The organism is Kineococcus mangrovi, from assembly GCF_041320705.1.
Lineage (GTDB): Bacteria > Actinomycetota > Actinomycetes > Actinomycetales > Kineococcaceae > Kineococcus > Kineococcus mangrovi.
On sequence record NZ_JBGGTQ010000004.1, the window covers coordinates 456,292 to 500,340 of the forward strand.

The 44,049-nt window shown below is 75.0% G+C and carries 43 protein-coding genes and 1 pseudogene (1 of these 44 only partly in view); 21 read left to right on the forward strand and 23 right to left on the reverse strand.

Annotation, left to right across the window (positions count from 1 at the left end; translation table 11 throughout):
* The 7 genes from AB2L28_RS11080 to AB2L28_RS11110 form a co-directional block, all read left to right on the forward strand.
* Window positions 1–473: the 3' end of an ABC transporter ATP-binding protein gene (locus tag AB2L28_RS11080; RefSeq protein WP_370718788.1), read on the forward strand. It extends 1,042 nt beyond the left edge of the window; 473 of the gene's 1,515 nt are visible here — the last part of the coding sequence; its start codon lies off the left edge, out of view; its stop codon occupies window positions 471–473.
* Window positions 470–1,687 (forward strand): ABC transporter permease, encoded by a 1,218-nt coding sequence (locus AB2L28_RS11085; protein ID WP_370718789.1) that lies wholly within the window; start codon window positions 470–472, stop codon window positions 1,685–1,687. The genes AB2L28_RS11080 and AB2L28_RS11085 overlap by 4 nt, the downstream gene beginning before the upstream one ends.
* Window positions 1,684–2,988 carry an ABC transporter permease gene (locus AB2L28_RS11090; RefSeq protein ID WP_370718790.1) on the forward strand — a complete coding sequence of 435 codons (1,305 nt, stop codon included), beginning with the start codon at window positions 1,684–1,686 and terminating at the stop codon, window positions 2,986–2,988. Before AB2L28_RS11085 ends, AB2L28_RS11090 begins: the two co-directional genes overlap by 4 nt.
* Complete coding sequence (locus AB2L28_RS11095; RefSeq protein WP_370718791.1) at window positions 2,985–3,419, forward strand: cytidine deaminase; 435 nt, start codon at window positions 2,985–2,987, stop codon at window positions 3,417–3,419. Before AB2L28_RS11090 ends, AB2L28_RS11095 begins: the two co-directional genes overlap by 4 nt.
* Entirely contained in the window at window positions 3,416–4,699 is a 1,284-nt protein-coding gene (locus AB2L28_RS11100) for a thymidine phosphorylase (RefSeq protein WP_370718792.1), read from the forward strand. The genes AB2L28_RS11095 and AB2L28_RS11100 overlap by 4 nt, the downstream gene beginning before the upstream one ends.
* 4 nt (window positions 4,700–4,703) lie before the next feature.
* The gene (locus AB2L28_RS11105) at window positions 4,704–5,186 is read left to right on the forward strand and encodes a DinB family protein (protein WP_370718793.1); all 483 of its coding nucleotides are present in this window, start codon (window positions 4,704–4,706) and stop codon (window positions 5,184–5,186) included.
* Window positions 5,187–5,288: 102 nt separating this feature from the next.
* Window positions 5,289–7,571 (forward strand): putative bifunctional diguanylate cyclase/phosphodiesterase, encoded by a 2,283-nt coding sequence (locus tag AB2L28_RS11110; RefSeq protein WP_370718794.1) that lies wholly within the window; start codon window positions 5,289–5,291, stop codon window positions 7,569–7,571.
* Here AB2L28_RS11110 and AB2L28_RS11115 read toward each other — a convergent pair.
* From AB2L28_RS11115 to AB2L28_RS11130, 4 genes and pseudogenes are all read right to left on the reverse strand, one after another.
* On the reverse strand, window positions 7,550–8,113 hold the full coding sequence (locus AB2L28_RS11115) for a GNAT family N-acetyltransferase (protein WP_370718795.1): 564 nt from the start codon (window positions 8,111–8,113) through the stop codon (window positions 7,550–7,552). The two genes, AB2L28_RS11110 and AB2L28_RS11115, sit on opposite strands and share 22 nt — an antisense overlap.
* A gap of 185 nt (window positions 8,114–8,298) precedes the next feature.
* Window positions 8,299–8,619: a DMT family transporter gene (locus AB2L28_RS11120; RefSeq protein ID WP_370718796.1), complete on the reverse strand. Its 321-nt coding sequence runs from the start codon at window positions 8,617–8,619 to the stop codon at window positions 8,299–8,301.
* Window positions 8,616–8,957, reverse strand: a complete 342-nt coding sequence (locus AB2L28_RS11125) for a DMT family transporter (protein WP_370718797.1) — start codon at window positions 8,955–8,957, stop codon at window positions 8,616–8,618. Before AB2L28_RS11125 ends, AB2L28_RS11120 begins: the two co-directional genes overlap by 4 nt.
* Before the next feature lie 267 nt (window positions 8,958–9,224).
* A pseudogene (locus tag AB2L28_RS11130) lies at window positions 9,225–10,130 on the reverse strand (LysR family transcriptional regulator).
* A 71-nt stretch (window positions 10,131–10,201) separates the two neighbouring features.
* On the opposite strand from AB2L28_RS11130, the gene AB2L28_RS11135 reads away from it, so the two are divergent.
* A complete protein-coding gene (locus AB2L28_RS11135) occupies window positions 10,202–11,125 on the forward strand; it encodes a DMT family transporter (protein WP_370718798.1) in 924 nt (307 codons plus the stop codon).
* Entirely contained in the window at window positions 11,122–12,234 is a 1,113-nt protein-coding gene (locus AB2L28_RS11140) for an adenosine deaminase (RefSeq protein WP_370718799.1), read from the forward strand. The genes AB2L28_RS11135 and AB2L28_RS11140 overlap by 4 nt, the downstream gene beginning before the upstream one ends.
* Before the next feature lie 3 nt (window positions 12,235–12,237).
* Here the strand turns inward: AB2L28_RS11140 and AB2L28_RS11145 are convergent, their stop codons facing one another.
* A complete protein-coding gene (locus AB2L28_RS11145) occupies window positions 12,238–13,221 on the reverse strand; it encodes a helix-turn-helix transcriptional regulator (RefSeq protein WP_370718800.1) in 984 nt (327 codons plus the stop codon).
* Between the two features lie 61 nt (window positions 13,222–13,282).
* On the opposite strand from AB2L28_RS11145, the gene AB2L28_RS11150 reads away from it, so the two are divergent.
* Window positions 13,283–13,876 (forward strand): TIGR03086 family metal-binding protein, encoded by a 594-nt coding sequence (locus tag AB2L28_RS11150; RefSeq protein ID WP_370718801.1) that lies wholly within the window; start codon window positions 13,283–13,285, stop codon window positions 13,874–13,876.
* On the opposite strand, the gene rsgA is transcribed toward AB2L28_RS11150, so the two are convergent.
* Both rsgA and AB2L28_RS11160 read right to left on the reverse strand, forming a co-directional pair.
* Window positions 13,867–14,727, reverse strand: coding sequence for a GTPase RsgA (gene rsgA, locus AB2L28_RS11155; protein ID WP_370718802.1), 861 nt, complete (start codon window positions 14,725–14,727; stop codon window positions 13,867–13,869). The two genes, AB2L28_RS11150 and rsgA, sit on opposite strands and share 10 nt — an antisense overlap.
* Window positions 14,728–14,924: 197 nt before the next feature.
* Window positions 14,925–15,842, reverse strand: coding sequence for an NADP-dependent oxidoreductase (locus AB2L28_RS11160; protein ID WP_370718803.1), 918 nt, complete (start codon window positions 15,840–15,842; stop codon window positions 14,925–14,927).
* Window positions 15,843–15,929: 87 nt separating this feature from the next.
* On the opposite strand from AB2L28_RS11160, the gene AB2L28_RS11165 reads away from it, so the two are divergent.
* Window positions 15,930–16,421 carry a MarR family winged helix-turn-helix transcriptional regulator gene (locus AB2L28_RS11165; protein ID WP_370718804.1) on the forward strand — a complete coding sequence of 164 codons (492 nt, stop codon included), beginning with the start codon at window positions 15,930–15,932 and terminating at the stop codon, window positions 16,419–16,421.
* 19 nt (window positions 16,422–16,440) lie between these two features.
* Here the strand turns inward: AB2L28_RS11165 and AB2L28_RS11170 are convergent, their stop codons facing one another.
* The 3 genes from AB2L28_RS11170 to AB2L28_RS11180 form a co-directional block, all read right to left on the reverse strand.
* Window positions 16,441–17,001, reverse strand: coding sequence for a CvpA family protein (locus AB2L28_RS11170; protein WP_370718805.1), 561 nt, complete (start codon window positions 16,999–17,001; stop codon window positions 16,441–16,443).
* A gap of 160 nt (window positions 17,002–17,161) precedes the next feature.
* Window positions 17,162–17,797 carry a hypothetical protein gene (locus tag AB2L28_RS11175; protein WP_370718806.1) on the reverse strand — a complete coding sequence of 212 codons (636 nt, stop codon included), beginning with the start codon at window positions 17,795–17,797 and terminating at the stop codon, window positions 17,162–17,164.
* Entirely contained in the window at window positions 17,790–19,163 is a 1,374-nt protein-coding gene (locus AB2L28_RS11180; RefSeq protein ID WP_370718807.1) for an aldehyde dehydrogenase family protein, read from the reverse strand. The genes AB2L28_RS11175 and AB2L28_RS11180 overlap by 8 nt, the downstream gene beginning before the upstream one ends.
* Window positions 19,164–19,270: 107 nt before the next feature.
* Between AB2L28_RS11180 and AB2L28_RS11185 the strand changes: the two genes are divergently transcribed.
* Window positions 19,271–20,848: a PHP domain-containing protein gene (locus tag AB2L28_RS11185; protein ID WP_370718808.1), complete on the forward strand. Its 1,578-nt coding sequence runs from the start codon at window positions 19,271–19,273 to the stop codon at window positions 20,846–20,848.
* 25 nt (window positions 20,849–20,873) lie between these two features.
* Here the strand turns inward: AB2L28_RS11185 and AB2L28_RS11190 are convergent, their stop codons facing one another.
* From AB2L28_RS11190 to AB2L28_RS11205, 4 genes are read right to left on the reverse strand one after another with little or no spacing between them, the layout of a single operon-like run.
* Window positions 20,874–22,112: a DUF418 domain-containing protein gene (locus tag AB2L28_RS11190; protein WP_370718809.1), complete on the reverse strand. Its 1,239-nt coding sequence runs from the start codon at window positions 22,110–22,112 to the stop codon at window positions 20,874–20,876.
* 32 nt (window positions 22,113–22,144) lie between these two features.
* Complete coding sequence (locus AB2L28_RS11195) at window positions 22,145–22,369, reverse strand: helix-turn-helix domain-containing protein (RefSeq protein ID WP_370718810.1); 225 nt, start codon at window positions 22,367–22,369, stop codon at window positions 22,145–22,147.
* Complete coding sequence (locus AB2L28_RS11200) at window positions 22,366–23,025, reverse strand: DUF2975 domain-containing protein (protein ID WP_370718811.1); 660 nt, start codon at window positions 23,023–23,025, stop codon at window positions 22,366–22,368. The genes AB2L28_RS11195 and AB2L28_RS11200 overlap by 4 nt, the downstream gene beginning before the upstream one ends.
* A gap of 49 nt (window positions 23,026–23,074) precedes the next feature.
* The gene (locus tag AB2L28_RS11205) at window positions 23,075–24,754 is read right to left on the reverse strand and encodes a phospho-sugar mutase (RefSeq protein ID WP_370718812.1); all 1,680 of its coding nucleotides are present in this window, start codon (window positions 24,752–24,754) and stop codon (window positions 23,075–23,077) included.
* A 56-nt stretch (window positions 24,755–24,810) separates the two neighbouring features.
* Between AB2L28_RS11205 and AB2L28_RS11210 the strand changes: the two genes are divergently transcribed.
* From AB2L28_RS11210 to AB2L28_RS11220, 3 genes are all read left to right on the forward strand, one after another.
* The gene (locus AB2L28_RS11210; RefSeq protein ID WP_370718813.1) at window positions 24,811–25,818 is read left to right on the forward strand and encodes a CobW family GTP-binding protein; all 1,008 of its coding nucleotides are present in this window, start codon (window positions 24,811–24,813) and stop codon (window positions 25,816–25,818) included.
* 132 nt (window positions 25,819–25,950) lie between these two features.
* A complete protein-coding gene (locus AB2L28_RS11215; protein WP_370718814.1) occupies window positions 25,951–26,943 on the forward strand; it encodes an ATP-binding cassette domain-containing protein in 993 nt (330 codons plus the stop codon).
* Window positions 26,940–27,740 carry an ABC transporter permease gene (locus AB2L28_RS11220; RefSeq protein WP_370718815.1) on the forward strand — a complete coding sequence of 267 codons (801 nt, stop codon included), beginning with the start codon at window positions 26,940–26,942 and terminating at the stop codon, window positions 27,738–27,740. Before AB2L28_RS11215 ends, AB2L28_RS11220 begins: the two co-directional genes overlap by 4 nt.
* A gap of 8 nt (window positions 27,741–27,748) precedes the next feature.
* On the opposite strand, the gene AB2L28_RS11225 is transcribed toward AB2L28_RS11220, so the two are convergent.
* Both AB2L28_RS11225 and AB2L28_RS11230 read right to left on the reverse strand, forming a co-directional pair.
* A complete protein-coding gene (locus tag AB2L28_RS11225; RefSeq protein ID WP_370718816.1) occupies window positions 27,749–28,588 on the reverse strand; it encodes a purine-nucleoside phosphorylase in 840 nt (279 codons plus the stop codon).
* A gap of 21 nt (window positions 28,589–28,609) precedes the next feature.
* Window positions 28,610–29,074 carry a gamma-glutamylcyclotransferase family protein gene (locus tag AB2L28_RS11230; protein WP_370718817.1) on the reverse strand — a complete coding sequence of 155 codons (465 nt, stop codon included), beginning with the start codon at window positions 29,072–29,074 and terminating at the stop codon, window positions 28,610–28,612.
* Window positions 29,075–29,103: 29 nt separating this feature from the next.
* Here AB2L28_RS11230 and AB2L28_RS11235 point away from each other — a divergent pair, with 29 nt between their 5' ends.
* Window positions 29,104–30,546, forward strand: a complete 1,443-nt coding sequence (locus AB2L28_RS11235; RefSeq protein WP_370718818.1) for an NAD(P)H-quinone dehydrogenase — start codon at window positions 29,104–29,106, stop codon at window positions 30,544–30,546.
* A 54-nt stretch (window positions 30,547–30,600) separates the two neighbouring features.
* Here the strand turns inward: AB2L28_RS11235 and AB2L28_RS11240 are convergent, their stop codons facing one another.
* From AB2L28_RS11240 to AB2L28_RS11250, 3 genes are all read right to left on the reverse strand, one after another.
* On the reverse strand, window positions 30,601–32,445 hold the full coding sequence (locus AB2L28_RS11240) for an acetyl/propionyl/methylcrotonyl-CoA carboxylase subunit alpha (protein WP_370718858.1): 1,845 nt from the start codon (window positions 32,443–32,445) through the stop codon (window positions 30,601–30,603).
* Window positions 32,446–32,561: 116 nt separating this feature from the next.
* Window positions 32,562–33,203 carry a Maf family protein gene (locus AB2L28_RS11245; RefSeq protein ID WP_370718819.1) on the reverse strand — a complete coding sequence of 214 codons (642 nt, stop codon included), beginning with the start codon at window positions 33,201–33,203 and terminating at the stop codon, window positions 32,562–32,564.
* A gap of 91 nt (window positions 33,204–33,294) precedes the next feature.
* On the reverse strand, window positions 33,295–34,947 hold the full coding sequence (locus AB2L28_RS11250; RefSeq protein WP_370718820.1) for a DUF885 domain-containing protein: 1,653 nt from the start codon (window positions 34,945–34,947) through the stop codon (window positions 33,295–33,297).
* A gap of 109 nt (window positions 34,948–35,056) precedes the next feature.
* Between AB2L28_RS11250 and AB2L28_RS11255 the strand changes: the two genes are divergently transcribed.
* A complete protein-coding gene (locus tag AB2L28_RS11255; RefSeq protein ID WP_370718821.1) occupies window positions 35,057–35,857 on the forward strand; it encodes a biotin--[acetyl-CoA-carboxylase] ligase in 801 nt (266 codons plus the stop codon).
* Here the strand turns inward: AB2L28_RS11255 and AB2L28_RS11260 are convergent.
* Window positions 35,798–36,385 carry a GtrA family protein gene (locus tag AB2L28_RS11260; protein WP_370718822.1) on the reverse strand — a complete coding sequence of 196 codons (588 nt, stop codon included), beginning with the start codon at window positions 36,383–36,385 and terminating at the stop codon, window positions 35,798–35,800. The genes AB2L28_RS11255 and AB2L28_RS11260 overlap by 60 nt on opposite strands.
* An 89-nt stretch (window positions 36,386–36,474) precedes the next feature.
* Window positions 36,475–36,597, reverse strand: a complete 123-nt coding sequence (locus tag AB2L28_RS11265; protein WP_370718823.1) for a hypothetical protein — start codon at window positions 36,595–36,597, stop codon at window positions 36,475–36,477.
* Between the two features lie 147 nt (window positions 36,598–36,744).
* Here AB2L28_RS11265 and AB2L28_RS11270 point away from each other — a divergent pair, with 147 nt between their 5' ends.
* Window positions 36,745–38,007: a 5-(carboxyamino)imidazole ribonucleotide synthase gene (locus AB2L28_RS11270; protein ID WP_370718824.1), complete on the forward strand. Its 1,263-nt coding sequence runs from the start codon at window positions 36,745–36,747 to the stop codon at window positions 38,005–38,007.
* Window positions 38,000–38,521, forward strand: coding sequence for a 5-(carboxyamino)imidazole ribonucleotide mutase (purE, locus tag AB2L28_RS11275; RefSeq protein WP_370718825.1), 522 nt, complete (start codon window positions 38,000–38,002; stop codon window positions 38,519–38,521). Before AB2L28_RS11270 ends, purE begins: the two co-directional genes overlap by 8 nt.
* A gap of 247 nt (window positions 38,522–38,768) precedes the next feature.
* On the opposite strand, the gene AB2L28_RS11280 is transcribed toward purE, so the two are convergent.
* Entirely contained in the window at window positions 38,769–39,242 is a 474-nt protein-coding gene (locus AB2L28_RS11280) for a DIP1984 family protein (protein WP_370718826.1), read from the reverse strand.
* Window positions 39,243–39,324: 82 nt separating this feature from the next.
* Between AB2L28_RS11280 and AB2L28_RS11285 the strand changes: the two genes are divergently transcribed.
* On the forward strand, window positions 39,325–40,614 hold the full coding sequence (locus tag AB2L28_RS11285; RefSeq protein ID WP_370718827.1) for an alpha/beta fold hydrolase: 1,290 nt from the start codon (window positions 39,325–39,327) through the stop codon (window positions 40,612–40,614).
* Between the two features lie 107 nt (window positions 40,615–40,721).
* Window positions 40,722–42,494, forward strand: a complete 1,773-nt coding sequence (locus tag AB2L28_RS11290) for a S8 family serine peptidase (protein WP_432526141.1) — start codon at window positions 40,722–40,724, stop codon at window positions 42,492–42,494.
* A 56-nt stretch (window positions 42,495–42,550) separates the two neighbouring features.
* Here the strand turns inward: AB2L28_RS11290 and AB2L28_RS11295 are convergent, their stop codons facing one another.
* Window positions 42,551–43,786, reverse strand: coding sequence for an LCP family protein (locus AB2L28_RS11295; protein WP_370718828.1), 1,236 nt, complete (start codon window positions 43,784–43,786; stop codon window positions 42,551–42,553).
* Between the last annotated feature and the right edge of the window lie 263 nt (window positions 43,787–44,049).

The window sequence follows — 44,049 nt, forward strand, 5'->3', positions numbered from 1 at the left end:
TCAGCATCGCCGAGAACCTCGTGCTCGACCTCGTGGACTCGCCCGCCTTCGCCAGCGGCCCCTCGGTGAACCGGGAGGCCGTGCGGCGCAACGCCGACGAGCGCATCAGCGAGTTCGACATCCGCACCCCCTCGGCCCAGGCGGCCGCCTCGACCCTGTCGGGCGGGAACCAGCAGAAGGTCGTGCTGGCCCGGGAGATGACGCGCTCGCTGGACCTGCTCGTCGTCGCCCAGCCCACCCGCGGCGTCGACGTCGGCAGCCAGGAGTTCGTGCACCAGCGGATCGTGGCCGAGCGCGACCGCGGCGCGGCGGTGCTGCTCGTGTCCACCGAGCTCGACGAGGTGCGGGCGCTGGCCGACCGCATCGTCGTGATGTACCGCGGCCGGATCGCCGGCGAGGTCGGCCCGGACGCGACGCAGGAAGAACTCGGCCTGCTGATGGCGGGCGCCACCCTCGGGAAGGACGACGCGTGAGTTCCCCCTCGCTCGAGAAGGACCGCAAGGAGGCGGCACCCCCGCGCCGCCGCCTCTACTGGGGCGGGAGCTGGCTCGTCACGGTGTTCGCCGTCGTGGGCGCGCTGCTCGTGGGGGCCGTGCTCATCGTCGTCGGCGACGAACCGTCGCGGCAGAGCGCGGGGTACCTCTTCTCCTACCCGCAGGACTTCCTGCTCAACGTCTGGTACTCGGTGCGCGACGCCTACGTGGCGCTGCTACAGGGGGCCGTCTACAACCCGAACTTCACCGGGACCGCCGCGCTGCGGCCGATCTCGGAGACCCTCGTCAACGCGACGCCGCTGATCCTCGCGGGCCTGGCGGTCGCGCTGTCGTTCCGGGTCGGGCTGTTCAACATCGGCGCCCAGGGGCAGATCATCGTCGGCGCGATCGCAGCCGCCTGGGTGGGGTTCGCGGTCGACCTGCCCGTCGTGCTGCACCTGCTGGCCGCGCTGGTGGGCGGGATCGCGGGCGGGGTCGTGTGGGGCGGGATCGTGGGCCTGCTCAAGGCCCGCACCGGGGCCCACGAGGTCATCACGACGATCATGCTGAACTACGTCGCGATCAACCTGCTGACGTACCTGCTCAGCGTGCGGGGCTTCCAGCGCGCGCCCTACACGCAGGCCATCTCCGAGCAGGTCGACGGCACCGCCGTCCTGCCCAAGCTGCTCGGTTCCTCGTTGCGGGTGAACCTCGGCCTGGTCCTGGCGGTCCTGGCCGCCGTCGCGGTGTGGTGGCTCTTCGAGCGGTCCCGCCTCGGGTTCCGGTTGCGTGCCGTGGGGGCCAACCCGAACGCCGCCCGCACCGCCGGGATGGGGGTGGGCCGGTTGCAGGTCGTGTCGATGGCGCTGGCCGGCGGTCTGGCCGGGCTCGCCGGGGCGACCCAGGTCCTCGGCGTCACCGGCAGCGTCACCGGCAGCGTGGCGGGGAACATCGGCTTCGACGCCATCACCGTCGCCCTGCTGGGGCGCAACAACCCCTACGGCGTCATCGCCGCCGGGCTGCTGTTCGGCGGCCTGCGCGCGGGCGCGGTGCAGATGCAGTCCGTGACGGGTGTCCCCGTCGACCTCGTCGGGGTGCTGCAGGCCCTCGTCGTCCTGTTCATCGCGGCCCCCGCCCTCGTGCGGGCCGTGTTCCGGTTGCGCGCCGGCGGTCCCGCCGTGGGTGCCGAGTTGTCGGGAGGGTGGACCCGGTGAGCGGTTCGGCCGACGTGCAGACCCCAGCGGCCACCACCGCGACGACACGGGCGCAGCCACCGGTGAGCCTGCGCAAGCGGGTGCTCACCGGCGCGCTCCTCGTCGTCGTCGGTCTCCTCACCGTCCTCGGCTGGGGCGTCGGCTCGGGCCCGGCCGACGCGACGTTCCGCTTCGGCGGCGGGTCCTCGGTCACGCTGCCCGACCTCACCCTGCCCGGCACGGTGACCCCCGTCGTGCTCGGCGTGGTGATCGTGCTGCTCGGGCTGTTCCAGCTCGCGCGGGGTTTCCGCGCCCGGCGCAGCCCGGTCGTCATCGCCGTGACCCTCCTCTGCTTCGTCCTGGCGTTCCTGTGCTGGGTGATGAGCGGGGCCCAGGCGCAGTCGATGGACCTCGTCCGGTTGCTGCAGCAGACGGTGTTCCTGGCGACCCCGCTCATCCTCGGGGCCCTCGCCGGGGTGCTCGGCGAACGCAGCGGCGTCGTCAACGTCGCCATCGAGGGGCAGATGCTCACCGGCGCCTTCGCCGGCGCGCTCGTGGGGTCGATGGCCGGCAGCCTCGGCGCCGGGGTCGTCGGTGCGGTCCTGGCCGGGGCCGTCGTCGGCTGGTTGCTGGCGGTGTTCGCCATCCGCTACCGGGTGAACCAGGTGATCCTGGGTGTCGTCTTGAACGCGGCCGCGCTGGGGTTCACGGGGTGGGCGTACAAGGCGCTCATGCAGTCCGACACCCAGCGGTACAACTCACCCGGCGTCCTGTCGCCGATCCGGGTCCCCGTGCTCGCCGACGTCCCCGTCGTCGGTCCGCTGCTGTTCCAGGCGAACGTGCTCGTCTACGTCATGTACGTGGTCATCGTCGCGTTGCAGGTCGTGCTGTTCCGCACGAGGTGGGGGCTGCGGACGCGCGCCGTGGGCGAGCACCCCAAGGCCGCCGCGACCGTGGGGATCGACGTCCTGCGCGTCCGGTACGTCAACGTCGTCGTCGCCGGCGGGATCGCCGGGCTCGCGGGGGCCTACCTGTCCATCGGGACCATCGGGCCGTTCACCGAGAACATGTCGGCGGGCAAGGGGTTCATCGCCCTGGCCGCCGTGATCTTCGGCCGCTGGAGCCCGCGCGGGGCCGTGGGGGCCTCGCTGCTGTTCGGGTTCTTCGCCGCGCTGCAGACCCTCGTCGGGATCCTGCAGGGGCCCGCCGCGGTGCCGTCGAGCTTCCTCGCGATGCTGCCGTACCTGGCGACGATCCTCGCGGTCGCGGGGTTCGTGGGCCGGGTCAGGCCGCCGGCCGCGAGCGGGGAGGCGTACCCGTGACCACCCCCCGCGACGTCGACTGGGACGGGCTGCGGACCGCGGCCCGGGCGGCGCTGGCGCACTCGTACGCGCCGTACTCGGACTTCCCCGTCGGGGCGGCCGCGCTCGTCGCCGACGGCCGGGTGGTGGCGGGCGCGAACGTCGAGAACGCCTCCTACGGCGTGACCCTGTGCGCCGAGTGCACGCTCGTCGGGCAGCTGCAGATGACCGGGGGTGGGCGCCTCGTCGCGTTCGCCTGCGTCGACGCGGCCGGGAACGTCCTCATGCCGTGCGGTCGGTGCCGCCAGCTCCTGTTCGAGTTCGGCGGACCGGACCTGCTCGTGGACTCCCCGCGCGGCATCGTCCCCATGACCGAGGTGCTGCCCGACGCGTTCGGGCCGCACGACCTGACCGACCCCGCCCGCAAGAAGCCCGGAGAGGCACCCCAGTGAGCCAGCAGTTCGCCGCCGTCGACGTCATCCGCACCAAGCGCGACCGGGGCGAGCTGTCCGACGCGCAGATCGACTGGGTCATCGACGCCTACACCCGCGGCGACGTCGCCGAGGAGCAGATGTCCTCCCTCGCCATGGCCGTCCTGCTCAACGGGATGACGCGCCGCGAGGTGTCGCGCTGGACCTCGGCGATGATCGCCTCCGGCGCGCGGCTGGACTTCACCGACCTGCCCCGGCCCAGCGTCGACAAGCACTCCACCGGCGGGGTGGGGGACAAGGTGACGCTGCCGCTGGCCCCGCTCGTCGCGGCCTGCGGCGCCGCCGTCCCGCAGCTGTCCGGCCGCGGGCTCGGCCACACCGGCGGGACCCTCGACAAGCTGGAGGCGATCCCCGGCTGGCGGGCCTCGCTGACGCTGCCGCAGATCCGCGCCCAGCTCACCGACCTCGGCGCCGTGATCTGCGCCGCCACCGGCGACCTCGCCCCGGCCGACAAGAAGCTCTACGCGCTGCGCGACGTCACCGGCACCGTCGAGGCCATCCCGCTCATCGCCAGCTCGATCATGAGCAAGAAGATCGCCGAGGGCACCAGCGCCCTCGTCCTCGACGTCAAGACCGGTTCCGGGGCGTTCATGAAGGAGCTGGCCCAGTCCGTCGAGCTGGCCCGGACGATGGTCGACCTCGGCACCGACGCCGGGGTGGAGACCGTCGCCGTCGTCACCGACATGTCGACCCCGCTGGGCCGCACCGCGGGCAACGCCCTCGAGGTCCGCGAGTCCGTCGAGGTCCTCGCCGGCGGCGGGCCCGCCGACCTCGTGGAGATCACGCTGGTGCTGGCGCGGGAGATGCTCGCCGCGGTGGGCCTGGACGCCGTCGACCCCGCCGACGCCCTCGCCGACGGCCGGGCGATGGACGCCTGGCGGCGGATGATCGCCGCCCAGGGCGGGGACCCCGACGCCCCGCTGCCGGTGGCCCGGCACACCCACGAGGTGCTCGCCCCCGCCGACGGGTTCCTCGACGTCGACGCCATGGCCGTGGGCGTGGCCGCCTGGCGCCTCGGTGCGGGCCGCTCCCGGCGCGAGGAGGCCGTGCAGGCCGGGGCGGGCGTGGAGCTGCACGCCGTGCGCGGTGACGCCGTGCGCGCCGGCCAGCCCGTCATGACCCTGCACACGGACACCCCCGAACGGTTCGAGTGGGCGTTGCAGGCGGTGGAGGGCGGGTTCCCCGTCACCGCCGAACCACCCGCCGCGCGCCCCCTCGTGCACCAGCGCGTCACGGCCTGAGCCCGTGCGTCACGGCGGGTCCGCCCACGCCGGGCTGCGGGAGCAGCTCGACGCGTTCCTCGACGAGCACCGCGGCGCCCTCGCGGCCTGCCTGGACGGTCTGAGCGAGGAGCAGGCGCGGCGCCGGCTCGTGCCGTCGGAGACGACGCTGCTCGGCCTGGTCAAGCACGCCACCTTCGTCGAGCGCGTCTGGTTCGAGGAGGCCGTCACCGGGCGCAGCCGGGCCGAGCTGGGGATCGAGGCCGGGCCGACGGAGTCGTTCGCGCTCACCGCGGGCGACACGGTCGCCTCCGTCCGCACGGCCCACGCCGCGGCGTGCGCGGCGTCGCGGCGGGCTGTGGCCGACCTCGACCTCGACGACGTGCTGCCGGGCAACCGACGGGGCCCGCTGCCGCTGCGGTGGGTCCTGCTGCACGTGCTGCGCGAACTGGCCCAGCACTGCGGGCACGCGGAGATCCTGCGGGAGCAGGTGCTCGCGGCGGGGTGAGGGGCGCTCGCGCGGCGTGCGGTGGTGCCACCCGAACGGACCAGCCCGTGATCAAGGTCGTGGGACCGGGAGCCGATGGGACCGGGGATGAGAGGAGTCCACGTGGTCCAGCAGGAGGTGACCGCCCCGCGCCGCCCGCGCGGGTGGTTCGCGTACGTCCTCGCCGCCGCGGTGCTCACCGTCGCCTACCTGCTGCCGCTGCCGGACGCCCTGCGCTCGGCCGGGGTCGGCGTCTTCGGCGTGGGCGCCCTCGTCCTCGCCGCGGTCCTGGTCCGCCGGCGACGGCCGGAGCCGCCCTCGAGCTGGTCGCTCGTGCCGCTGTGCGCGGGCCTGTTCCTCCTCGGTTCGGTGCTGCGGCCGTGGGCCGACGGGAACCCCGGCCTGGCGGCCTTCGCCCCCGACCCGTTCTCCCTCACCGGGTACGCCCTGCTCGTCGTGGCCCTCGCGCGGATGGCGCGGGCCGTGGGCGGGCTGCGCCGGGAGGTCGTCTGCGACGTCCTCGTCGCGAGCCTGGCCGGCGCCTCCGCGGCCGTGCAGTTCCTCGTGCTGCCGGTGCTGGACCTGCCCGGGCGCACGGTCCTCGGGTCGGTCCTCGCCGGGGTCTACCCGCTGTTCGACGTCGTCCTCGTGGTCCTGGCCCTCGACCTCATCATGAGCGCACCGGGGGTCGTGGCGCACCGCTGGTTGTGCGCGGCCGTCGCGTGCCTGCTCGTGGGGGACGTCGGGTACGCCGTCCTGGGGCGGCAGGGGTACTACGTCGCGCCCACCGCGTTCGACGCCCCGTTCCTCCTGGCGTACTTCCTGCTGGCCGTGGCGGTCCTGCACCTGCCGCGTCCGGGCGCGGCCCCCGCGCCGCCCCCTCCCACGTTCGACGCGTGGTCGGCGCCGCGGCTGGTCGTCCTCTGCCTGTCGCTGCTGGGGGCCGCCTACCTGGCGAGCACCCGCACCGACCAGGGGCTCGTGGGGCAGGTGGCCGCCTTCGCGCTGCTGTGCGCGATGATCGGCCTGGTCCTGGCGCGGGCGGTCGCCGCCGTCAACGGGCACGCCGCCGCCAAGGCCGTCCTGGAGCACCGCGCCACCCACGACGCCCTGACGGACCTGCCCGGCCGCGACGAGTTCGAGCGCCGGGTGCAGGCGCTCCTGGACGCCGAACCGGCCGCGGAACGCTTCGTCCTGTTCGTCGACCTCGACGGGTTCAAACGCGTCAACGACACCCACGGGCACGTCGTCGGCGACCTGCTGCTGTGCGAGGTGGCCGCCCGGCTGCGGGGGGTGGCCCCCGCGGGCGCGGTTCCGGCCCGGCTGGCCGGGGACGAGTTCGTCCTGACGGTCCCCGGCCCGGACGTGGCCGCGGTGGCCTGGGCCGTCGAGCTGCTCGACGCGCTGCGCCGGCCGGTGCGGTTGCCGGTCGGTGACGTCGTCGTCTCGGCCTCGGTGGGGATCGCTCCCGTCTGCTCGTCCCTGTCGGTCGCCCTGCGCGAGGCGGACCTGGCGATGTACCGGGCGAAGTCGCAGGGCCGGAACCGGTACGTCCTGTGGGACGACGAGTTGCGGCGGGCCATCGGTGACGACGTCGAGTTCGAGCTCGACCTGCGCTGCGCCGTGGCCGAGCAGTCCCTCGAGGTGCACTACCAGGCGATCGTGTCCCTGGCGACGGGTGTTCCCCGGGGCGTGGAGGCCCTGCTGCGCTGGAACCACCCCCTGCACGGGCCGATCTCCCCGGCCGTCTTCGTGCCCGTGCTGGAGGAGACCGGTCTGGTCCTGGAGGTCGGTCGCCGGGTCCTGGACACCGCGCTGGCCGACCTCGCCTCCTGGCGCCGGGACGGCGTCGTCGGCGAGGACTTCCTCGTGTCCGTCAACGTCTCACCGCGCCAACTCCTCGACCACGACTTCGCCGAAACCGTGCGGGACCTGCTGGCCGCCCGCGGCGTCTCCGGCGAGGCCCTGCTGCTGGAGATCACCGAGTCGTCGATGCTCGAGAAGGACGACCGCACGCTGGCCCTGCTGGACCGGTTGCGCGGTCTCGGGGTCGGCCTGGCCGTCGACGACTTCGGCACCGGGTACTCCGCGCTCAGCTACCTGCGCAGCTTCCCCGTGACGCGGGTGAAGGTCGACCGCAGCTTCGTCTCCGGGCTGGGGTGCGACGGAACCGACGCGGCCGTCGTCCGCGCCGTCGTGGCGGTCAGCGAGGCCCTCGGGCTGGCGGTCACGGCCGAGGGCGTCGAGACCGAGCAGCAACGTGCCGTCCTGGCCGGCCTCGGGGTCGGGCACGGGCAGGGGTGGCTGTGGCACCGCGCCCAGTCCGCGCCGGAGGCGGCCCGGTACCTGCGGGACGCCGGGGCGCGGCACCCCCGGCGGGCGGTTCAGGCCGACGCGAAGTCGTAGGCCCAGTACGTCTGCTCGTCGAGGCGTTCGCCGGTGGCCTCGTGGCCGAAGGAGTTCACGATCCGGCCGATGAGCCGGGGCAGGGCGAGCTGCTGGTCGTTGTAGCGGCAGATGTCGAGGCTGGCGACCCCGCCCTGGTCGTGGACGACGCGGCACATCGCCTCGACGAGGGTCACGAACACCCCGCTGCTGCGGTAGGCGGGGTGGACCCCCACGCACCCGATGTACCAGATGCTGCGCTCGGCGAACTGCCGCGGCCAGCGACGTTCGTAGTAGGCCTCGGACAACTGGTACACGGTGGACAGGTCGTTGGAGAACGTCGCGAAACCGCAGAGCACGTCGAGGTCGGCGTCACGCACGACGTACTTGAACACCCGCTCGTCCGCGCACACCTCGTCGAACTCCTCCCGCGTCATGAGGTGCTGCTGCACCGCGCGCGTGGCGAGCCCGCCGAACGCGAGTTCGTAGACCTTCCACGCCTGCTCGCGGTCGTCACCGGTCAGCGTGGTCGTCGTGTCCAGAACCGTCGTCGCGCGCGGCATGTCGTCTCCTCCAGGGGCGGGTGGGATGACCGGGATCCTGCCAGGACGCGTGCACCGTACGTGACGAGAGATGATCTTGGCCACCCTTCCGGCGCACCGGGTTTCCCTCGGACGGCGGCCTCGGCCACCCTCTGCTACGGCCGGCGGCGGCAGAACGGGTGAGTTCCCGGGCGGGCCCGGGGAGTTCAGCGGGCGCCGAGTTCGACGAGCACCACCCCGGCGGCGATGAGGGCCAGGCCGAGGGCCGTCGTGCGGGTCAGCGGGTCCCCGAACACCGCCCGGGACAGCAGCGCGGTCAGGGCGATGCCGACCGCCGACCACACCCCGTAGGCGATCCCGACGGGCATCCCGGCCCGCAGCGCGAAGGAGAGGAAACCGAACGACACCAGGTACCCACCGGCCACGACGGGCAGCCACCGGCGCCGCCGCCCCCCGTCGGAAACCCTCAGCACGGCGGTCGCGGCCACCTCGAACACCACCGCACCGGCCAGGAGCAGCCAGGTCACCGTTCCTCCCGCGGGTGGCGCGCCCCGAGCTCCACCAGGAGCACACCGGCGACGACGAGGGCGATCCCGCCGCCCATCACCGGGGTGAGGGGTTCGGCGAACAGGAACGCCCCCGCCACCGCGGTGAGGGTGACGCCGGTCGCGGCCCACAACCCGTAGGCCACCCCGAGCGACAGGCCGGTGCGCAGCACCGCGGCCAGCAGGACGAACGCCGCCGCGTACCCGGCCACGACGAGGACGAACCACCCCGGCCGGTCGTTCGCCGCCCGCAGGGCCAAGGTCGCCGTGACCTCGGACAGGACCGCCCCGGCCAGCAGGACCCACGTTCTCGCGCGCACCCGCGCACGGTAGCCGGGCCCGGGGGACCCCGGGGCGGGGTGCGGCCGGTGGCCGGTCCACCCCCGTCCGCGGGCGACTGCGACTCCCCGCCGTCGTCGCCGAACACGTCGTCGGTGTCGAGTTCTCGGTGCCGGACCGGGTGCTGGAGCGGGTGTCGCTGCGGACCACGCCGCTGGTCACGGGGCCACCGTCGGGGTTCGGCCTGTGCCGGTGCTCCGGGTCACGACCTCACGCCAGGACCTGCAGCGCGCTGCAGGTCGACCCGTTCACGCCCGGGCCGGGTCCGCCTCGGAGCGGGCGACGTCGCGCAGGGCGTCCAGGACGGTCCGCACACCGCGCCGGGCGAGGGCCTCCGGGCGCAGCAGCGCGTCCACGCGCCGGTTCACGCTCACGTCGGCCAGGGGGCGCAGCACCACGTCCGGCCCGGGGCGGCTCGTGCGGGCCGGTATCAGGGCGATCGCGTCCCCGGCCGCGACGACGGACGCCGCGACGAAGAACTCGTTGATGCGGTGGACGACGTCGAGGGGGCGGTGCGCGGCGACGGCGACGGCGTCGAGGGCACCGGCCAGCGGGAACCCCTCGTGCACGGAGATTCACCGCTCGGCCGCGACGTCGGCGACCCGCAGCTCCTCGCGCTGCGCCAGCGGGTGGCCCACCGCCAGCGCCACGTGCAGGGGTTCCAGCAGCAGCGGCACGACCCGCACCCTGCGGGTGGGCCAGGCGGGGGAGGCCTCGGGGCGGTGGGCCACGACGACGTCGTGGTCGGCGACGAGGGCGGGGAAGGCGTCCTGGGCGACGTCCTCGTCGGTGCAGCGCAGCGGCGGGGTGCCGTCCAGGGCGGTGAGCAGCGGCCCGAACCAGGCCAGCGCCGCCGAGTGGAAGGCGGCGACGGAGACGGGGGTGCGGGCCGAGTCGAGGTGGTCGCCCACGGCGCGGCGGGCGGCGTCCAGGGCGGTCGCGACGTCCACGGCCGCGCCGGCCAGCGCCTCCCCGGCCGGGGTGAGGGCGAGCTGGCGGCCCCGTCGCTCGGTCAGCGGGACGGGGCAGGACCGTTGCAGCGCCGCCAGCTGCTGCGACACGGCGGACGGGGTGACGTGCAGGGCGCGGGCGACGGCGACGAGGGTGCCGCGCTCGGCGAGCTCGCGCAGCACGGTCAACTGCCGCTCGTCCATGAAGGGATGCTAATGCCGGCGTTGAGCAGATCGACCTGGACTGGACGGTTGCCCGCCTGGACGCTGCAGGGGTGCGAGACCGACGGGTGGACGCCCTGCTGCTGGGCGTCGCGGTGGTGTGGGGCAGCAGCTACCTCGCGGCCAAGGCGCTGCTCGACAGCGGTGCGGGTACGGACGCGGTGCTGCCCGTCCTCACGCTGCGCTACGTCGGCGCGGCGCTCGCGCTCGCGGTCGTCGTCGTCCTCACCCGGGCCCGCGTCGGCCGGCACGAGCTGCGCTGGGGGCTGGTCCTGGGGTGCTCGCAGGCGGCGGTCCTGCTGCTGGAGACGTTCGGGGTGGCGGGGACCAGCGCGACCAACGCCGGTCTGCTCATCTCCACGACCATCCTGCTCACCCCCGCGGTCGAGGGGCTGTGGACCCGGTCCTGGCTGCCGCCGTCGTTCTTCGCCGCCGCCCTCGTCGCGGTCGTGGGCGTCGCGCTCCTCGTGGGCGGGGGCGGGTGGCGCACACCCACGGCCGGTGACCTGCTGGTGCTGGCCGCGGCCGTCGTGCGGGCCTGCCACGTGACGGCGATCGGGCGGGTCACCCGGCGCGTCCGGCTGGACCTGCGCGGCCTGACGTTCGTCCAGACCGTCGTGGGCGCGGTCGGGGGTCTCGCGCTGTCCCCCTCGGCGACCGTCGGGTTCGCGGCGTCGGCCGGTGCCGGGCAGTGGGCCGGGGTGGCGTACCTGGCGCTGGGGTGCAGCGTCTTCGCCTTCCTCGCGCAGTCCTGGGCCGTGCGCCGGACCTCGGCCGCGCGGGCGAGCCTGCTGCTGGGGACCGAACCGTTGTGGGCGGTGCTGTTCGGCGTCGTCCTCGCGGGCGACGCCCTCGGGCTCGCCGGGGTGCTCGGGGCCGTGCTGCTGCTGTCGGCCACGGCGGCCGGGCAGCGCATCGAGCTGCGGTCGGCCGCGCGCAGGCGGCCCACCCCGGAACTGGCAGGATCGGAACCGTGAGCGAGACGACCTCCCCGACGCAGGACCAGACCACCCTCGACCGCGTGCGGGCCCTGCCCAAGGTGTCCCTGCACGACCACCTCGACGGTGGTCTGCGTCCGGCGACGATCGTGGAGATCGCCGCGCAGAACGGCCACCGGCTGCCGACGACGGACCCGGAGGAGCTGCGCGCGTGGTTCCGCGACGCCGCGGACTCCGGCACGCTCGTGCGGTACCTCGAGACGTTCGACCACACCATCGCCGTCATGCAGGACCGCGAGTCGCTGGCCCGCGTCGCGACCGAGGCCGTCCTCGACCTCGCCGCCGACGGCGTCGTCTACGGGGAGCTGCGGTACGCCCCCGAGCAGCACCTGCAGGGCGGTCTGTCCCTCGACGAGGTCGTCGAGGCCGTCGAGGAGGGCATGCGTCGCGGGGAGCAGCAGGCCGCCGCGGCCGGGACGCCCGTCCGGGTCGGCACGCTCGTCACCGCGATGCGGCACGCCGACCGCGGTCTGGAGATCGCCGAGCTCGCGCTGCGCCACCGCGACACCGGGGTCGTCGGGTTCGACATCGCCGGCGCCGAGATCGGGTTCCCGCCCTCGAACCACCTCGCCGCCTTCGACCGCCTGCACGCCGAGAACTTCCCCGTGACCATCCACGCCGGGGAGGCCTTCGGCCTGCCGAGCATCGCCGACGCCCTGCACCCGTGCGGCGCCGAGCGCATCGGGCACGGCGTCCGCATCGTCGAGGACGTCACCGTGCACGAGGGCCACGACGCGCACGGGCTGCCGAACGCGACGCTCGGCCGCCTGGCCACGTGGGTGCGCGACCGCGGGGTCGTGCTGGAGCTGTGCCCGTCGAGCAACGTGCAGACGGGGGCGGCCACGAGCGTGGCCGAGCACCCGATCACGCTGCTGAAGGACCTGGGGTTCTCCATCAGCGTCAACACCGACAACCGGCTCATGTCCGGGACCTCGCTGTCGCGGGAGTTCGCGCTGCTCGTGGAGGAGGCCGGCTGGGACCTCGCCGACGTCGAGCGGGCGACGATCACGGCGCTGTCCGGGTCGTTCCTGCCCTTCCCCGACCGGGTCGCGCTGGCGAGCGACGTCATCCGGCCCGCCTTCGCCTGACCCTCACCCCGGGGCGTACGTCGCGAGGACGTCCCGGGCCGTCGCCACGAGGTCGGCGACGAGCTCGGGGGGTTCGAGGACCACGACGAGGCGGCCCAGGCCCAGCAGGACGGCCCGGGCGGCCGGCAGCGCGCGGAACGCGGCGCTCACCTCCACGAGCCGTTCGCCCTCGAGGACCGGCAGCTCGCGCACGACGGGCTCGGAGACCAGCTGGGCGTCGGCGATGCGCAGCAGCATCCCGGCGTCGGCGGCCGCCACGCGCAGCCGGACCCGCACCCCTGCGCTCGCGGGACGTTCCACCTGCTCGCGCAGCCGCTCCCACACCGCGGGCAGGGCCGGCAGGTCGGCCGGGACGGGGTCGTCGAGCACGTCGACGCCCACCACCCGGTCCACGCGGAACAGCCGTTCCCAGTCCCGGCCCGCCTCCGCCGGGGCGGCGACGAGGTACCAGGTGCCGCCCTTGGCGACGAGGCCGAGCGGGTCCAGCGTGCGCGTCGTGACGCGGGTGGCGCCGGCCGAGCGGTAGCGCAGCCGGACGCGGCGGGCCGAGAACACCGCCTCCTGCAGCGGTGCCAGGTGCTCGGGCCGTTCCTCGCGCGAGCGCCACCCGGCGGGTTCGACCAGGATGCGCTCGGCCGCCCGGGCGAAGGGGGCGCGTTGGGCCGACGGCGTCGCGGCGAGCAGCTTGCGGACGGCCGACTCCCAGGCGGGCCGTTGCGGGTCGCCCGTGCCGGCGGAGCCGGAGAACAGCGCGCGCGCCTCGGCGGTGGTGAACCCCGTGACGTCGGTGCGCCAGTTCTCCACCAGCGAGATGCCGCCGCCGCGGCCGCGTTCGGTCCAGACCGGCACGCCCGCCGCGGACAGCGCCTCCACGTCGCGCAGGACGGTGCGCGTGGAGACCTCCAGGCGTCGGGCGAGGTCGGGCGCCGTGCAGCGCCCGTGCGTCTGCAGCAGGAAGAGCAGGGACAGGAGGCGGTCGGCGCGCACCCGGTGAGGGTGTCAGGGAAAGGTGACGAGAGGTGTCGTGTTCAGGGCGGAAGCTGCCGTCATGATCACCGCAGAGGACCCCCGTCAGACCATGCTCCGCGCCGCCGACCTCGCCGGCCGTGTGCTCGACGCCGTCCCCGTCGCCGCTCACCAGGACCCGACCCCGTGCACGGAGTGGACGGTGGGCGACCTGCTCGGCCACCTCGTCGCCGTGACGCACCGCGTCGCCCACATCGCCCGCGGCGGGTACGCCTCCGACCTGCCGACGGTGCTGACGGCCGAACCCGACGAGGGTTTCGCCGCCGCCTACGCCGCCGGGGTCGACGGTGTCCGCGCGGCCTGGGCCGACGACGCCGTGCTGACGGCCACGGTGCACCACCCGGCCGGCGACGTGCCGGGCGCGGTCGGCGCGACGATCTACGTCCAGGAGTTCGCCACCCACGCCGTGGACCTCGCCGTCGCGACGGGGCGGCAGGACCTGCTGGAGGAGGAGTTCCTCGCCGGGGTCCTGGAGATCGCCCGGCGCGTCGTCCCGGCCCAGCGGGACGGTTTCCCCTTCGACCCGCCGGTCGCCGTCCCGGACGACGCCCCCGCGCACGTGCGGCTGTCCGGGTGGCTCGGCCGGGAACCCCGCGTGGCCTCCCGTCAGCTGTAGCGGTCGCGGTTCGCCTTCGCGATCCTCTTCCCCTCCCGGTGCCGGTCGGCGGCCAGGCGCGCGTCGGTCCGGCCGGCGAACCACGCCCGCTCCCGCTCGGGCGTGCGCAGGTTCTCCAGGCGATGCCGGTCGAACACCCCGACGTCGGAGACCCCGAGGCTGCGCAGGCCGGGGGTGTCGACGAGGACGAGCGGTGCGCCGTCACCCGGGACGGGGTGCAGTTCCCACGTCACCGTCGCGTGCCGGCCCTTGCCGTCCGCCGAACGGACCGCTCTGACCGCGAAGCGGTCCTCACCGAGCAGGAGGTCGGCCGGCGTGGACTTGCCCGCACCCGAGGAGCCGAGGAGGACGACGGTGCCCCGCAGGTGGTTCCGCAGTTCCGCGATCGTGGCGGGATCGTCCTGGCGGACCGGGACGACCTCGACCCCGACCGCGTCGGTCCGCACCCGTTCGGCGACCCGTTCGAGGTCGTGGGCGGGAACGAGGTCGCTCTCGGTCAGGGCGACCACGGGGTGCGCCCCGCAGTTCCACGCCAGGGCGAGGAACCGTTCGACCCGGCCGTTCGTCGTCCGCGACGGCGCGCCGATCGCGACGACGACCGTGTCGACGTTCGCCGCCAGCACGTGCTCGGCCGAACGCCCCGTCACCGAGGCCCGCGCGAGGACCGTCCGCCGGGGCAGGACTCCGACGGGTCGGGCCCCGACCGGGTCGTCGAGCGAGGGGCCGACCCAGCCGCCCGTGGTGGGTTCGGGCACGAGTGCCCCCGCAGGGACCTCGACCCGCTGCGGGCCGAGCGGGGTCTGCACGTCGCACGCCCCGCGGTGCACCCGCACGACGCGGGCCCGCAGCACCCGGGTTCCCCGCCGGGGAACGCGTGCCGGAACCCGCCGTGGAACCGGTGGGCAGCCCTGCGTGGAACACCGCCCAGCGCCGGTCCCGGTCCTCGTCCCAGCCGAGCCGGGTCAGCGGGTCGGAGGGGTGCCCCTCGATGGTCACGTCGTCGAGGTCAGGTTCGGGCGCGAACTCCCGGCGAGGGGTTTCCGGGCGGTCAGAGCGTCACGACGACGCGGCCGCGGAACCGGCCGGCCTCCCCGTCCGCGTGGACCGCGGCGAGGTCGGCCAGGGGGCGGCGCTGGGAGACGTCCAGGAGGAGTTCCCCGGCATCGACGGCGCGGACCAGTTCGGCCAGCTGCTTGGTGTCGTTGCGGACGTACAGGACGGTCCAGCGCACGTCGCGCGCCTCGTCGTCGGTCAGCGGCAGCGGCGGGGCGCTCACGGCGCGCCCGCCCGGGCGCACGAGGTCGGTGAGGCGGCTCAGCTGCGCCGGGTCCCCGGAGACGTTGTTGAACAGCAGGTCGACGGGTCCGTCGAGGGCGTCGGTCAGCGACGTGGTGGTGTAGTCGACGACCTCGTCCGCGCCGCGGGCCAGGACGGTGTCCCGGCTGCGTGGGCCGGCCGTGGCGATCACGTGGGCGCCGGCGCGCTTGGCCAGCTGCACCGCGAAACCGCCGACGCCCCCGCCCGCGCCGTTGACCAGGACGCGTTCCCCGGCCCGCAGGCGGCCGTGGTCGAACAGGCCCTGGAAGGCGGTGAGGCCGGCGACGGGCAGGACGGCGGCGTCGGCCAGCGGTACCGACGCCGGCGCCGGGACGAGCAGCTCGCGGGGCACGGCGGCGAACTGCGCGGCCCCGCCGCCGACGGGGACGCCGAGGAAGGCGACGACGTGCTCGTCCGTCTCCACGTCGTCCACCACCACGGTTCCCGACACCTCCAGGCCGGGGGTGTAGGGCAGCTCCACGGGGATGAGGTCGGTCATGACGCCGGAGCGGATGGCGGCGTCGACGGCGTTGAAGGTGGTGCCGGCGACCCGGACGAGGACCTCGCCGGGGCCGGGGACGGGCCGGTCGACCTCGGCGACCTGCAGGACGTCGGGGGTGCCGAAGCGGGTGACCTGGACTGCGCGCACGGTGCGCTCCTCTCGTCTAGTGCTCCGAATTCGAAGCATACGAGGAGAGTAGAGCTGCTTTGAATTCGACGCAAGTAGGCTGCCGGCGTGGACCGCAACGGACTCAGCGACCAGCAGCTCGCGGCGTACCTCGCCCTCACCGAGGTCGGCAACCTGCTCCAGCAGGCCGTCGCCGACCAGCTGCGCACCGACGGCGACCTCAGCCCGGTGCAGTTCCAGGTGCTCGCGCTGCTCGCCGCTCCCGGGGCACCGCAGTACCGCATGACGGACCTGGCCGACCGCATCGTCTTCAGCCGCAGCGGGTTCACCTACCAGGCCGGCCAGCTCGAGAAGCGGGGCCTCATCGCCCGCGAACCGTCCCCGCAGGACGAACGCAGCACCGTCGTGCGGCTGACCGACGACGGCCGGGCCCTGCTCGCCGACGTCATGCCCGGGCACGTGGAGGTGGTGCGCAGCCTGCTGGTGGAGGCGGTGCCCGACGGCGATCTCGGTGCGCTCAGCGCGGTGCTGGGCCCGGTGCGGGACCGGTTGCGCCAGGCCCCACCCCGCTCGGCGCGACCACGGCGCCGGCGGGGCTGAGGGGAGCGGTCCGGACGGGTCAGCGGCCCGGGACGGCGTCCAGGACCCGCCCGACCGTGGGCCCGGCCCCGTCGAACGCGCTGACGACGACCTGCCGGGCACGGTCCAGACCGTCGAACCGGTCGAACCCGTCGAACCCGCCCGGGGCGGCGACCGGGCTCCCCGGCAGCAGCGGCAGGACGAGGGCCAGGACCAGCACGGCGAGCCCACCGCGCAGGACCGCGCCGACGCTGCGGTCGAGCACCCGCAGGTGCACCGCCCCCAGCGCCCGGGCCAGGGCGGTGCCCAGCGCCCCGCCCAGGCCGGCCCCGACGACGGCCAGGACGAGGACGGCGCCGGCGAGCAGGGCGAGCGCGGTCCAGCCGGTCTGCGGCCACCGCGCGTCGATGCGGACGGCGAGGCTCAGACCGACCCAGGCCCCGGCCCCCAGACCGAGCAGGGTCAGGACGAGGCGCGAGGCCCCGCGGCGCCACCCGGAGCGGGCGGCCAGGACCACGACGAGCACCGCCAGGGCCAGCACGAGCAGATCGGCCAGGCGGCCCGCGCCGAACGGGTCCGGGAGGGAGAAGGGGATGTCCACGCCCAGACCGTATGCACGCCAGGTCAGTCGAAGCACCTGTGCGGCAAGAACTTCAGGGTCGCCTCAGGGTTTCCCCGGAGCGGTGCGGGGGACGGGTGCGGGACGTCCACGCGCTGCGCACGGATCCTCCGCGGCTCCTGCCCGGGACGCCCGCGTCCGCTCAGGCGGGCCGGACGGCGCCGGTGAACAGCGGGCCGACCAGCGCGAGGTCGTCGAGGTCGGCGAGGTGGTCGGGGGGCAGCGGGGGCAGGACGCGGGTGCCGGCCTCCGCGCACGCCCGGCGCAGCCCGGCGTCCCAGTCGTCGGGGGCCGCCCGCACGTCCAGCAGCGTCACGGTCGCGGCGAGCTCGCGGACGGTGCCGGGGTCGCGGGCCACGACGGTCACGGCCTCGGCGGGGAACTCCGCGGCCACGACGTCGACGAGGGCGGCGACCGCCGCGGACTCGTGGGCGACGACGCACCGCGCGCCCGCCGCGAGCGCCGAGCACAGGACGCGGGCCGCGCCGAGGAACTCCTCGGGCGGCAGGACGGCGAGCGGGGGCGGGCGCCGGCCGCCGGCCGCGACGGGCAGGACGAGGTCGAGCTTGTCGGCCCACCCGGCCCACCGCACGATCGTGTCGACGCACCCGTCCACCTGCGCGACCGCCTCGGAGATCCGGCAGCGGTGCGCGCGGCGCACCTGCTCGACGAAGCGCTGGCGACCGGACTCCACCTCGGCGGCGGCGGCCAGCAGCGCCCGCCCGCGCCGGGCGGCGCCGTGCGCGGGGGAACGGGGCCGGAGGGGGCGTTCACCCACGGCACGCCCGGAGCAGGTCCAGGGCGTCCTGGCGCGGGTCCGGCGGGGCGGGCACCTCGGTGCCGAGCTCCCCGCCCCACACGGTGACCGACCCGGCGCCCGCGAGGTGGGTCAGCGCGTCGTCGGCGGAGCGGATCGACCGGACCCCCGGGACGGGACCCGGCGGCGGCCACGCGCTGTGCCGCCCGACGGTCGCGACCCCCGGCGGTGCCCACCACCCGCCGGCGGGGAGCCCCGCCGGCAGGCCGGCCGTGGCGTCGAGGACCTCGCGCGCGGCCCGGGCCAGGTGCGGGGTGGGGACGGGGCCGACGGCGGTGGCCCGGTCCAGCGGGTGGCCGGTGCGCAGCCGCGAGACCACCGGCGCCACGCGCTCCACGAGCGCGTCGACGACGGAGCGGTGGGCGAGCACGCGGGACCCGCCGGGCCGCTCGTGGGCGCCGCCGATCGCGGCCTCCACGAGGGCCAGCGACACGGCCTCGAGGTCGGCTCCGGCGAGGACGACGTCCACGTGCGGGGCGTCGGGGCGCTGCAGCAGGGGCGTGCCGCGCCCGGCGAGCGCCACGCCCACCGCGCGCAGGTCGTCGGCGGAGCCGTCGGCGCGGACCGCGACGAGGTCGGGGTGGGCCCACAGGGTCGCGTCCGTCGCGGCGTCGGCGCCCGGCGCGGAGCGGACGAGCCCGGCGGGCAGCCCGGCCTCCTCCAGGAGCCGGACGAACTGCCGCGCGCTCGCCGCGGCCGCGGGCCGGGCCCGCAGCACGACGCCGCAGCCGGTCGCGAGGGCGGCGACGACGGCGCTGAGGGTGTCCGCGGTGCTCGTGCGCCAGGTGGTCAGGAGCACGACGACGCCACCGCCGGGGCGGTGCGCGGCGCCGACGCTCTCGAGCTTGTCGGCCCAGCCGGCGGCGGAGAACGCGGCGGTGTGCGCCGCCGGGACGTCGAGGGTGAACCCGGCGGCCAGGGGGCGACCGGTCGTCAGCGCGGCCGTGACGGCGAGCGCCCGCACGTGCCCGCCGAGGACGTCGGAGACGGCGAAGAGGAACCGCGCCCGGTCCTGGGCCGAGAGCCACGCCCAGTCGGTGCGGCTCGTGCCGGCGACGGCCGCGGCGATGTCGCGGGCCAGGTCCGGGCTGGTGTCCTCCACCCGCAGGAGGCGTTCACCCGTCGTGGGGGCGAGCACGTCGAGCAGGTCGCCGGTCGTCCCGGCGGCGCCGCCGGGGCCGTCGGCCAGGACGAGGCCGGGGACCTCGTCGGGCAGGGTGCTCGTGCCCGGGACGGGCGGGGGGGAGGCGGCCAGGGAGTCGGCGGCGGCGGGCAGGTCCAGGGTGGTCACGCGCAGCGGGGACTCCCGGGGGGCGGACAGTCCCACGACAGCATCCGGTAGCGAAGCGCTCACGAAGCGTGAGTCTACTGAGGTTCCTGTGTTCTGAGAGGGCCGTTCGGGGGATGCGTCCGGCGCACTGAGAGGGTGGGACCGTGGCCGCCCACCCGCACGAGCACCCGCACGAGCACGCCCACCCCCACTCCCACGCGCACCCGCTGCCCGCCGACCCGGCGTCCACGCCGGGGGACGACCGCGAGTACGCCTGGTACGCCGGGGACCACCACATCCACACGACGTTCTCCCGCGACGCCATGTACTCCGTCGACGACCAGGTGCGCCGCGGCCACGCGTGCGGGCTGGACTGGATGGTCATCACCGACCACGGCGGCCCCGACCACGCCAAGCAGTCCGTCGCCCTCCAGACGCCGCTCATCGCGCAGGCCCGCCGACGCCACGACGTCCTCGTCTTCCAGGGCATGGAGTGGAACATCCCCGGCGCCGAGCACGCCACGTTCATCGCCCCCGAGCACGAGGGCACCCCGGACCTGCTGCAGCGCTTCGAGCGGACGTTCGACGGCGAGGTCCTGTCCGCCCGGCACAACCCTGGCGGGCCGCGGCGCATCCAGGACACCTTCGAGGCCGGCCCGGTCGCCGAGCAGCTGGGCCTGGACGCCCTCGCCTGGCTCGCCGAGGAGCTGCGCACCGGCCCGGTCGGCGAGGCGCTCGTGCTGTCCAACCACCCCATGCGCACGGGCCGGGTCTCCCCGTCGAAGGTGCGGGGCTGGCGCGACGCCGCCCCCGGCCTGTTCGTCGGCTGGGAGGGGGCCCCGGGCCACCAGGCCGCTGCGCTGCCCGCGCCGCTGGGTCGCGGCCGCGGTCGGGGCCAGTACGACGAGGTGCCCGGTCCGGCGTCCTTCCCCGGCTACGACCTCGACCAGTACCGCACGTGGGGCGGGTTCGACGCCGGGACCGCCCGGATGGGCGGGTTGTGGGACTCCCTGCTCGCCGAGGGCCTGCCGTGGTGGATCACCGCGAACTCCGACAACCACTTCGACATCGGCGACACCGTCGCCGTCGGCAACCCCTCCGCCGAGCACTACCGCCGGCACGGCTCGCGCGGGGAGCCCGTCGAGACGGGCGTCGTGCAGCACGGGTACGTCGACTTCGCCCCGGGGTTCTACTCCCGCACCTGCGTCGGGTCGACCACCCGCGACTACCGGTCGGTCATGGCCGCGCTGCGCTCAGGCCGCGTCTTCGTCGTCCACGGCGGGCTCGTACGCGCCGTCGAGGGACGCGTGCGCACCGGCCCCGGCCCCGGCGTCACGTTCGGCGCCCGCACCACCGTCGAGCGGGGCGGGGACGTCGAGGTGGAACTGCGCGTCGACCCCGCCACCGAGGCCAACGGCAGCGGCGAGGTGCCCCGGTCGGCGCGCTGGGACGTCATCGTCGGCACCGTCACCGGCCGGGTCGCCGACACCGACCGCGACCTGTTCGAGGCCCCCGGCACCCGGGTCGTCGAGAGCTTCGAGGTCCCCGCCCGCGCGACCGGCCGGCAGGTGTTCCGGACCGTCCTGCGCAACGTGGCCGACCCCCTCTACGTCCGGTTCCGCGGCAGCGACGGCCGCCACGCCGACGCCGACGGGCACCCCCGCGTCGACCGCATCGGGGACTCCGACCCGTGGGACGACCTGTGGTGCTACACGAACCCGGTGTTCGTCGACGTCGTGTGATGCGCGGCCCGAGGCGGGTGCCGGGTCAGCGCGCGTCCGCCACCGCCGGGCGCGGGTAGGTCAGCCGGCGCAGCAGCGTCTCGGCCGGCCCGCGCCGCCCGGCTCGTTCCAGCGCCACGGCCAGCGCCACCGTCGCCGCCCACGTGGCGACCGCGACCAGCGCGATCGACCAGCTCGACAGGTGCTGCCCCCACCCCAGCCCCCACGCGCTCATCAGCGGTGCGAACACCACCGACTGCGCGAGGTAGCAGGTCATCGACCGGCGTCCGGTGGCCTGCAACGCCCGGACCACGGGCCCGCGCCGTGCACCCCACCGGACGGCCAGGAGACCGAACAGGGCGGCGTACCCCAGGCCGCAGGCCAGCCCCGCGCAGTTCTGCAGCAGGAGCAGGCCGAGCCCCACGGACCCGTCGGCCCTCAGCACCCCGAGGTTCTGCAGGGCCGTGACCGACCCTGCCCCCCACCCCACCGCGATGCCGGTCACCGCGGTCCACCTCAGCAGCCGCAGGTGGTCCGCGGGCCGTTCCAGCACCTGGTGGCGAGCGGCGAGGAAGGCCACCAGCACGGCGAGCGGCATGACCAGCAGCAGCCAGTCCAGCAGCAGCTGGAGCAGCCAGTACCCGAACCGCACCGCGGCCGCGAGCAGGTGGTCCTCCATGGCCGCCGGTTCCGGCAGCGCCGTCAGGTCGCCGTCGACCGTCGCGGGACCGGTCGGGGCGGTGGCGCTCGCCCACGCACCCACCAGGGCCGTCGACAGCAGCAGCAGACCGGTCAGGATCCCGACCCACACCGCGATCGTCCGGTCACGCCGGTCGAGGAACGCCGCGGTCAGGACGAGCCCGATGAGACCGTAGGCGCCGATGACGTCGCCGGACCACAGCAGCAGAGCGTGCACGGCGCCGAACGCGACCATCCACCCGTGCCGGCGGCGCAGCAGCCGCCGCGCCTCGTCGTGGGGGACGCCCGCGGTGTGCTGGCGCCGGTGCAGCTGGACGATCCCGTACCCGAACAGGAAGGCGAACACCGGGTACGTCCGGCCGTCGACGAGCACCAGCGCGAGGGTCTGCACGACCCGGTCGGCCACCCCGCCTTCGACCGGGTGCGCGCCGAACGCGCCCGGGGCCGTGCCCCACAGGTGCAGGGGCGCGTTCGCCACCGCGATGAGCAGCAGCAGCGCCCCACGCGCCACGTCCGGCGCCGGGCTGCGCGCGTCCAGCGGGGTGGGAGTCGCGATCGGGGCGGTCCGGCGGCCGGTGCTGTCCACTGGGTGATCCTCCTGCCCGCCGGGTGTCCCGCTCACCGCGGCTGCACGCTGAACAGGTCGCCGGGCTGGCACTGCAGCACGTCGCAGATCGCCGTCAGGGTCGAGAAGCGGACCGCGCGGGCCCGGTCGTTCTTGAGCACCGACAGGTTCACGACGGTCACCCCGACACGGGCGGCGAGCTCGGCCAGCGTCATCCCGCGGTCGGTGAGCAGCCGGTCGAGGTGGCAGACGACGCGGTGCGGGGCGTCCTCGCTCACACGAGCCCCTCGCTGTCGGTCTGCAGGCGCCGGCCCACGTCGAGCGCGCCGGCCAGCAGGAAGAGCAGGAGCACGAGCACCAGCGAGGTGTGCAGGGGGAACCCCCACGCGGGCGACCAGCCCGACCCGCCGAGCCGGTGCAGCGCGAGCACCGTGGCCAGCGGCGTGAGCAGCGGGGCGACGTGGGTCGCGACGAGCGCGGCCACGGCGATCCCGCGCAACCGGCCGGCGTTCCCCGGCGCGAACGGGTCGCCTTCGGCGAACCGCCGCAGCAGGGGGGTCAGCCAGACGAGTGCCACCCCGACGGCGGTCCACGCGAGCGGGGTGCCGGCCGCTGCCAGCAGGCGTTCGACGGCGCCCCCGTCCACGCGCAGCACCGGGCTCACGGCGGAGCCCTCGTCGCGGACGGTGCTGCCCGGGGGTGGTGCGGGGTAGAGGACCGTCCCGTCCGCGGTTCCCGTCACGGCCCCACCCGAGGGGGTGACCGGCAGGTCGAGCGAGGTGGGCACGGGGCTCAGCGCGATGGCGGCCGCGACGACGAGGCAGAGGGCGCCGATGCGCCGCGAGAAGAAGGCGCACAACGTGATGACGTGCGGCCGTGTGTGGACCCCGAACCGCCGCGCGATCCGCGGGACCATCGACAATCGATACGCCATGGCGTGAGCGTGACACATCGACAGTCGATGCGTCACGCGTTCCGGGGAATCAGGCCGTGGCCGCTCGCACGTCGGCCAGGACCGCGTCGAGGCGCTCGCGGGCACCGGCCCGCACCGCGGCCAGGTCCGCCCCGGCCGGCACGTCGGCGACGACCTCGCAGTAGCACTTCAGCTTGGGTTCGGTGCCGCTGGGGCGGACGACGACGCGGGTCCCGTCGGCCGTGCGGAACCGCAGGCCGTCGGTCGGCGGCAGCCCGTCGAGACCGTCGGCGAGGTCCTCGGCCGACGTCACCGGCGAACCGCCGAGCGCCGCCGGGGGTTCGGCGCGCAGCCGGGCCATCGTCGCGGGGATGACGGCGAGGTCGTCGACCCGCACCGTCACGGGCGCGGTGAGGTGCACGCCGTCGGCGCGGTCCAGGTCGTCGAGGACGTCGGGCAGCGTGCGGCCCGCGCCGAGCTCGCGCCGCACGACGGTGGCGACGAGCAGGGAGGCCGAGATGCCGTCCTTGTCGCGCACGACCTCCGGCGCGACGCAGTAGCCGATGGCCTCCTCGTAGCCGAACGTCAGCTCCGGGACCCGGGCGATCCACTTGAACCCCGTCAGGGCGGAGGTGAACCGGGCCCCCGTGCGGGCCGCGACCCGCTGCAGCGCCTGGGAACTGACGACCGAGCAGGCCAGGACTGCGCCAGGCGTGGCGAGTTCCTGACCCAGCAACCTGCCGAGTTCGTCACCGGTGAGCTGACGGAAACCGTCGGGGGTCGGCACGGCGACGCAGCACCGGTCCGCGTCGGGGTCCACGGCCAGCACGACGTCGGCCCCGATGTGCTGCGCCAGAGCCACGGCGCGGTCCAGCGCGCCGGGTTCCTCCGGGTTCGGGAACGGCACCGTCGGGAACGCCGGGTCGGGGTCGGCCTGCTCGGTGACGGAGTGGACGTCGGTGAAACCGCCGCGGCGCAGCACCTCCAGCAGCACCGGACCCCCGACGCCGTGCATCGCGGTGACCACGATCCGCGGGTCGCGCCCGGGGGTTCCCGCACCGACCGCCGACCCGATCGCAGACAGGTAGTCCGCCACGACGTCGTCGCCGAGCACGGTCCACCCCCCGTCGGCGCGGGGCAGGTCCCGCAACCGCCCGACCGCCGCGATGCGCTCGGCGATCTCGGCGTCCACGGGCGGCACGATCTGCACCCCGCGGCCCTCGGTCCCGGTGGCCCGGGCACCGAGGTAGACCTTGTACCCGTTGTCGGCCGCCGGGTTGTGGCTCGCGGTGACCATCACGCCCGCGTCGGCGTCCAGGTGCCGCACGGCGAACGCCAGCACGGGTGTCGGCAGGGGCCGCGGCAGCAGCAGCACCTCGCACCCGGCCGCCGTCAGCACCGCGGCGGAGTCGTCGGCGAACTCCCGCGAGCCGTGGCGGGCGTCGAGACCCACGACGACGCGCGGCCGCGGGAACCGCTCGGTGAGCCAGGCACCCAGACCCGCCGCGGCGCGCTGGACGACGGCGCGGTTCATCCGGTGCTCCCCGGCGCCGACGCGGCCGCGCAGCCCCGCCGTGCCGAACTCCAGCGGCCCGCGGAAACGGTCCCGCAGCTCGGCGGTGGCCTCGGCCGAGCCGGCCCGCGACGCGTCGAGCAGGGTCTGCAGCTCCGTCCGGTCCCGCTCGTCGGGGTCGTCCTCGATCCACGCCTCCACGCTGGCACTGACCCGGTCGTTCAACGGTGCGCTCACGGGCCGCAGCCTACGAGGGGCGGTGCGGGGGGAGGGGCCGGGCGGACGGTGCGAGCATGGGCGGCGTGAGCACCCCCGTCGTCGTCCTCGCCGGGTTCCTCGGCGCCGGCAAGACGACGGTGCTCAACCACCTCCTGCGCTCGGCCGCCGACGTGCGGCTCGGCGTCGTCGTCAACGACTTCGGCGCCGTCGGCGTCGACGCGATGCTCGTGTCCGGGTGGGCGGACAGCACCGTGTCGCTGGAGAACGGCTGCCTGTGCTGCTCCACCGAGGACGGCACCGTCGACGAGCTCCTGGCGCGGCTGACGGCCCGGCGGGGACGGGACGCGCTGGACGCGGTCGTCGTGGAGGCCAGCGGGGTCGCCGACCCCGCGGCGATGGTGCGGCAGGTCCTGGCCAGCACGGTGCCCGGTGTCCGGTACGGCGGTCTGGTGGTCGTCGTGGACGGGGTCGAGTTCGAGACCGTCCGGCGGCGCCACCGGCAGCTCGACGACCACGTCGCGATGGCCGACGTCGTCATCCTCGCCAAGACCGACCTGCTCGACGGTGCGGCCGTGGCGCGGCTGAGCGCCCGCTGCCGGGAGCTGAACCCGTGGGCGCCGCTCGTGCCCGCCGCCCGCGGGTCCCTCGACCCGCGGCTGCTGTTCGAGGCCGGGCCCCCGCGCACGCGGCAGCTCGCGCTGGGGGAGGCGGTGCCCGACGAGGCCGAGCACCTGCACTCCTGCTACGACGCCGTGGAGTTCCGCAGCCCCGAACCGCTGGACCCGCGCCGGTTCACGGCCTTCCTCGACGACCGGCCCCCGGGGGTGTTCCGCGTCAAGGGACCCGTCCGGTTCGCCGGCGCGGACGAGCGGTACCTGCTGCAGACCGTCGGGGCGGCCGTGCGGTTCACCCGCGGGCCCTGGCCGCGGGGTTCGGCGCGGACGACGGAGCTCGTGCTCATCGGTGCCGGGCTCGACGCCCCCGCGCTGCTGGCGGGCCTGGCCGCGTGCGTCCGGGAACCGGGGGAACCGCCCGACGAGTGGGCGATGATGGGCGTCCTGCGCAGCACCGAGGGGGCCTGAGGTCGCGCGTCCCGTCCCGCCGATGAGTTCCGCCCCGCTCCCGGGTCGTGGGGGTGGAGCCGGCAGGCGGCTGCGAGCGGGTCGGGGACAGGAGTGGGCGTGGTGTCGGAGGTCGTCTCTAGGGTCGGGTCCATGACGGGTCGGGCGGGGCAGGCGCGGGCGGTCGAAGCCCGCGGGTTGGTGAAGCGGTACGGCGACGTCACCGCGGTGGCGGGGGTCGACGTCGACGTCCCCGAGGGGACGGTGCTGGCCCTGCTGGGGCCCAACGGCGCCGGCAAGACGACCACGGTGCGGATGCTCACGACGCTGCTGGTCCCCGACGAGGGGACCGCGACGGTCGCGGGCGTCGACGTCGTGGCGGACCCGCGCGAGGTGCGCCGGCGCATCGGGCTGTCGGGTCAGTACGCCGCGGTGGACGAGAACCTCACCGGGTTCGAGAACCTCGACATGGTCGGGCGGCTCTACCACCTGGGCCGCAGGCGCTCGCGCGAGCGGGCGAGGGAGCTGCTGGAGCAGTTCCGCCTCACCGACGCCGCGCACCGCGTCGCCAAGACGTATTCCGGCGGGATGCGCCGCCGCCTCGACCTCGCCGGGGCGCTGGTGGCCCAACCGCCCGTGCTGTTCCTCGACGAGCCGACGACGGGGCTGGACCCGCGTTCGCGCAACGACATGTGGGAGCTGCTGACGACGATGGTCAGCGGCGGCACGACGCTGCTGCTGACGACGCAGTACCTGGAGGAGGCCGAACGCCTCGCCGACGACATCGTGGTCATCGACCACGGCCGGGTCATCGCGCGCGGCACGGCCGACGAGCTGAAGACGCAGGTCGGTGGGCAGCGCGTGGAACTGGTCGTGGCCGCCGACCACGAGGTCGGCACGACCGTGGAGGCCCTGCAGCCGCTGGCCGTGGGCGAGGTGCAGGTCGACCGGCGCGCCCGGCGCGTCACCGTGCCCGTCAGCGGCGGGACGCCCACGCTGGTCGACGGGCTGCGCCGCCTGGAGCAGGTGGGGGTCGTCCCCCTCGACGCGGGGCTGCGCCGGCCCACGATGGACGACGTCTTCCTCACCCTCACGGGGAAGCCGGCGGAGGAACTGGTCACCGAGCAGGAAGGGGCGGACGCGTGAGTTCCCTCGGGACGGCCCTGGCCGACGGCTCCGTCGTCGCCAAGCGCAACCTCATCAAGATCAAGCGGATCCCGGACCTGCTGGTCGGGACGCTCATCTCGCCCATCATGTTCATCCTGCTGTTCGGGTACGTCTTCGGCGGGGCGATCGACGTGCCCGGGGTGAACTACCGAGAGTTCCTCGTGCCGGGGATCTTCGCCCAGACCGTCATCTTCGGGGCGACCATCACCGGCGCCGGCCTCGCCGACGACATGCAGAAGGGGATCATCGAGCGGTTCCGGTCCCTGCCCATGGCGCAGTCGGCGGTGCTCGTGGGGCGTACGACCTCCGACGTCGCCACCAACGTCATCGTCACCGTCATCATGTCGTTGACCGGTCTGGTCGTCGGGTGGCGGATCCGGAACTCGGTCCTCGACGCGGTCATCGCCTACGGCCTGCTGCTGCTCTTCGCCTACGCCATCTCGTGGTGCATGGCGCTGCTGGGGCTGCTCATCCGCACCCCGGAGGCGTTCAACAACCTGACGTTCATCACGATCTTCCCGCTCACGTTCCTCACGAACGGGTTCGTCCCGATCGAGAGCTACCCCGCGGCGTTGAAGGCGATCGCCGCGTGGAACCCCGTCTCCACGCTCGTGCAGTCGGTCCGGGAACGGTTCGGCAACGTCGGTCCAGACTCCGGAGCGACGTCGTGGGCCCTCCAGAACGCCGAGCTCTACACGCTGGCGTGGATCGTCCTCATCCTGCTCGTCTTCGTCCCGCTGGCGACCCGCCAGTACCAGCGGGCCGCCGCGCGCTGACGGCAGGTTCAAAGCAGGGGGACGACCCCCGCGAGGAGGTCCGCGCAGCGCCCGGCCGCGTCCCGGCCGGCCTGCAGGACCTCCTCGTGGGACAGCGGCTCGTCCGAGACGCCCGCCGCGAGGTTCGTCACGAGGGAGAACCCGAGCACCCGCATCCCCGCGTGGCGGGCCGCGACGGCCTCCAGCGCGGTCGACATGCCGACGAGGGAAGCGCCCAGGACACCGGCCATCCGCACCTCGGCGGGCGTCTCGTACTGCGGGCCGTGGAACTGGGCGTAGACCCCCTCGCGCAGCGAGGGGTCCACCGTCCGGGCCAGGGCCCGCAGCTCGGCGGCGTACAGGTCGGTGAGGTCGACGAACGTCGGCCCCTCCAGCGTCGTGGCGCCGGTGAGGTTGAGGTGGTCGGAGATCAGCACGGGGGAGCCGGGGGCGATCGAGCGGTCCAGACCGCCGCAGCCGTTGGTCAGCACGACCGTGCGGCAGCCCGCGGCCGCGGCGACGCGCACGCCGTGCGCCACGGCCCGCACGCCGTGGCCCTCGTAGTAGTGGCTGCGCGGCAGCACCAGCGCCCGCAGCGGGTCGGCGCCCTCGCGGTCCACCCGGATCGAGCGGACCGTCCCGGCGTGACCGACGACGCTGGCGGCGCGGAAACCGGGCAGCTCGGTGGCGGGCACCTCGGCGACGACCTCCCCGAGCCGGTCGGCCGCCGCCGCCCAGCCCGAGCCCAGCACGAGGGCCACGTCGTGCCGCGGCACGCCCGAGCGCTGCGCCAGGGCCGCGGCGGACTCCTCGGCGAGGGTGAACGGGTCGGTGTCGCGCCGGGCGGTGTCGGTCGAGGTGTCGGTCACGCGCGGAACCCTAGTGCCGGCTCAGGCGTCGTTGGACCGGCAGGGACGGGCCCGCAGCCCCAGGACGTAGTCGTGCGGGGCGCCCCCGGCCTCGGCGGCCTCGGCCAGCCGGCCGAGGTACTTCGCGGTGGGCAGACCGCCCTCGTAGTCGTCCAGCACGTACGTCCACGCCACGACGTCGCCCTCGAGCGTCTTCACGCGCACGCGGATCTTGCGGAACAGGCCGATGTCCATGCCCTCGGAGGCGTCCAGACGCGTCTCGTCGGCCTCGGTGAGGTCGTACAGGGCGACGTAGACCTGCTCGCCGGGCCCCTCCACGACCGTGGCCAGCGGGCCCTCCCAGCTGCGGTCCTCCCCGCCGAAGGTCAGCCGCCAGTCCTGCAGCCACCCCGTCGAGCGCAGGGGGGAGTGCGGGGCCTTCCGGGACATGACCTCGGGGTCGAGGTTGGTCGCGTAGGCGGCGTAGGAGGGCGAGGGGACGGGCACGGAGCAAGAGGGTAGGGGAGCATGGGGGTGTGAGTCCCACCAGTGCGTCCCCAGCAGCAGCAAAGGCCACCCGGGTCGCCGTGCTCGGCGGTGGCCCCGGCGGGTACGAGGCCGCGCTCGTCGCGGCCCAGCTCGGTGCCGACGTCACCGTCGTCGAGCGCGACGGCCTCGGCGGGTCCACCGTGCTCACCGACGTCGTCCCCTCCAAGACGCTCATCGCGACCGCCGAGCTCATGGCGACGGTCGACGGCGCCTCCGAGCTCGGGGTGCGCTTCCCCGGCGGGACGGCGCCCGACACCGAGCCCGAGGGCGCGGTGAGCGTCGACCTCGCCCGGGTCCACGCCCGCGTCAAGGCGCTCGCGTTCGCCCAGTCGATGGACGTGCGCGCCCGGCTGGAGAAGGAGGGCGTCCGCATCCTGTCCGGAGCCGGTGCGCTGGAGGGCCCGCAGACGCTCGTCGTGCGCGAGGGGGAGGACGAGGGCGCCCGCGTCGAGGCCGACGTCGTCCTCGTCTCGGTCGGGGCCAGCCCGCGGACCCTGCCCGACGCCCAGCCCGACGGCGAGCGCATCCTCACCTGGAAGCAGGTGTACGACCTCACCGAGCTGCCCGAGCACCTCGTCGTCGTCGGCTCCGGCGTGACGGGGGCGGAGTTCGCCAACGCCTACGACGCCCTCGGGGCGCACGTCACGCTCGTGTCCTCCCGCGACCGCGTCCTGCCCGGGGAGGACGCCGACGCCGCCGAGGTCCTCGAGGGCGTGTTCCGCCGCCGCGGCATGGACGTCATGTCCCGCTCGCGCGCGCAGAGCGTGCGGCGCCACGGCGACCGGGTCGTCGTCACCCTCGCCGACGGACGCACCGTTGAGGGCTCGCACTGCATCGTCGCCGTCGGCGCGGTCCCGAACACCGCCGGCATCGGCCTGGAGGAGGCCGGGGTGTGGACGTCGGAGTCCGGGCACGTCGACGTCGACAAGGTCTCGCGCACCTCCACCCGCGGCGTGTACGCGGCCGGGGACTGCACCGGCGTCTTCCCGCTGGCCTCCGTCGCCGCCATGCAGGGCCGGATCGCGATGTGGCACGCGCTCGGGGACACCGTCGCCCCGCTGAAGCTGCGCTCGGTCGCCTCCACCGTCTTCACCTCCCCGGAGATCGCGACCGTCGGCTGGACGCAGGCGCAGATCGACTCCGGTGAGGCGCAGGGGGAGATCATCAAGCTGCCGCTGTCCACGAACGCCCGGGCCAAGATGCTGGGCATCCACGACGGGTTCGTGAAGCTGTTCTGCCGCACCGGGTCCGGCACCGTCATCGGCGGTGTCGTCGTGGCCCCGCGGGCCAGCGAGCTGATCTTCCCCGTCACCCTGGCCGTCGAGAAGCGGCTCAACGTCGACGACGTGGCCCACGCCTTCACGATCTACCCCTCGTTGTCGGGGTCGATCGCCGAGGCCGCGCGGCAACTGCACGTGACGGGTGAGTGATCCACCGTCACCGGGTCGGGGTCCGTGTCGTCACGGGCCCCGACCCGGTGCCGTTCAGGCGTCGACGATCTCGCAGAGGACGGCACCGGTCGTCGTGGTGTCACCGGGTTTGGCCGCGAGGCCGGAGACCACCCCGGAGCGGTGGGCCAGCAGCGGCTGCTCCATCTTCATGGCCTCCAGGACGGCGACGAGGTCGCCCTCGGCCACCGTGTCGCCCTCGGCCACGTCGATCTTCACGATCGTCCCCTGCATGGGGGTGACGAGCGCGTGCGGGTTCTGCGCCGACCCGCCGCCCTTGCTCTTCTTCTGGCCGCGGTGCGTGGCCGAGCGGTAGGCGCGTGCCACCGCAGCCCCCGTGGCGACACCGGCGCGGGAGATCTCGTGCCCGGCCCGGGACAGCTGCGCGTTGAGCTGCTCGACCGGGATCGACACCTCCAGGCGCTTGCCGGCGACCTCGACCACGATCGTCTCCCGGTGCGCCGCAGCGCCTTCGGACGCCTCCAGCGCGCCCGAACCCGGCATCGTGGACTTGTCGAACTCCGGGGACTCGATCCAGCGCGTGTGGACGGTGAAACCCTCCGCGCTCGTCGCCGCGAACGCCGGGTCCGTCACGACGGTGCGGTGGAAGGGGATGACCGTCGGCACGCCCTCGACGACGAACTCCGCCAGCGCGCGGGCCGCGCGGGCCAGCGCCTGCTCGCGCGTGGCGCCGGTCACGATCAGCTTGGCCAGCAGCGAGTCGAAGTCCTGGGAGATCTCCACCCCACCGCTGACGGCCGCCGCCCGCGGGTCGATGCCGGTGTCGACGCGCACCCCGGGACCGGACGGCAACGAGAACCGGGTGAGCTTGCCCGGACGGGGCAGGAAGTTCGCGCCGGGGTCCTCGCCGTTGATGCGGAACTCGATGGAGTGCCCGCGGGTGGGGACCTCGGAGTACCCCAGGTGCTCGCCGCGGGCGATGCGGAACTGCTCGGTGACGAGGTCGATCCCGCTGACCTCCTCGGTCACGGGGTGCTCGACCTGCAGGCGGGTGTTGACCTCCAGGAACGCCAGCGTCCCGTCGGCGGCGACGAGGAACTCCACCGTCCCGGCCCCGACGTACCCGGCCTCGGCGACGATCGCGAGCGAGGCGCGGCGCAGTTCGGCGTCCTGCTCGGGGGTGAGGAACGGCGCGGGCGCCTCCTCGACGAGCTTCTGGTGCCGCCGCTGCAGGGAGCAGTCGCGGGTGGAGACGACGACGGCCCCGCCGTGGGCGTCGGCGAGCACCTGGGTCTCGACGTGCCGCGGCCGGTCGAGGTAGCGCTCGACGAAGCACTCCCCGCGCCCGAACGCGGCCTCGGCCTCGCGGACCGCGGAGGCGAACAGCTCCGGGACGTCCGCACGGGCGCGGGCCACCTTCAGCCCCCGGCCACCGCCGCCGAACGCCGCCTTGATGGCGATGGGCAGACCGTGCTCGTCGGCGAACGCGAGCACCTCCTCCGGCCCGGCGACCGGGTCCGGCGTGCCGGCCACCAGCGGGGCACCGGCGCGCGCGGCGAGGTGGCGGGCGGAGACCTTGTCGCCGAGGGCCTCGATGGCCGCCGGCGGCGGCCCGATCCACGTCAGGCCCGCGTCCATCACGGCCTGGGCGAAGCCCGCGTTCTCCGACAGGAACCCGTAACCGGGGTGCACCGCGTCCGCACCGGCCCGCAGGGCGACCTCGACGATCTTGGAGCCGTCGAGGTAGGAGTCCTTGGCCGACGTGCCGCCCAGGGCGTACGCCTCGTCCGCGCTGCGCACGTGCAACGCGTCGCGGTCGCCGTCGGAGTAGACGGCCACCGACGCCAGGCCCGCGTCCCGCGCGGCGCGCACGACGCGCACCGCGATCTCCCCGCGGTTGGCGACGAGGACCTTCGTCACCGGACCCGTGATCCCCGACGCCGTGCTCGACGTCGGGGTGGTCGGCTCGGGGGAGGTCATGCGGCGTCTCCGGGAGGTCGAGGGTGGGGTGGGACGAGGGCTGAGACTACCCGCGCCTACGCCGGGCGCGGCGCCCACAGGTCCGGCCACGCCACACCCGCCTCGCGGACCAGCTCGCGCAGCAGCGGCAGCGAGACGCCGACCACGGCGTGGTGGTCGCCCTCGATCCCGCGCACGAACGCCCCGCCGAGCCCGTCGACCGTGAACGCCCCCGCCACCTGCAGCGGTTCGCCGGTGGCGACGTAGGCCTCGACCTCGGCGTCGGTGACGTCGGCGAAGTGGACCGTCACGCTCGCGACGCCCCCGATCGTGGCGCCCGAACCGTCCTCGCGGTCGTCGATGAGCCAGTGCCCGGTGTGCAGGACCCCGCTCCTGCCCCGCATCGCCTTCCAGCGCCGGACGGCGTCGGCGGCGTCGGCGGGTTTGCCGAGGACCTCCACGCCCTCCCCGAGGTCGACGGCCAGGACCGAGTCGCAGCCCAGGACGAGGACGTCCTCGGGCCGGTCCTCGTCCGCCGCGACGTCCTCGGCCTTCGCCTTGGCCAGCACGAGGCAGACGTCCTCGGCCTCGGTGACGCCGTAGCGCTCGACGACGGCGGGCTCGTCGACGCCGGAGACGAGGACGGCGGGGTCGAGCCCGGCCGCGCGCAGGGTGGCCAGGCGGGCGGGGGAGGCGGAGGCGAGGAGCAGCGACGTCACGGCGGCATGGTTCCACGTCCGCCCGCCTCCCCCGCCCCTGACGCCGTCGCCACCGCGCGGTGCGACGACGCGAGCGGCGGCAGGTGCGGGGTCAGGTCAGGAGCGCGGCGCGGAGCACGTCGAGGCCGACGGAGCCGACGTCCAGGGCCCGGCGGTGGAAGCCCCGGAGGTCGAACGACGCGCCCTGGGCCACCGCGACGTCGTCGCGCAGCGCCGTCCACAACCGCTCGCCCACCTTGTAGCTCGGTGCCTGCCCGGCCCAGCCGAGGTAGCGGTCGAGCTCGAAGCGCAGCACGTCGGGGTGGTTGCCGGACACCGACCGCAGGTAGGCCCACGCCTTCTCGTACGTCCAGGCGCCCCCGCCGACCTCGGCGGGGGCGGGCAGGGCGCAGTGGACCCCGATGTCGATGACGACGCGACCGGCGCGCAGCAGCTGCGCGTCGAGCATCCCGAGCACCTCACCGGGCCCGCGCAGGAAGCCCAGGTCCTGCATGAGCCGCTCGGCGTACAGGGCCCACCCCTCGCCGTGCCCGGAGATCCAGCAGCCCTGCCGGCGCCAGCGGTTGAGCACCTCGCCGCGCACGGCGGTCTGCCCGATCTGCAGGTGGTGGCCCGGGACGCCCTCGTGGTGGACGGTCGTGGCCTCCCGCCACGTCGAGAACCGCGTCTGGCCGGCCGGGACGGCCCACCACATGCGCCCCGGGCGGGAGAAGTCCTCGCTGGGGCCGGTGTAGTAGATGCCCCCGCTCGTGGTCGGCGCGATCCGGCACTCCAGCCGGCGGATCTGCTCGGGGATGTCGAAGTGCTCGCCCTGCAACGCCTCGACGGTCTCGTCGGAGCGGTCCTGCATCCACGCGCGGAAGTTCTGCGCGCCCTCGACGACGGCGGACGGTTCGGCGTCCAGGACCGCGGCGGCCGCCTCCACGTCCCCGGAACCGCAGACCTGCCGCGCCACGTCGGCCATCTCGGCGCGCAACCGCGCGACCTCCTCCAGGCCCCACGCGTACGTCTCGTCGAGGTCGATGCGCGCGCCGACGAACCACCGCGACCACAGCGCGTACCGGTCCCGGCCCACGGCGTCGGTCTCGGGGGCCCGCGGGAGCAGGTCGTCGGTGAGGAACCGCGCCAGCTCGCCGTAGGCCCGGGCCGCGGTGGCACCCGCGCGTTCGACGTCCTCGCCGCGACCGGCCGCGAACGTCGCGAAGAACCCGCCCGGCGCCGCGTACGAGGCCGCCTCGGCCGCGCACGCCCGCACCTGGCGGACCGCCGCCACCCGACCGGCCGCCGCCGCGGCCCGCAGGCTCTCGACGTACCCGGCCACGGCGGCGGGGACGGCCGCGAGGCGTTCGCCGACGACCTGCCAGTCCGCCTCCGTCTGCGCCGGCAGCAGGTCGAAGACCATCCGCAGGTCCTGCACGGGGGAGGCGATGACGTTGAGGTCGCCCAGCAGCTCCCCGGCCTCCCCGAGCGCGACCTCCAGACCGAGGCGGTCGCGCATCGCGGCGAGCGTCACCCGGTCGACGTCGTCGACGGGGCCGGACCGCTCGGCCTCCTCGAGCGCGGCGAGCGTCGCCCGGTCCGCCGCCGCCACCTCGGCCAGCCCCGCGGGGGACCGGTCGCCGAGGCCGGGCGCCGCGTCGGGCACGCCCAGACCCAGCGCGAGGGTCGGCTGCAGGCGCAGCACCGTCTCGAGGTGTCGCTCGGCCACGGCGTCGATGGCCGTCGCCGGCCGCTGCTCGCTCACGCCGCGAGCCTAGTGATCACCGCGCGGGACGACCCGTCGGAGCGTCGGGGCCCTCCCACCACGACGGCGTCCGACCACCACGAGGCGTCCGACCCGGCAGGATGACCGGGTGGAGCCCACGTGGAGCGACCTGGACCGCCCGCCCCTGCGGGCCGCCGCCGTGCGCAGGGCGCTCGTCGGACCGGGGGCCTGGACGCGGCTGGACGTCGTGGCGAGCACCGGGTCGACCAACGCGGACCTCATCGCCGACGAGACCGCCCCCGACGGCGCGGTCCTCGTCGCCGACCACCAGGACGCCGGCCGGGGCAGGCTGGGCCGGACCTGGAGCGCGCCACCGCGGTCGGCGCTCGCGGTCTCGGTGCTGCTGCGGCCCGCGGTCCCGCCCGACCGGTGGGCCCTGCTGCCGCTCGTGACGGGTCTGGCGGTCCTCGACGCGGTGCGCGACCTCGGCGTCGAGGCCGGGCTGAAGTGGCCCAACGACGTCCTCGTCACCGGACCCGGCCGGCCCGGGAAGGTCTGCGGGATCCTCGCCGAGGCGCGCGGGGACCGCGTCGTGCTCGGGGCGGGGGTCAACGTCTCGCTGCGCGCCGACGAGCTGCCCGTCGGGTCGGCCACCTCGCTCGCGCTCGCCGGGGCCGGCACGAGCGACCGCGACACCGTGCTGCGCCGGTACCTGCGCGCGTTGCGCCGGCGCGTCGACGCGTGGGCGCTGGGGGAGTCCCCGCTGCCGGACTACCGCGCCGTCAGCGCGACGCTCGGGGTGGCGGTGCGGGCGCACCTGCCCGACGGGACGACGCTCGAGGGGGAGGCGGTCGACGTCGACGACGACGGCCGGCTCGTGGTGCGGGGTTCAGGCGGCGCCCGGACGAGCCTGGCTGCGGGGGACGTCGTCCACCTGCGGCGGCGCTGACGAGTCGGCGGACGGGTCCTCCCAGCCCTCGGCGCGCAGCTCCGCCACGAAGACGAAGCGGCGGTAGGCCCACCAGCGGAACAGGGTGCCCAGCCCGACCCCGACGACCTTGGCGGAGACGTTCGAGGCCAGTGGGCCGCGCAGGTCCAGCACGTAGTAGGTGAAGCCCAGGCAGGCCAGCGAGATGAGCAGGCCGACGCCGTTCATGACGAAGAACAGCAGCAGCTCACGCGGGGCCGACGCGCGCCGGCGGTGTCGGAACGTCCAGTACCGGTTGCCCAGCCACGCCACGACGATGCTCGTCACCACGGAGATGACGTTCGCCGTCAGCGGTTTGTGGTGCAGGACTCCCACGCCGTCCGGCCCCGCGTAGCGCAACAGGTTGAAGATGCCGAAGTCCGTGACGAAGGCCACGGCGCCGACGATGCCGAACTTGGCGGCCTCGCGGACCAGGACCTCGTAGGTGTCGCGCAACCGGCGCACGAGACCCCGCTCGTCCTGCTGCTCCCCGCTCAACGCCCTGCTCAACGCGCATCCCCTCAGCCGGTGGCCGTCCGGTTCCCGATCGGTCCCGGGGTCACGCAGTCTGACGGGTCAGGCTGGGAATCGGCTCCAGGTCAACGGTCCGCCGGGACGCGTGTCTCGCGGCGCGCGCTCCGGGGGTCCAGGTGGTCCTCCATCTTCATGGCTCCGACGATGCCGACGGCGACGAACGCCACGCAGGCGATCACGGTGATCAAAGAGCTCCCCCTCCATGGGTGCGCGCCGCGGTCCCACGGCGTGCCGGGTCAAGGGTGACCCACGCCGCGCGGACGGGCATCTCGGGGTCCATCGGCCGAACGGGTGATGATCTGAGCCACCGGCCGCGCCCACTACCCTCGGACCCCGTGACCGCCTCGTCGCCCGCTTCGTCCGCCCAGGCCGATCGGCCGGACCCGGCCCCCTACGCGCGCCCCGGGGGGTTCCCCGTCGTCGGCGTCGTCGGCGGCGGTCAGCTCGCCCGCATGATGCAGCCGGCCGCCACGGCCCTCGGCCTGCGGCTGCGCGTCCTGGCCGAGGGCCCCGACGTCGCGGCGGCGCAGGTCGTCACGCCCGCCCCGATCGGTGCGGCCGACGACCTCGAGGCCCTCGTGGCGTTCGCCTCCGAGTGCGACGCCGTCACCTTCGACCACGAGCACGTGCCCGGTGCGGGGCTGCGCGCCATGGCCGAGGTGACGAGCGTGCAGCCGGGTGCCGACGCGCTGGTGCACGCCCAGGACAAGGTCGTCATGCGCGAGCGCCTCACCGCGCTCGGCGTCCCCTGCCCCGCGTGGGCGCGGGTGGCCGACCGGGCCGCGGTCGAGGCGTTCGCCACCGAGGCGGGCTGGCCCGTCGTCCTGAAGACCCCGCGCGGGGGCTACGACGGCAAGGGCGTGCTCGTGCTCGACGGCCCCGACGACGCCGGGTGGGCCACCGCCGGCGCCTGGTTCGCCGACTGGGCCGACCGCGGTGGGCTGCTCGCAGAGGAGCACGTGCCCTTCACCCGCGAGCTGGCGGCCCTCGTCGCCCGCAGCCCCTCGGGCCAGGCCGCGGCGTGGCCGGTGGTGGAGACCGTGCAGCGCGACGGGGTCTGCCACGAGGTCACCGCCCCCGCACCGGACCTGGACCCCGACCTGGCCGCGGAGCTGACCGACGTCGCGCTGCGCATCGCCGGCGGCCTGGGCGTCACGGGGGTGCTGGCCGTGGAGGTCTTCGAGGTCGAACGCGTCGTCCAGGGGGTGAGCCGGCGCACGTTCGTGGTCAACGAGCTGGCGATGCGCCCGCACAACTCCGGGCACTGGAGCATCGACGGCGCCGTGACGAGCCAGTTCGAGAACCACCTGCGGGCCGTGCTGGACCTGCCGCTGGGCTCGACGGCCCCGCGCGCACCGTGGACGGTGATGGTCAACGTGCTCGGACCGAAGGCGATCGAGGCGCGCCACGAGGACCTGTACCGGTCCTACCTGCACGTCATGGCGCACGACCCGGGCGTCAAGGTGCACCTGTACGGCAAGGAGCAGCGGCCCGGCCGCAAGCTCGGGCACGTCACCGTCTACGGCGACGACCTGGACACCGTCCGCGCGCGTGCCCGGCACGCGGCGGCCTTCACCGCGGGGGAGATCGATGAGTGACGTGCGCGTGGGCCTGGTCATGGGGTCCGACTCCGACTGGCCCGTCATGGAGGAGGCCGCGAAGGCACTGGAGGAGTTCGGCGTCGGGTACGAGGCCGACGTCGTCTCGGCGCACCGGATGCCGCACGACATGGTCGCGTGGGGCGCCTCGGCCGCCGAGCGCGGTCTGCAGGTCGTCGTCGCCGGCGCCGGTGGTGCCGCGCACCTGCCCGGGATGCTGGCCAGCGTGACCCCGCTGCCCGTCATCGGCGTCCCGGTGCCGCTGCGCCACCTCGACGGCATGGACTCGCTGCTGTCGATCGTCCAGATGCCGGCCGGGGTGCCCGTGGCGACGGTCTCGATCGGCGGGGCCCGCAACGCCGGGCTGCTCGCCGTGCGCGTCCTCGCCGCCACCGACGCCGACCTGCGCGCGCGGATGGTCGAGTTCCAGGACGGGCTGCGGCAGACCGCCCACGACAAGGGCGAGAAGCTCCGGGCCCGCACCCGGCGCGGGGGCGTCGGCTTCGGGGGCTGACGCGCCGCGCGGGCGCGAGCCCGGGACGTGAGGGGCGGCGGGTCCCCTGACCCACCCTCACCGGACGGACCGACACACGGTGGTGCTGCGTGCTGGGTGCACCGTGGATGGTGCGCGGTGCGGGGCTGCTCGGTGCGCGGAGACTCGAACTCCAGGCTGCCCTCCACCTCCAGCGGGTGGCCGATGTGCCCGCCGGCCACGTGCGGGTCGTGTCCGCTCCCGTCCGGTTACCGACTGCCGTCGCCCCTCACTCCTCCTCCGCTCTGTCCAGCAGGTCGTGGGTCCAGTTCGCCTGCTGGATCCGGCCGTCGAGGGTGCGCAGCGTGCGCGCCACCTCGTCGGCCTGCCGGCGCAGGTCGGCCACGGGCAGGGCCGACAGGTGCCGCAGCTCGCTGCGCAGGTGCCGCGCGCCCTGGCCCGCCGCCGCGTCGGCCGCCGACGTCAGCACGGCGTGCTGCAGCCGCAGGACGTCGCGGGTGGCGAGGGCGTCGGTCATCGTGCCGTCCGGGCCGAGGTCGATCCGCGCGTTCGTGCGGTTGACCTGCGCGATGAGGGTGCGCAGCCGGGACAGCACCTCGCCGACCTCGACGAGCAGGGCGGCGGCGTCCTCGGCGGGTTCCTCGCCCTCCTGGTAGCGCGCGTTCGCCGCGATGCGGCTGCGCAGCTGCTCGACCCGGCGCTGGGCGTCGGCGCGCTCGGTGAGCGCTTCGGCGATCTTCACGTCCCCGACCGTAGGCGGCGCCGGGCGCACCGTCCACGGGGTTCGCGCCGGGTGTGGACGAGGCCCCGGTAGCGTCGCCGCCGTGAGCGCCCGCACCGACGGCCCCCTGGTCACCGAGTCCCACCGCGTCGACGGCCACGACGTCCACGAGCACGTCCTCACCGTCCCGGTCGACCACTCCGGGAACCTGCCCGGGACGCTGGAGGTCTTCGCGCGCGAGTACGTCCGCGACGGTCGGTGCGACGCCCCGCGGCTGGTGTTCTTCCAGGGCGGGCCGGGGAACCCCTCGCCCCGGCCCGACGTGGTCGGCGGCTGGCTGGACCGCGCGCTGGAGGAGTTCCGGGTCGTCCTGCTGGACCAGCGCGGGACGGGCCGGTCGACCCCGCTGGACCGGCAGTCCCTCACCGGGACCCCCGCCGAGCAGGCCGCGCTGCTGCGGTGCGTGCGGGCCGACTCCATCGTCGACGACGCCGAACTGCTGCGGGCCGCCCTCGGCGGGGACACCTGGGCCGCGCTGGGGCAGAGCTACGGCGGGTTCTGCCTCACGACGTACCTCTCCCGGGCCCCGCAGGGGTTGCGCGAGGTGTTCATCACCGCCGGGTTGCCCGGGATCGACACCACGGCCGACGACGTCTACCGGCGCACGTACGCGCAGACCGCCCGCCGCAACGCCGAGTTCTTCGCCCGCTACCCCCGCGACCTCGCGGTGGCGCGCCGGGTCGCCGACCACCTGGAGGCCACCGAGGAGAACCTGCCGACGGGGGAGCGGTTGTCGGGCCGGCGGTTCCGCACCCTCGGGATCGCGCTGGGGACGGTCTCGGGTTTCGACGCGCTGCACTTCGCCCTCGAGGACCCGTTCACCACCGTCCGGGGCCGGACCCGGCTGCGTGAGCGGTTCCTGCTCGAGGTGGGTCGGCGCCTGTCGTTCGCCCCGCACCCGCTGTACGCCCTCGTCCACGAGAGCATCTACGCGCAGGGGGCGGCGACGGGCTGGTCCGCCGAGCGGGTCCGCGGGGAGTTCCCCGAGTTCGCCCTCGACGCGCCGGGGTTCTGCTTCACCGGCGAGCACGTCTACCCCTGGCAGTTCGAGGAGGACCCCGCCCTGGTCCCGCTGCGCGAGGCCGCCCACCTGCTCGCCGCGGACGCCACCCTGCCGCCGCTGTACGACGCCGACGTCCTGGCGCAGAACACCGTGCCCGTGGCCGCGGCGGTCTACGTCGACGACATGTTCGTCCCGTACGAGTTCTCCGCCGCCACCGCGCGGGCGATCCGCGGGGCCCGGACGTTCGTGACGAACGAGTACCAGCACGACGGGTTGCGGATGGACGGACGGCGGTTGCTCGACGTGCTGCTCAACCTCGCCCGACGGTGACTCGCAGAGGCAACTACCAGGGCGGAGTGTCCAAGGTCAAGGGTTGTCTGTGTGCAGTCTGTGCAGCACACTCTGCGGCGTTGATCCTTTTGAGGCAGGGAGGCCCCGTGCGCAAGATCGTCCTGTCGGCCGCGATGAGCACCGCGCTGCTCGCGACGACGCTGGCGGTGACGCAGTCCGCGTCCGCCGGCACCAGTTCCGGTTCCACCACCGGGACCACCACCCGCACCCAGCAGGGCGCGGCCACCGCGCAGCAGGGCACCACCCGCTACGTCGTCCTCTACGACGCCGGCACGAGCGACGTCATGGCCCGCGCCGCCATCGCCCAGGCGGGCGGGACGGTCCTGTCGAGCAACGCGGAGGTCGGGTACGCGCTCGTCGAGAGCTCTGCCGCCGACTTCTCCGCCAAGGCCGACGCCGCCGGCGGTCTCGTCGGCGCCGCCGCGGACCGCAGCATCGGCCAGGCCCCGGCCGACGCCGTCTCCGACGTGGACGCCGTGGAGAAGCTGTCGGACGCCGAACGCGCCACCCTGGCGGGCCGGGCGTCCCTGAAGTCCTTGGCCGCCAGGGCGAAGGGCGCCGAACCTCTCGCGCCGCTGCAGTGGGACATGCGCGCCATCGGCGCCACGCCGGACGGTTCCTACCGGGTCCAGCCCGGCAGCAAGAAGGTCACCGTCGGCATCATCGACACCGGTGTCGACGGGACCCACCCCGACATCGCCCCCAACTTCGACGCCGCGGGCAGCCGGAACTTCGTCACCGACCTGCCCGACATCGACGGCCCCTGCGAGGTCGCGTCCTGCGTCGACCCCGTCGACGTCGACGACGACGGGCACGGCACCCACGTCGCCAGCACCATCGGCGCGCCCGTCAACGGCGTCGGCATCGCCGGTGTCGCACCGAACGTGAACCTCGTGAACCTGCGCGCCGGCCAGGACTCCGGGTACTTCTTCCTGCAGCCCACCCTCGACGCGCTGACGTTCGCGGGCGACTCCGGCGTCGACGTCGTCAACATGAGCTTCTACGTCGACCCGTGGCTCTACAACTGCCAGGCGAACCCCGCCGACTCCCCGGAGGAGCAGCAGCAGCAGCGCGTCATCGTCGCCGCCGTCCAGCGCGCGATCGACTACGCCCGCAGCAAGGGCGTGCTGCCGGTCTCGGCCAGCGGCAACGAGGCCACCGACCTCGGGAACCCCGGCGTCGACATCACCAGCCCCGACTACCCGGTCGACGCCGACGGCAACCCGACCCAGGCCCGCGACCGCACCATCGACAACTCGACGTGCCTCAACGTGCCGGCCGAGAACGACGGCGTCGTCACGGTGAACTCGACCGGCCCGTCCGGTCGCAAGGCGTACTACTCCAACTTCGGGACCGAGCAGTCCGACGTCTCCGCCCCCGGCGGCGACGCCTACGACACCGCCAACGACCGCGTCTCGCCCGCCGGGATGATCCTCGCGGCCTACCCGGCCAACGTCGCGAAGGCCGAGGGCACGATCGACGCGAACGGCGAGCCCACCACCCCGTTCGTCGTGCGGCAGAAGACGAAGGACGGCCAGGACGCCTACTACCAGTACCTGCAGGGCACCTCGATGGCCGCCCCGCACGCCGCCGGCGTAGCGGCGCTCGTCGTCAGCGAGTACGGCAAGCGGGACGAGGCGCACCCCGGCACGCTGACCCTCGACCCGAAGGTCACCGAGGCGATCCTGCTGGGCTCGGCGACCGACACCCCGTGCCCGGTGCCGGCGGAGTTCACCTACCGCCGCGTCACCTCCGACGGGCCGGTCACCTCGTCGGCCACCTGCGCCGGACCGGGCGACGACAACGGGTTCTACGGTGAGGGGATCGTGAACGCGCTGACCGCGGTCACCGGGTTCTGACCCGCACGAGCGCAGCAGGACGCCCCGTCGGCCCCGGGCCGGCGGGGCGTTCCGCGTCAGGAGGTGAGGGAGCGCAACGCCTCGGTGTCGTCGGCCTTGAGGTCGGCGAACATGGCCAACGCCTTCTCGGTGTCCCACTTCACCGCGATGCCGTGCCCGGTGCGGTAGTTCGGGTCCGAGACGGGCACCGTCATGGAGATCCCGTCGGCCCCGGTCGCCGCGCGCATCCCGCGCAGGAAACCCGCGAGATCGGTGATCGAGGCGCCCTCGTCGACCGTCACGGCGTTCCCGCCGGCGGTGGCGAGGGGGAAGGCCCGGAACGGGTTCAGCAGGGTCGCCGGGCTCGCGGCCTTCGACACGATCGCGCCGAGGAGTTCGCGCTGGCGCTGCACGCGACCGAAGTCGCCCTGGTTGTCGGTGTAGCGGTAGCGGGCGTACCCCAGGGCCGTCGTGCCGTCCATCGACTGGCACCCGGCCGGGATGTCCAGCCCGGCCCGCACGTCGTCGACCGCGGTGGCCGGGCACATCGTGACCCCGCCGACGGCGTCGACGATCTGCGCGAACCCGCCGAACCCGGTCTCGACGTAGTGGTCGATCCGCAGCCCCGAGACCTCCTCCACCGTCTGCGTGAGCAACGGCGCGCCACCCATCGCGAAGGCCGCGTTGATCTTGTTCCGGTCGTGGCCCGGGATCGGGACGTAGGAGTCGCGCGGGACGCTGATGAGCGCCGCCGGCCCCCCGGAGTCGGGCACGTGCAGCAGCATGATCGTGTCCGTCCGCTGACCGGAGATGTCGGTCCCGCCCGCGGAGTACTGCGCGATCTGCTCCGGGGTCAGGCCGTCGCGGGAGTCGGACCCGACGATGAGGTACGTCGTGCCGGGGGTCGCCGCCGGCCGGTCCCCGGGGGAGGCCGCCGCGATCTGGTCGACCGAGGACCACCCGCGCCACGCCAGCGCGACGGGGTAGGTGACGGCCAGCACCGCGAGGACGGCGAGGACGGCCAGGACGCGACGGCGCCGCACGCGGGGGCGGCGACGGGGACGGTCCGGTCGCGGGGCGTGGTCGCGGGGCGCGGGCTCGGCGGGACGGTCCGTGGCGCGGTCCGTGGGGCGCTGCAGCTCGGCCAGGCGGTGCTCACGCCCGGGGGTCTGCGCGGCGGGACGTCCGGCCGCCGGGCGCCGTGCCCGGCCGTAGGTGGTGGAGTGCCACCGCTGGGCCTGCTCGGCCGAGTCCGTCCCGCCCCCGGCGCCGGACGGGTCGGGGACGTCTCGCTCTGGGGGCTCGGCCGGCATGCGATCCACCGTACGGCCGCCGCCGCCCGCCTCCAGGCCCTCCACACGCAGACGACACACTTCCCGCCCCTGCCGGGCGTCTCGGCGGGGCGGGAAGGGCGTTCTCCGCGCCGGGTCGCGCGGGGTCGCGGGGGGTGGGTCAGGCGCGGGGGCGGCCCAGGGCCCGGTAGGTCCAGCCCGCCGCGCGCCACCGTCCCGGGTCCAGCGCGTTGCGCCCGTCCAAGATCCGCTTCTCCTTCACCAACCCCGAGATCGTGGCCGGC

Excerpts from the sequence above, each read along its gene's own strand:
- AB2L28_RS11115 (WP_370718795.1), bottom strand. The coding sequence starts at position 8,113 with ATGCCGCGCGCGACGACGGTTCTGGACACGACGACCACGCTGACCGGT.
- AB2L28_RS11150 (WP_370718801.1), top strand. The coding sequence starts at position 13,283 with ATGATCACCGCAGAGGACCCCCGTCAGACCATGCTCCGCGCCGCCGAC.
- AB2L28_RS11200 (WP_370718811.1), bottom strand. The coding sequence starts at position 23,025 with ATGGCGTATCGATTGTCGATGGTCCCGCGGATCGCGCGGCGGTTCGGG.
- AB2L28_RS11210 (WP_370718813.1), top strand. The coding sequence starts at position 24,811 with ATGGGCGGCGTGAGCACCCCCGTCGTCGTCCTCGCCGGGTTCCTCGGC.
- AB2L28_RS11215 (WP_370718814.1), top strand. The coding sequence starts at position 25,951 with ATGACGGGTCGGGCGGGGCAGGCGCGGGCGGTCGAAGCCCGCGGGTTG.
- purE (WP_370718825.1), top strand. The coding sequence starts at position 38,000 with ATGAGTGACGTGCGCGTGGGCCTGGTCATGGGGTCCGACTCCGACTGG.
- AB2L28_RS11295 (WP_370718828.1), bottom strand. The coding sequence starts at position 43,786 with ATGCCGGCCGAGCCCCCAGAGCGAGACGTCCCCGACCCGTCCGGCGCC.